Source organism: Helicobacter sp. 10-6591 (assembly GCF_003288805.1).
Taxonomy (GTDB): Bacteria; Campylobacterota; Campylobacteria; order Campylobacterales; family Helicobacteraceae; genus Helicobacter_F.
Window position 1 is genome coordinate 1 of the sequence record NZ_NHYK01000002.1, and the last position, 57,671, is coordinate 57,671.

A 57,671-nucleotide genomic window follows, 5' to 3' on the forward strand; every position below is an offset into this window, starting at 1 on the left:
TACTCTCTCTAATAATACCTTCTAGCATTTTGGTTGTCCTTTGATTTTGGGATTGAACAGGGGAGTGGGATTGTAACCAGGGGAGGCTTAAATTAAGATTGTAGAGAATCCTACAAACCCTTGACTTCTAAAGACACCTCAGCACTGATTCCATTGCCGATTTTGACCTCGATCTGAAACTTGCCTATATGTTTTATAGCTTCTTTTATCACTATGCATTTTTTGTCAATTTCTACTTTGAGCTGCTCATTTAGAGCTTGGGCTACTTCATCTTTGGTCACAGCACCAAAAAGTGTGTTATTTACGCCAACTTTCTTGTGCAAAAGCAGGTTTATTTCTTGTAGGCTAGCTGCTAGCTGTTTTTGTTGTGCTATTGCTCGGGCTTTGTTTTCTGCATCTTGCTTCTGCTTTGCCTTATAGCGATTAATAACTTCATTTGTAGCAAGTTGTGCTTTGCCTTTGGCTATAAGAAAATTCTGTCCATACCCATCTTTGACCTCACAAACTTCCCCTGCCTTGCCTAACCCCTGTATATTTTCTAATAACAACACTTTCACTACGAACTCCTCAAAACCGACACGCTGTATAATTTGCAAAAAATTATAACGAAGTTTCAAATGCTGAAAATCACCATTATCAAACGATCCCAAAAGAGCATACGGTTAAGAATCAAAAACCACCAAAATGTTATTTTGAGTGTACCAAAGCACTATAACAATGCTCATTGCGAGCAGATTATCGAACAAAACCGCAAATGGATAGAATCCAAAATCTTGCTTTTACAAACAAAAGAAAGAGAACTCTCCCAACTTACACAAACTCAAAAGATTCTGTATTTCGGTCAGTGGCTTGATATTGCAAAATTTGCAAACCCCAAAGAGATTCTCGCAAATGACTTGAAAGATCTTATTTGCAAATATGCATCGGAGCTAGCCAATAAAATGTCTTTACGATATGAGGACATAAAACTCACCAATGCAAAAAGTTATTTTGGGCTTTGTACAAATAAGAATCTTCTCAAATTTTCGCTTATGCTTTGTTTTGCTCCAAAAAATTGCATTGAATATGTGGTAATCCACGAACTCTCACATATCACACACAAAAATCATTCAAAAAACTTTTGGAATCTTGTTGAGGAGTTTTGCCCAGATTACAAATGCAGACGCAAGATGCTGCGTGAGAATGCAGAAATTTATAAAAGAATGCTTGCAAGAATATTCTAGTTTTTACGTGCTTGACGCTCTTGTTCTTGCTCTTTATAAAGCAGCGCACAGTTCTTTGCTAATTCACGAATCTGCAAAATACAATTTTGTCTTTGTGCGACAGAAATAGCCTTCCTTGCATCAAGCACGTTAAAAAAATGGCTTGCTAGCATTGCGTAATCATATGCAGGTAATGGAAGTTTTGAATCCAAACAATGCTTTGCTTCATTTTGTGCTAACTCAAAAAATCCAAAAAGAGTTTGTATATTTGCAGCTTCAAAATTGTATTTACTGAACTCAAATTCACTCTCTTTATGTACATCACGGTAATAAAGATTCTTTCCCAAAGCATTGCGTCCCCAAAAAATATCAAAGACATTTTCCACGCCCTGTATATACATAGCCAAACGTTCCACTCCATACGTAATCTCCACGGCCACAGGATCGCATACAATCCCGCCTACTTGCTGGAAATAAGTAAATTGTGTGACTTCCATTCCATCTAGCCAAACTTCCCATCCAAGCCCCCATGCACCCAATGTAGGCGATTCCCAATTATCTTCAACAAAACGTACATCATGCTCTTTGGTATTAATCCTTAAAGTCTCTAGGCTTTGCAAATACAAATCCTGTATATTGTTTGGATTTGGTTTGATAAGCACTTGGAATTGATAATAACTGCCTAAGCGATTTGGATTCTCTGCATACCGTCCATCTGTGGGACGACGAGAAGGAGCCACATAAGCTACACTCCAAGGAGTAGAATCCAAACTCCTTAATAAGGTAAATGGATGGAATGTCCCCGCTCCAGAAGGAATATCATAAGGCTGGACGATAAGACAACCTTGGCTTTTCCAAAACTCTTGCAAAGTTAATAGAATATCTGAGAAGCTATGCACATATATCCTTACTTAAATTTACTTTCCACTCATATTGCTAACTCTACCCCACATAAGCCGGTACTTCTTTTTTATAAACTCCACTTCCTCGCGTGCGTTTGCTAGTTCATCACGTAAAACTTCCATGGTTTTTTTGTCATCATCATACACTTCTTGCATAGACATTAAGGCTTCTTTGAGGAATGAATTTTCATTTTTAAACGCACTGATTGTCTCATCTTTACTTGCAATAACCTTATCATGCAGACTCAAAATTGTCGAGATAGTTTTTTCTACAAATACAGGATCAAGCGTTTGTCCGCTAGTATCAGAACCAATAAGCGTATATTCTACGCGTTTGACTAATGCAGAAGTTCCACTGCTTGCATCTATGAAAATATTCTCGCCTTCTTTTTTGCTCATGATCGTACCAGATTCTATAAGTGAGCGTACCTTATCTTCAGGCAAAGCAGAGAGCTTGATAAATTCTTCCAAACTAATCCAAGATGCATCGGCAGTGCTTATTGTAAGTTCTTTATTTCCTTGTAAACCACTCATTTTATATCCTTACTTCAATTTCTAAAGAATCTAGCTCCACTTTTTTGGCTTTCATCACACGATCTTGTATGAGTTTGCCTGCAAGTTCATCGTTTTTCAAACTTAAAATTTGCATAGCCAAATACGCCGCATTAATAGCACCTGCTTTACCGATAGTAAGCGTAGCAACAGGCATAGAACTAGGCATTTGCACAGTCGAAAGCAAAGAATCTAATCCATCAAGAGCGCCTCCAGCTAGTGGCACACCAAGTACAGGTTTTGTAGTGAGTGCTGCAATACTTCCAGCTAAATGTGCGGCCATACCAGCTGCTGCAATGAAAACTTGCGCACCACGATTCTGCGCATCTTTGACATATTCTTTAGTACGCTCAGGCGATCTATGAGCAGATGAGATAATCATCTCAAAAGGCACATCAAATTTTTTTAAAACCTCTACACACTCATTCATAATACCTGCATCACTTTTACTGCCCATTATGATACTAACAAAATCCATCACAAACTCCTTTTTGCGACCCAAGCAATTGCGATTCCGCCAATGCCCCTAAAAAATTACACAAATCACATCTAGCCAATAAACATAATTGCTATATTGCTACCCACCTGCATCCCTTCGTGAGCATAAATCTCTTTTATCACGCCATTTAATGGAGCCAAAACTTCATTTTCCATTTTCATAGCTTCAACAATCGCAAGTGTATCGCCAACTTTCACGCTATCACCAACTTTTACTTTCAGTTTTGTAAGTGTTCCTGGCATTGGGCTTGTAGCATGTCCTGCGCAAGTAGCTTGTGGCAAACCATTAGAATTCTTGAAAATAGCCTTTTTTGTTTTATCCTTTGTCTCCACATATACTTCACGCAACTCGCCATCCATACGTATAAAAAATGGACGAACCCCACCACTCTTCTCTCCGCTTCCCTCAATCTTGATTTCATACTGCTCTCCGTTGACAGTAATCACAAAGTCCTTGGGTAGCGTATCTACACCTTTATCCTCAAAATACTCCAAACTCTCTGGTTGCAATCTATTCTCATTACGTTCAATAAAAAAGCTCTTAGCAATGCTGCCAAAAATCGCATACGAAATCACATCCGTTGGGCTTTTTGCGAAATCCTTAGATTCTTCTCTGGCCTTTGGTAATTCATCTTGGAGTAAATCTGCAGGGCGCTTAGTGTTTGGCTGCTCATCTTCTAGTATTTGTTTGATTAAAGCCTCAGAAATAGGAGCAGGCGTCGCCCCATATAATCCTTTGATTACATTGCGAGTTTCAGTCGTTATTGTTTTGTAACGTTCGCCTAAGAGTACATTAAGCACTGCCTGTGTCCCGACAATTTGGCTTGATGGTGTAACCAAAGGTACAAACCCAAAGTCCTCTCTCACACGAGGAATCTCTGCCATGACCTCCTCCATGCGACCAAGTGCATTTTGCTCTTTGAGTTGGTTTGCCATATTTGAAATCATTCCACCCGGAATCTGAGAGAGCAATACTCTGGTATCAATTTGGTTATACACAGATTCAAACTTCGCATACTTCTTGCGAGCTTTGCGTAAAATCTCACTTGCTTGCTCAAGAGGTTCTAACTTTAGCTTACTGTCGTATTGGGTACCTCTTAATGTGGCAATCATTGACTGCGTACAAGGATGGCTTGTGCCTTCACTCAGTGCAGAATTTGCCAAATCCAACACATCAGCCCCGGCTTCTAAGGCCTTAAGATGTGACCCAAAAGCAAATCCAGCAGTACAATGCGCATGAAAGCTCAACATAACCCCAATTTCCTCTTTAAGAGCCTTCACTAACTCATAGGCTTTGAATGGGGTAATCAAACCAGCCATATCTTTGATAGCAATAGAATCACAGCCCATCTTTACCATTGTCTTGGCATATTCCACAAAGCCTTTTGTAGAATGCACAGGCGAAGTCGTGTAGCATATTGCTCCTTGGGCATGTTTGTTGTGTTTTTTTACAGATTCTATGCAAGTTGTGAGATTACGTGCGTCATTGAAAGCATCGAATATCCTAAAAATATCCATACCCGCTTGAGCACTGAGCTTGATAAATTCCCTCACTACATCATCAGCATAGTGTCGATAACCTATGAGATTCTGTCCGCGCACAAGACATTGCAATGGGGTCGTTTTGAAAATAGCTTTTAAGGTATGCAAGCGCTCAAACGGATCTTCTTTGGTATAACGCAAACATGCATCATAAGTAGCACCACCCCAAACTTCCACACTATAAAACCCCACTTGCTCAAACAACTTAGCTGCCTCTAACATATCCTCTGTGCGCATTCTCGTAGCTAGAAGTGATTGATTCCCATCGCGCAAAGAATTTTCTGTGATCCTTATCATTTTATTATCCTTTCTCTTTGGGCTTTTATAGCTTCTATTATACTTAACCTTTTTTATAGATTTTTGCACTCTAAAAGAGACCCAGATCCCAGATATATTCCCTTTTAGCGTTTGAATCCAGTAATCTTGACTCAGGAATCTATTGCTTTAAGAGAATCAGCAATTGCAAAAACGAGATCCTTTGTGCCAACATGGGCAATGGAAGAAACTTCTAAAATAAAACTTGCTTTAGGAGCGCAGGCGGATAATTTGGCTTTTATATCTTGGATATCCTGCTTGGAATCTAAAATATCTATCTTACTTAAGACAATACCAAATGCGCGATTTTTAAGTTCTGCAGAAAATTTTTGTAGTTCCATACAGAGACTTTCAAATCGTGTTACAGGATTAGAATCTGTGCTATCAAGCACAAAAAGTAGGAATTTCACTCGTTCAATATGTTTTAAAAATCTCAACCCTAAGCCCTTGCCCTCGCTAGCACCGTCAATTATACCGGGAATATCTGCCATAACAAAAGAGTACAGCATATCAACCTCAACTACTCCAAGATGGGGTGTAAGCGTCGTAAATTCATAATTTGCTATTTCTGGCCTCGCATTAGAGAGAGTGGAAATGAGGCTAGATTTACCCACATTTGGATAGCCTACAAGCCCCACATCAGCAATGAGTTTAAGTTCTAATTGGATATGGATTGTTTGTCCTTGTGTACCCTTTTGAGCATAGGTAGGTGCTTGGTTTGTCGCACTTTTAAAATGGGTATTGCCTAGTCCCCCTTTGCCACCGTTTAGAAGCTTTATGTGCATATCTGGCTTACATAAATCTGCTAGTAATTCTTTGTTTCTAAAATCTAGAATCTGCGTTCCCAACGGAACCTTAATAATCAAATCCTCTCCATCTTTGCCTTTGCAGTTTTTTGGCTTGCCCGGCTGGCCATTCTTAGCTTTATGGTGCTTTATTCCACGAAACCTTGCAAGTGTATTTGTGTGGCTATCAACCTCAAAAATGACATCGCCTCCCTTCCCTCCATCGCCACCATCAGGTCCGCCAGCAGTAACAAATTTTTCTCTGCGAAAACTCACTGCTCCTGCACCGCCATTACCAGAAGAAATGAAGATATCTGTGCTATCCACAAACATACTGCTCTACTCCAGATTCTGATTTGATTTGAACAAGACCTCGTCTCTGTTAGATAAGGTCTAAAAGGAATTTGGGACTATACAAACAAGTGGGGGAGGGATAAAACTAGTTGTTCATGGTATTTGTGAGATACACAAAGCTTAAAGAGGGATAACAGAGACCTTCTTGCGTTCTTTTGTTTTTTGGGTGAATTTAACCACACCATCAATGAGGGCGAAAATCGTATGATCCTTACCCATCCCTACATTTTCTCCTGGATGCACTTTCGTGCCACGTTGTCGAATAATAATATTCCCAGCTCGTACAAACTCCGAACCAAACTTTTTCACTCCTAAGCGACGACCTGCAGAATCACGATTATTCTGTGTACTTCCTTGTCCTTTTTTATGTGCCATACGCTACTCCTTAAAAATCTATTGATGATTGATTTTGAGGATTCTTACTCGTGTAAAATCCCTTCTAAAACCACGTTTTGTCTTACTATCCTTTCGCCTACGCTTTTTAAAAGTAACGACTTTTTTGGCTCTGCCATGATTGATTACTTCCACCTCTATTTTAGCCCCCAAAAGAATCGGGGTACCAAACCTTAGCTCCTTCCCATCATGCAATGCTAAAATTTCACCCAACTCTATTTTTGATTTTGGTTCAAGTTTCAAGCGATCAAGCAACACAATATCGCCTTCGCTCACCTTGTATTGTTTGCCTCCATTTTTAAATATTGCATACATAAATACATTCCCTTGAGAAGTTTGAAATATTCCTTTGTATTAAGAACAAAAGCGGGCATTCTATACTAAAAAATCTAAGACAAACTTTAAGCAATTTACAAGGGTGAGATGATTTTTGGAATATTTATCACGCTTTCATTAAAGCAACATTATGGTACGATCAAGCAGCATCTAAATTCTTTGTTAAGTAATTTCTCTTGCTCAAGGAACAGATTCATTATGAAATGCGGAATCTTAAAATTTAGCAAAATGGTATTGATTAGTATTGGATTATTAGCCTGCGATACACAAACACAAACCCAAGAACAGCCCAAAAAATCACCTATACTTGTCGCCACACAAACAATAACCTCCCAAGATGTAGCTTTAAACTTTGAATATCCAGCAAGATTAAAGTCCCCTCAAAGTGTGGAAATCTATGCACGTGTAGAGGGGATACTGCTTGCAAAAAATTTCAAAGAAGGCGAGTTTGTCAAAAAGGGTGATACGCTTTTTAAAATCGATCCTACGACTTACAAAAATAAAATGAACAGTGCAAAAGCACAACTCCAGAGCGCACAAGCTCAGCTTACAAAAGCTACACGCGATTGGCAACGCACAAAACGGCTCTACAAACAAGGTGCAATAACTGTAGATACTTACGATGCCTCGCTTTATAACTACCAAGTAGCCCAAGCAGATGTCTCAAACGCACAAGCAAGCCTTAATGATGCTTTGGTGGACTTAAGCTATACCAATGTAGTGGCAAATATTTCAGGTAGGACAGGAATGCGTCAAGTAGATGTAGGGAATCTCGTGGGGCAAGGAAATAACAATATCCTTACAACCATAACCCAACTAAGCCCTATTTATGCGGAGTTTGCAATCCCTAGTGCAGATTTTTATTACATTAGAGATTTGAATAATGCAAATGTAAGCGTGGAGGTTGTGATAGGAAATGGTAAGGTGCATGAGGAAATCGGAAAACTTGATTTTATCGATAGTGTGCTAGATTCTCAAACGCTTTCGGTCAAAGCGCGAGCGGTTGTGGGGAATGATAATTTTAAACTTCTGCCAAATGAGCTTGTGCGTGTGAATCTCAAAGGTTTTGAAGCCAAAGATTCTATCGCAATTCCACAAAGTGCGCTTTTACAAGACAAAGAAGGAAGCTTTGTGTATCTCTATGATGATGGTAAGGTAAAAAAACAAAGCGTCATTTTGGGCAAGATTCTTAAAAATGCTGAGATCCTTATCCCAAGTGGCTTGAAAAGTGGCGATGTTATTATCACAACAAACTTAAGCAAAATCCGCCCCGGAATGGATGTAACCCAATTACCTTCTCAACCTTCCCAGCTTATCCAAGCTCTGTAAGGAGGGTGGTGTGATCTCACGATTTTTTATCAATCGCCCTGTATTTTCTATGGTGCTTTCTATCATCATTACAATCGTTGGTGCCATCTCAATTTTTACCCTACCAGTAGAGGAATATCCACAAGTTACACCCGTTGAAGTTATGGTAAGCGCAAACTATAACGGCGCAGATGCAGAAACCATCGCAAACACCGTGGCAAATGTGCTAGAAAATAGCATTAATGGCGTGGAAGGAATGATTTACATCAAATCAAGCTCAAGCTCAAGTGGTAGCGTGAGGATAAGTGTTTCTTTTAGCAATGACACAAACCCAGATATGGCAACGGTGAATGTCAATAACCGCGTGCAGGCTGTGCTTGCCACACTTCCTACAGAAGTGCAACGCACAGGTGTTACCGTACGTAAGCGTAGCTCTACAATTTTGGGCGTTTATACGCTGTATTCGGACAATCCAAATCATGATGCGATTTTCATCGCAAACTATGCGTCGATAAATATCATTGATGATTTAAAGAGAATCCCCGGTGTGGGAGATGTCAATGCGTTTGGGTCAAATGACTATTCTATGCGCGTTTGGCTTGATTTAGACAAATTATCGCAAAACAACCTCACCCCCGCAGAAATTACAAGGGTTATACAAGAGCAAAACGCGCAATTTGCACTGGGAAGCTTTGGTAAAGAGCCTGTGCGCAAGGAAGTCGCTTTTACCTATGCAGCGACTACGCAAGGACGTTTTATTAAACCTGAAGAGTTTGGAAATATCATTGTGCGCTCAAATCCCGATGGCTCAGCATTGCGCTTAAAAGATGTGGCACGAGTTGAGCTAGGTGGGGCAGATTATGGTGTAAATGCTTCTTTTAATGGCAAAACCTCAAGTGCCTTTGGAATCTTCGCCCAACCCGGTGCAAACGCGCTAGAAGTTTCTACTGCAGTAGAAAAGAAAATGATTGAATTAAGCCAGAGATTCCCAGAGGGCTTGCATTTTGCAAAGGCATATGACCCGACAGAGTTTATTTCAATTTCTGTGAAAGAAGTGATAAAAACTTTCATTGAAGCTATTGTGCTTGTGGTGATTATCATCTACTTTTTCCTGCAAAATTTCCGCGCAACACTTATCCCCGTGATTGCAATCCCTGTTTCAATCATCGGTGCATTTGGAGGAATGTATTTGCTCGGATTCTCAATCAATTTGCTTTCACTCTTTGGGCTTATTTTGGCAATTGGGATTGTGGTAGATGATGCCATTATCGTGGTAGAAAATGTGGAGAGAATCTTACATGAAAAAAAGGTAAGCGTCAAAGAAGCTACAATTGAAGCGATGAATGAGATACAAAGTCCATTGATTGCCATTGTGCTTGTGCTTAGCTCTGTGTTTATCCCTGTGGCGTTTATCGGGGGCTTTAGCGGGGAGATTTACAAGCAGTTTGCTGTAACGATTGTTATTTCTGTGGTGATTTCAGGTTTTGTCGCGCTCACACTCACGCCCGCACTTTGCGTGTCGATTCTCAAAGCAAAAGAGCCAAAGCCATTTTATCTCGTGCGCAAATTTAATGAAGTCTTTGACTGGTTAAGCTATCACTTCACGCAAAATGTCGCAAAGTCAATCAAACGTGGCGTGTGGTATTTGCTCGTATTTGCAGCGATTTTAATCGCAACTTTTGAATTATTACTCAAACTTCCAACTGGACTTGTGCCCGCAGAGGATAAAGGCTCGCTCATGGGATTCTTGCAACTTCCGCCTGCAAGTGCGCTTTCACGCACCACAGATGTGGGAATACAAGCAGTGGATTTGATTAAAAGCAATCCAAATGTTAAAACCATTATGCTAATTGCGGGCTATGATATGCTTTCTTCCGCACAGCGCACAAGTAGCGCGGTAATGTTTACAAAGCTTAAAGATTGGAGTGAGCGCAAAGGCGAGGCAAATAGCTCTTTTACAACCGCTAGAATGCTCACAGGCGCGCTTAATACAAATCTTGATGCGATAGGCTTTGTGCTAAATCCCCCAGCGATTATGGGATTATCACTTACAGGAGGCTTTGAAGCGTATTTGCAAGACCGCACAGGCGGAAAACTACAGGATCTAGAGAAATACGCGCATTTGCTTGTTTCTGAATTAGCCAAACGTCCAGAAATCTCCATGGTGCGCACATTGCTTGATGCCAATATCCCGCAATATCGCATAACACTTGATAGAGACAAAGCAAAAGCGCTCAATGTCAATGTTGATGATGTGTTTTCCACAATGCAAAGCACTTTTGGGAATTACTACGCAAATGACTTTAACCTCTATGGGCGCACTTATAAAGTGTATGTGCAAGCAGAGAGCAACTTTAGAGAATCTCCAGAGGATTTAAGTCAGGTTTTTGTAAAGTCCTCAAGTGGTGCGCTTGTGCCGATCAGTTCGCTTGTGAGTTTTGAGCGCATTGTGGGTGTTGATGTGCTAGATAGGTTTAATCTTTTCACCGGCGCAAAGCTCATGGGCGATCCAAAGCCCGGATTTTCCAGTGGTGACGCGCTCAAAGCCCTAGAGGAAGTGGCACAAGAGGTTCTACCTGAAGGCTACACGATAGCCTATACCGGTACTTCTTATCAAGAGAAAAATGCCAGTGGCACAGGTATGCTCGCATTTGTATTTGGGCTTGTGTTTGTGTTCCTTATCCTAAGTGCGCAGTATGAGCGATGGCTTATGCCACTAGCTGTGCTTACGGCAGTGCCTTTTGCGGTGTTTGGTGCGACATTAGCGACTTATTTGCGTGGATTAAGCAATGATATTTATTTCCAAGTTGGGCTTGTAACACTTATCGCGCTTGCGGCGAAAAACGCCATTTTGATTGTGGAATTTGCCATGCATATACGCGAAAACGAAGGCAAAACAATTCCAGAAGCAGCCATAAAAGCAGCGCGGTTAAGATTTCGTCCTATTGTGATGACTTCACTTGCTTTTAGTATCGGTGTATTGCCTCTTGCGCTTAGTAGCGGTGCGGGTGCGGCTAGCAGACATGCCATTGGCACAGGCGTGATTGGCGGAATGCTTGCAGCGACTTTTATTGCGACATTCTTTATCCCACTCTTTTGGAGCTACTTCGCACGTCTAAGCGAGTGGATAAAAGAATCCAAAATAGAAAACAAAAGCAGTTAATGCTACAGTCGCCTTAGCAAAATATGGCAGGGAAAATATGCACGATACAACTCCTCTTGTTTCTATCATAGTACCAATTTATAATGTGCAAGCCTACCTCAAAGAATGTCTTGAAAGTATTATTAATCAAACATACACAAACATTGACATTGTGCTTATAAATGATGGGAGTACCGATGAGAGTCTGCAAATAGCCCAAGAATATGCACGCAAAGATAATCGTATATTTCTTGTATCCATACCAAATTTTGGTCTTAGCAATGCACGCAATACAGGCTTAGAATTTATCAAAAATACACCTTTGCGCGATTTTTTTGAAAATGGCCAAAAAACAGATATTCCATCTTTTAGCAAAACCAATACTTTCCAAACAACACAAAGCTTTATTGCGGTAAATGAGTTGGAACAAAATTTTGAACAAGTCACTCCGAATTTTATTAAATCAAAAATCCAAAATATCAATGAACTGCTTATCCAAGAACTACCAAAGCGGCTTATCCACTTTGTGGATTCTGATGATTATTTGCACTCTCAATGCATTGCAGAATGTGTGAAACTGATAAGAGAGCAAAAACTAGAGATTTGTGTGCATAACCTTGCAATCTATAATGAAAAAAATAGGCAATTCACATATAACCAAAGACTTGGAGTCTTTAAGAATGTCCCAAAAGATAGCTATGAGAGTGGATTGGAACTCTTAGCGCAAAACAAACTCTATGATTTTTATTTCGCATGGCAGGGATGCTTTGATTCTCAAATCCTTAATCGCTATAAACTTCGATTTACTCCTAGAATCTACCACGAAGACCATGACTTTGGCACTCTACTTTTTGTCTTGGCACAAAGGGTGGGCTATACAAACCAAGCCTTGTATATCTACCGCGGTCATGCGTACTCTATAAGCTCAAGCCAGTACCACAAAGACTTTCCACCAAACCTTCCTGATAATCTCAAAGCACTCCAACCATTTTTTGACAATTATAAAGACTTGCGCATATATTTTAAGGCGTATTGCTACTGTATCATAGCCTCAAAAATCTGGGAGTTCTATCAAGAGAATGCAAAGCAAGATAAGCAATGGACGCAAAATTACAAGGATTTTTTCACACAGACGACATTGAGTTGTTTGCAAATTTTTAAGACCTCACTCAAAATTGATCCACTAAAGATCAAAGACAAGCTCGCAATTTTTACAATTCCAAAACCTACTATTTTGCGCTGGTTTGTAAACGATCTCCACCGCCAGCCAAAAAAAATACGATATATACATAACCTCAAATTCCTGCTTTTTGACAATTGCTGATTACTCAAGGAGAATCTTTTGAGCTTTATTGGTGAATATATTTTTAATTCCACGAATATTCTCGTACTGCTTGTGTCTACTCTTTTTATGTATGCAGGCTGTTCCTCTGTGGTGGTTAATCTCAAAGATTTGGATCCATCTCGCGCACCAAAAAGCATACAAATCCCTCCATTTGAATCTCATGAAACACTCATAGGAAAAATATACAAAGATGCATTAAAAAAACACAAAGGTTTAAGTGGTGCGATTCTTGTGACTGACGGCACACAAGCACTCTTGCATCGCATAGCCTTAACTCGCATAGCACAAAAAAGCATTCTGTTACAAAGCTATATTTACAAAGATGAGATTTCCTCAAAACTCTTTATTTACGAGCTATGGAAAGCTGCAAATCGTGGTGTCAAAATCCAAATTCTCATCGATGACAATGGGCTAGATTCTGACTTTTCAGACATTATTACTTTGGATTCTCATGACAATATCGAAGTAAAGATTTTCAATCCCTACAAAAACCGCTCGAGATTCTTGCGACTACCAGAGATGGTCTATGATTTCAAGCGAATCAATCACAGGATGCATAACAAAATTTTTGTCGTTGATAACATAGCGCTAATTATTGGCGGTCGCAATGTCGCAGACAACTACTTCGATAGCGATTTGAAAACAAACTTTGCTGATACTGATGCGATTTTCTTAGGAGATGTAGCAAAAAAAGCAAGTGAGAATTTTGCTCTTTACTGGCAGTTTGAAAACTCAATCCCAGCCTATCTTCTACCATCAAAACGCACAATGAAGAGCTACCAAAAGAACATACTCAAAGGTATGCAAAGCATCCAAAAATACCCGCAAGAATTCGAGCAATATGAAGAATTGCTCAATAATTTCCTCCAAAACTACAAAAACAAAAAATTCGAACTTACATGGGGAAAAGCTAGCTTTATAGCAGACTCTCCTTCAAAAATACATGGCGATTCTGCGCGTCCAATCTCTGATGCTTTAAAAGAGATTCTCAAACATACAAAAAATGAAATCTGCATAGCAGCGGCATATTTCGTCCCGGGCAATGAAGCAAGCAAAACTCTAGAGACACTTGCTAAAGACAATATCAAACTGAGCGTTCTTACAAACTCTCTAAGCTCCACAGATTCCATATTAGTCTATGGAGCATGGGAGCGTTACCGTGATAGATTAGCAAACAATGGCGTGCGCATCTATGAGTACCAATATGAGGGCAAAAGCAAGAAAGCCAATGTCCGCTCTAAATTACACTCTAGTGCAGGGGCGAGTTTGCACAGCAAAAGCATTGTTTTTGATTCGTATATCACTTGGATTGGAAGCTTTAATATGGATGCACGATCAGACAATCTCAATACAGAATCTGTAGTGGTGTTTGAAAACGAGGAGTTTGCCAAAAAAACAAAGCATGATATCCAAGAGCAAATGGCAGATTCTTGGCAAATATGGCGCATAGATGATAAGACATATTGGAAAGGCTATAACAACAAAAGGGAGTTTGAGATTCACAAAAGCGACCCAAATGCAAGCATAATGCTTAAAATCATCAAATGGTTTTCAAAAATCCTGCCTGAAAGCCAACTTTGAATGCGTGAAACGATGTATTCATTTCAATGTGGATTTGAGAATTTTAAGGATTTTTTTACAAATTCTTATAAAAATGTTTGGAGGTAAATACGAGATTTTAAACGCTATCCAATCTAATTTTTTGTTTTGTTGAATCGCACTTGGAATCCTAAGTGGAAATTCTAATTCATAAACATTCATTCTTGCAAACTTACTATCACCTTTGGTGTGTGTTGCATCGTCTCGATTGAATCCAATGTTTTGCACCATATTGTTTTTAGGATATATACATAAACCATTGTGTTTCCAAATGCTATAAGTGAAATAGTAATCCCAAGAATCCACTGCACCATTTTTTGCCATTAGGAAAGTTTTATGCCAATAATTACGCTCTTTTGTGTTAGCCCAATTATCAAGTGCATTAAATTCTTTTTCAAAATCATCAAACGCACTCACATATTGCTTCCATACTCTAGACCAAGATGCCCAACCCCAAATGTGATTGTATTTTGAAAAATAATAATCTTCTTTTAAGCTTTCTTTAGTATGCGGTACAAAATCAAGTGCGCTCCAACCACTTACCATTTTGATAATTTCTATATCTTTGTATATTTTTAGGTTCTCATCACAGAATCTAAAAAAACTCATATTTGGCAAACAATCATCTTCTAAAATGATCCCTTGCTCCTCATTCTCGAAAAACCAAGTAATAGCAGAGATTAAGGATTGCTTAGAATTTAAATAGTGGTCTCTAAAAAGCGTTTTAACCTCGCATTCCCAATTAATATTGCTAAGCAAAGTTTTACGAAGATTGAAAACATCCTCCCTTTCATCCAAATTTTTATAGTAATTTTGTGCAATATAAATTCTTGTAGGTTTGACAGATTTTATAACATCAAAAACCTTCATTGTGGTATCTATACGCTTATACACACAAAGCAAAACAGCACTTTGGGTTATATACTCCTTCATTCTATTAATGCTCCCTCTATACATTTTTTACAAATTGGATTTTTTTCATATTCACACATTTTGTGGAGTTTGCGTAGATCTCTCATTTTTTGAGAATTCCAAAAATTTGTCAGAGAAATATCTCCACACTCTTTGTATTGTTCAAAAATATTGCCTAGCACCATAGATTCTCCCCAAAAAGTACAGCAAGGCAACACATTGCCTTCGGCTGTGATGACAAGCTGCTTATAAGGAAAAGAACAAGAGAAATCCTTCTTTTTGCTCGTGGTTCTGGAACCCAATTCTTGAGAGGTCTTAGGTGGTTTGATCATTTCTTGTGAGCCTATCATGTCTACCTTATCCTCCCAGAAATCTATAAACTCTTCTAATTGGTGTTCATTCAGCTCTGTGCGTACAAAATTTACTCTCACTAAAGGTAAATTGCCCTCCCTTATAGATTGTTTGAGTTTCATAAGATTCAAAACATTTTGGACTACTTTTTCATAATTTCCCCCAGGACGTACTTTGTCATAAACCTTTTTAGAAAATGCATCGATACTTACTTGGATTCTGTCAAGTCCGCAATCTATAAGACTCTGCGCACGAGCCGAATCTAATAACAAGCCATTTGTAGAAAAATAAATATCCATTACACCTTTTTTCTTTGCATAAGCAATAAACTTTTCTAGATCTTTTCTCAAAAGTGGTTCATTCAAATAATTGAGTTTAATAGCTCTAAGTCCCTTAGGAACACCATCATCTATGATCTTACAAAAAAACTCAAAAGGAAAAAGGATATGTTTTTTCTCACTATTGACCTCCACACTTAAAGGACACATAGGGCATTTAAGATTACAAGTGGCATTCAATTCAAAATCAATTTGTATAGGATATGTAGTAGTTATTTCTAAACGCGAGGCTTGTGTATAAATATAGCGATATTCTTGCCATTTAACAGAATTTTTATTTTCACCTACAAGATTGATTTTTTCAATCCCAAAAATCCCTGTAAGTTCGGTATCGTTACGTTTAAGTTTCATAATGTTTCCTTGATAAATTGCTGTGAAAATATTGTAAGTATTCTTAAAAATACTGCATATAACGGCACACTTGAATTCCTTACCATATCTTCCAAGGTGCATTACCGCTAAGCCATAATTTTATGAGTTCATTTTTATCTTTGAGTGTATCCATACACTTCCAGAATCCATTATGTCTATAAGCATAAAGTTCATTATCTAGTGCAAGATTTTTAAGTGGAGATTGTTCAAAAATCGTAGAATCACCATCTGTGATGTAGTCGAAAATTTTGGGCTCACAGATAAAAAACCCACCATTTATATAAGCTTTAGATGTCCCCCCCCCCCTAATTCATCACCTTTTGGTTTTTCGGTAAATGTTGTAATTTTATTGGTCTTAAAATCAATATCAAGTGTGCCAAATTTCCCTTCGGGTAAAACTGATGCCATTGTAAGTGCTTTCTTATGAGACTTATGAAAAGCTAGCTCTGCCTTTAGATTAATATCACTCAACCCATCACCATAAGTTAACATAAAGGTGTCATTAACGTAAGATTTGGCATACAAGATTCTTCCCCCAGTCATAGAGTTCTGCCCTGTATAAAGCATAGTAACTTTCCACGATTCATTACGAGTAGTATGTATTTGAAGCAAATTTGTATGCATATCGATACTTATATCACTATATCTTGTGTAGTAGTTAATAAAATAATCTTTGATTATATGTCCCTTATAGCCTGTAAGAATGATAAAGTCATTAAAACCTTGCGAACTATAAAATTTCATAATGTGCCACAAAATTGGATAGCCACCGATTTCTACCATAGGCTTTGGTTTAAGTTCCGTCTCTTCAGAAAGCCTTGTGCCAAGCCCACCAGCTAAAATTATCACTTTCATAAAATATTCCTTTACGCTAAAGACCTTATTCAAAGAATAATAATCTGATACAAAGACATAAGCTTTCTATGCGATATATATTACTTACTGCACAAGGAGTTTGAATCACCAATTCTAAGACTGGATTTTAAGCTTAACAAGCTATGTTTTAGCTTAATACCCAGCTGTCGGTTTTAAATAAAACTCCTTATAATGGCACCTTTAAAAATCCTAATTTAAAGGAGTAAGTGATGTTTATGAAAGACAAAAAAGGTCTTATTGTGGGTGTGGCCAACAATCGGTCAATTGCTTATGGAATCGCTAAAGCCTGTAAAGAACAAGGTGCCCAAATCGGACTTACATTTCTCAATGAAACCCTGGAAAAACGGGTGCGTCCTATCGCTCAGGAACTCGATTGTCCACAATATGTTTATGAACTCGATGTGAGCAAACCAGAGCATTTCAAAACTCTTGCAAATAATCTCAAAATAGACTTTGGCGGGCTTGATTTTGTTGTGCATTCTGTTGCGTTTGCACCAAAAGATGCACTGGAGGGGGATTTTTTAAACACTAGCAAAGAAGCATTTACGACAACTATGCAGATTTCAGTTTATTCGCTCATAGAACTTGTGGGGTCACTCCAATCATTGCTAAATTCTGGTGCCTCGATTCTCACTCTTAGCTATCTTGGCAGTGTGAAGTATGTGACAAACTACAATGTTATGGGTGTAGCAAAGGCTGCTTTGGAATCAAGCGTGCGCTATTTGGCTTATGATTTAGGTAAGCGCAATATCCGTGTCAATGCAATCTCAGCTGGCCCTATCAAAACCTTAGCTGCTAGTGGGATTAGCGACTTTAATATCATGCTGAAATGGAATGAAGCAAATGCGCCATTGCGTGAAAATGTAAGCGTTGATCAGGTGGGTAATTCCGCGATGTATTTACTGAGCGATTTAAGCAGTGGGGTTACAGGCGAAATCCACTATGTAGATTGTGGTTATAACATCATGGGTATGTGTGCTACTGAGCAAATTGATGGCAAGCTCACCCCGCGCTTTGACCTCCTTAAATAATGCAACTCCACATCATCTCTCTAGGCTGCACTAAGAATCTTGTGGATTCTGAAGTCATGCTGGGCAAACTTACAGACTACAAACTCACTTCTAACCTCCCTCAAGCTGATGTTATCATCATCAATACTTGTGGTTTTGTGCAATCTGCCAAAGAGGAGAGTATAGCCACTATTCTTGAGGCTTCAGTACAGCGCAAAGAAGGCGCATTGCTCGTTGTAAGTGGCTGCTTAAGCGAGCGGTATTATGATGAGCTAAAAGAGCAGATTCCAGAAATTGACATTATCACGGGTGTGGGCGATTACGACAAAATCGAAAAAATGATTGCAAGCAAGCAAAGCCTGCATTCACAAAAAGTCTTTCTTGCTAACGAATCCCATAATCGCGTGATAGTTAATTCCAACTTTCATGCCTACATAAAACTCAGCGAGGGTTGCAACCAAAAATGCAGCTTTTGTGCGATACCTTCTTTCAAAGGCAGACTGCATTCGCGTACTATAGATTCTGTGATAAAAGAGCTTGAAACTCTCTATACAAAGGGCTTTAGGGACTTTAGTTTTATCGCTCAAGATTCAAGCTCATTCCTAAGAGACCAAGGACAAAAGGAGGGTTTAATACAGCTTATTGCACGCATAGATTCACTTCATCTCCCAATAAGTGCCAGAATCCTCTACCTCTACCCAAGCACCACCACACACAATCTTATAGAATCGATTGCAAACTCAAAGAGCTTCTTGCCATATTTTGATATGCCATTGCAGCACATTGCAGATTCTATGCTCAAAGTCATGAATCGCGGTGCAAACAAACAAAAACATCTCGAGCTTTTAGAACATATGAAGCAGATTCCTCATTCCTTCATACGCACAAGCTTTATTATCGCTCATCCGGGTGAGGAGGAATCAGAGTTTAGAGAGTTGTGCGATTTTGTAGAGAGCTTTGGATTTGATAGGGTGAATATTTTTGAATTTAGCCCCCAAGAAAACACCCCAAGTTTTTCTCTGCCGCTCATAAGTAAAAAGATTGCAAATTCACGTATAAAGCATATTGAGAAGATTCTCAAAGCCCAGCACAAAAAGCATCTCCAAGCAATGCTTGGAAAAAAACTAGAAGTTATCATCGAGGGCAAATCCCAAGTCAGCCCGTATTTTTATAGTGCAAGAGATAGAATCTGGGCACGCGAAATCGATGGAGAGATTCTTATCAATGATGCACAGAATTTAGACAATCTCCAAGAAGGTGCATATCTATGCCAAATCACACAAGTTAAAGATGGTTTTGTCTTTGGGAGAGTGGAAAACTGAGTTATTTAAAATAAAAAATATGCAAAAAAGCTGGCAAGTTTTTTAAAAACTCAAATTTTGCGTCTTGTTCTTGTTGGACAAACAGTTCAAGAGTAATATGCTGCTGGATAAAGATCTCACACAACCAACCCTCAAAATTCTCAAAAAACACACCAAATGTATGATTACTCGTGCCAAAAAGCATACATTTGTTTACCCGCTTGCCTTCTTTGAGCTGTTTTATACATTCACGTATGGTTTGTTGCTGGAAGTGCTGTATCCCAACAAAAACATACGGATTTGTCCTCATATGCAATATGCTATATTTTGCACTCTCACGCAAGCTCTCACTCAAAAATACAGCATCTTGCATATTTCCAAATACCATCAAAACCCACCCAAAATCCTAGAAAGTGTAATTTTCATCCAAAATCGCTTTGATTTCATCCTTACTCAATCGCTCAAACTTTAAGAGTTTCTCACTCAGACGCAAAACCACAGCCTTGGAATCTGACAGGAACTCTTGCATGTTTTTCTTACATTGTTCTAAAATCTCAATGACATCGCTACTATCAGTAAGAAGACGCTTAGCCATACCATATTCCTCACACATTTGTGTAGCAATAAGCTTGGCTTTGCTTATATCTTCTTTTGCATTACTAAAGCTTTGGTTATAAATCATCTCTACAGCCACACTTCCAGAGAGATACATCTTTATCTTATTGCTCATCTCTTCTTTGCTTACAAGCTCTTTGTCAATCTCTTTGAAGCTTTCAGTAACTAGCGAGATCTTGTCAAAATCAATATCTAACCAATACGCACTCAGCGCCTTTGCGCTTTGATAAATTGCCATGATATTTTTTTCTTCTTCGCTAAAGCTGAGTATTTTCTTTTTGCCCAAAAGCACTTTGTCTTTGGTGCTAAGAATATCTTCATGTTGGATAAGAGCACTTTTGCGTCGTAAGGCACAGAGTGCAGCTTCATTCACAAGAGCAGCGATTGCCGCCCCGCTAAACCCCACACAAAGCCTTGCTATTTCATTAATATCAAAATCATATTTCTTATCACGCAAATACACTTCAAAAATTTTCTCTCGCTCCTCTAAAGAAGGTAGCTCCACATAAATACGCCTATCAAATCGTGCTGGTCGTAAAAGCGCCTCATCAAGCACATCAATTTTATTTGTAGCAGCAATCACAATAACCCCACTAGAATCTTCAAAGCCATCCATTTCAGTCAGCAACTGGTTTAAGGTAGCTTCCCGTTCATCATTGCGGGCAGAACCTCTAGCTTTACCTACTGCGTCAATCTCATCGATAAAAATAATACTAGGGCTTTTTGCTTTAGCACGCAAAAATAACTCTCGTACGCGCTTTGCACCCATTCCTACGTAAATTTGCACAAAAGATGATCCACTTTGGTACAAAAATGGCACACCCGCTTCGCCTGCTACAGCCTTTGCAATCATAGTCTTGCCAACTCCAGGTGGTCCTACTAAAAGCACACCTTTTGGCAATCTGATACCTAAATCTTGGTATTTTTTTGGGTTTTTCAGATAATCGATTATCTCAAGCAACTCCTCTTTGACTTCGTTGATGCCAGCGACGTCTCTGAAAGTTACAGAGCTAAATGTGCTTTGTAGAAACTCGTTGTTATCAGTTTGGAGCTGTTTTTGTGTATTTTCTATCAAGCTACTTGTGCTTAAATCAAATTGCTTGTGCTTTGTCTCTTGTTTTTTTTGCGGTACAAAAAGCGTTGAGAGTGCTTTTAATATAACTGCTAAGCCTAAAAAAAATACTACAAACAACCCAATATCACTAAGCCAAGAATCTTGGGTGTCCTTGACCTGCAAGATAATCTTTGAATCAATGCTAGCAGGTTCTAAAGCGTCTCTTGCGACCTTATAGATTTTGTGTCTGTCTGTGAAACTTGCCACATCATTTTCCAGCAAAAGCATCTTAGGCTGAAGTTCCGTGAGTTTTTGTGTGAATTCATAGGGACTGAGCCAAATCTCATCTTTTCTAACAAATAGCACGATTGTTAAAACAATTGCCACGACCAAAGCCAAAAGCGAAAAAAGAAGTGATTTAGATTTGCGCATAGTTCCTTCCATCCTCGATTGTGTATTGTGTAACTTCTATCCATTGTCCAGCTACAAGTGGTTGTGTAGAGGCGATGCTCACTCTATTAAAAAACTGATCCAATCCACTATAAACCCCATCTTTGCTTGATTCTATAAGCACTTGCAATGGAGTGTTTGCATGGGACTTTCTGCTTTTAAGATTGCAAGATTGCGTAATGGTTTTTAGTGTGTGCAGGCGCTTTTTTGCTATATCGCCGCGTATTGTGTGTTTCTTTGCCATCTGGCTTGATGGTGTGGCATTCCTTGGAGAGTAGATAAAAGGATGCAGATGTGTCAATCCAAAAAGCTTAAAATTCTCCAATCCCTCCTGCCAAACCTCCTCGCTCTCTCCGGGATGTCCTACTATAAAATCCGTTCCTAAACTAAAACCTCTTTTTCGCAGATACATAAAAAGCTCCAAATCTTTTTCTACGCGATTTTGGCGATTCATAATTTCAAGCATTCTATTGCTTGTGTGCTGGAGTGCTATGTGCAAATGCCTTGCAAAAAGTGGATTTTCTATAAGCTCTAAAAATTCCTCTGTAATCTGGCTAGGCTCAAGACTGCCTATTCTTAATCGCTTCAGACCCTTAATCTTGTATATTTCTTTGATAAGCACACTGATATTGCTAGAGAAATCCTTACCATAGCTTCCGACATTTGTACCTGTAAGGATTATCTCACTCACTCCAGAATCTATAAGCTGCTGTATTTGGTTGAGGATTTTGTGCATTGGGATTGAGCGGGCTTTTCCTCTCACACTGGGGATAATACAGTAGCTACAGGCAAAATCACATCCCTCTTGGATTTTCACAAATGCACGCACTCTACCAACAAACTCACTTACAATCGTTTGATCGATATGATTTGGCTGCTTTTCCTCATAAAAGAATCTTTTCTTTTCCTTCAAGAGATTGTCGATATTTTCTTTCAAGCTATGAGGAAACACACCAAAAGCAATGTTGTTTTCAAAATTCTGCCTACCTTTAGATTCTATGCCACAACCTGTAAAATAGATTTTCTTGTCTTTAAATTTATTGATATAGCTCTGCACGCCAGAATCTGCACCATTTGTAACCGTGCAAGAATTGATAACGATAATATCTGCCTCATATTCATTCTTGACATATTCAAAATCCTTCAGATTTGCAATCATTACCTGGGTATCAAAGAGATTGCTTCTGCAACCAAAAGTTTTAAAAAATACACGCATACTTGATTAACTCCATTGGTTTTTGTTTCCAGCTTCATTATTCCCTGTGTGGCTAGCTTGGTGGTAAGAAACCTTATTCCCCGCTCCATCGCTACCTGTAGGAATAATCTTTGTCGTAGGATAGGCTATGTATATATCATCCTCTTTAAGAATCGCTTCGATAATTTCAGCTGAGATTGTGCTTCTCAAAGAAATAGCCGCATACGAATTAGCCTGATACCAAAGTGAGATACGAATACCATTTGGCTCAAGCATGCTAAATGCTCTTGTCTCAAGATTCATATTTCTTACAGAAAATCTATTTTTCAAACGTTCCATTCTCTTGCGTGTAACCTCCGTATAGCCTTTAGAATACTTTCTGCCAATCTCTGTGGCGAGTTTTAGCGCCTTTTTGTAATTACTATCAAAGGTGATGGTGAAATCAATACCATCCCATATAGTCTTTAGTCCTGCATGCGTATAGTTGGCAAGAAGTGTTGTGAAAATATAATTATTTGGGATAAAGATAATGCGTCCAGCACGGCGATTTTGCATGTAAGTAGTAAGCGTAAGATCTTCATAAATTGTCATTCGCAATACAGATATATCAAGCACATCACCTACATAAAGTGCACCATCTTTGAGGACTCTTATCCTATCGCCTACATGCACGCTTCCTCCAAACACTATCACAAACCACCCAAGTACGCTCATAAACAAATCTTTCATAGCAATAGCCAAGCCAGCAGATGCAAAACCCACAATAGCCACAAGATAAGTTACATTTTCTAAATACGCAAAAAGCAAGATAATCATTACAAATGTGATATTTGAAAAATCAATCACTTTATTGACGGTATAAACGCGATTACCCTCCAGATATTTACGTAAGGCGATTTTAAGTGAGAATCCGAACAAAAACACAGCCAAAATCGCTACTGCAATAAACAACATCTTAAAAAATTGGTCTTTTATCTCGCGATTGAGTGTGTTTTTAATATCCTCTATATTCTTAAAGTAGATTTCATTGGAAGTTTTTAAGATCTTTTGTGCAGATTCTAAGCTTTGTATCATTCGCTTGGTCTCTAACACTTTCGTGTTGTAGTCTTTTGCTTCAAGCGGATTGTTTTGTTTATGGTGTAAAAAAAGGGTTTGTGCAATATCATAATATTGCTTCAGGGTATCAATCAGTAAAGAGAGCAACTCCTCATTATGTACCATATTGCTTTTATAGCCATCAAGATGCTTGATAAAAGAGTATCCACTGACAATCAAAATAGGATTTGTGATCTGAGGAATATCTGTAAGAACTGGCGTTTCAAGTAATTGAAAATAAGGATTTTGCGCATAAGGCTCTACAAATTCTCTTTGCTTTTTGAGCGTTTGTAGGGCGATTTTTTGTTGGTTGATTTGGGTTATATCTTTTGTTTTTTTGAGCTTGGATTCAATACGCGCAATCTCTTGGGTTAAATTTTCATAAGTCTTGATGTTTTCGTATTGTTTTAACCATATGTTGTTGCTCTGCTTTAGCATCTTATCAATTTGTTTTAGCTTCAGCTCCAAATCTTTAACTTGCAAATCTTTGACTTGGAGAACATCTTGTGCAAAAGTAAGGACACTAAAAACAACAAGCAAAGCCAAAAGTCTCACTTGCTAAACTCCTCTAAAACCTCTAGAACTAGCTCTTTTGGGATATCGTTGCTGATTTTCACAGCACCCAAATGCTCAGGAAGCACGAAAGTGAGGTTAGAATCCCTACTTTTTTTGTCCGAGAAAAATTTTTCATAGAATATATGGCAATCGGCGATCTTATGGTAGGTAGGCAGATTGTAGGATTCTAAAAGCTTGGAGATTTTCTGCATCTCCTCTTTGCTTATATAAGAAAGTTTATAAGCTAGGGTATTTGCCATCACCATGCCAATGCTTACACACTCTCCATGTAGATAATTTCTATATCCAGTAAGATTCTCTATCACATGTCCAAAAGTATGACCATAATTAAGCGCAGCTCGAATTCCTTGCTCCCGCTCATCTTGATTGACAACTCGCGCTTTTATCTCTATGCTTTTAGCAATGCAATAAGCGAGGTTCTCTTCCACCCTATTAGATTCTAAAAATCTGAAAAACTCCTTATCAAAGCACACTGCCATTTTAATAATTTCACTCACCCCAGCAGCAAATTCGCGTTTGGGCAGTGTAGAAAGAAAAGATGTGCTTGCATACACAGCTTGTGGCTGGTGGAAAAGTCCGATAAGATTTTTGCCAAAACCATTATTAACACCAGTTTTACCGCCCACACTTGAATCCACTTGTGCTAAAAGGGTGGTAGGGACCTGTATAAAGCCTACTCCGCGTTGGTATATCCCACTAGCAAACCCGACAATATCGCCTATGACACCTCCGCCAAAGGCTACAAAAAGAGAAGACCTGTCAAGTTTGTTGCTAAATGCACACTCTAAGATGTACTCCACGCTTTGCATTGTTTTGTATTGTTCACCATCTGGGATGGTACAGACATATACTTCCTTTGCGCTGATATTTGCTAAAAGCTTAGATAAATGCAATCCCGCGACTCTAGGATTTGATACAACCAACACTTTGGCATTATGTATGATTTCAAAATTTTCATTTTCACTAATATGCACAGGATAGCTTGTTGTTTGAGTGCTAATAGTGATTTGTGACATGGATTTCTTTACCTTCAATAACAAGGGATAAAAATTTGTGGATTTCTCTCTACTAGAAATGACAGCTTATGGGAATCCACTGAAACAAAAGCAAATAGCTTCGCGCGCGTAATACTAATATCAAAAGGTATAAATTGCAAAAATACCTCATTGCTTTGTTGTAGAAACAGAATTGGATTAAGAGAATCTGAAAGTGTGATTTGTGGTTTTTGTGAAACAATCTTTGCAAGATTTTCAATGTTATTAAGCAATGTTTCTTGATGTGCTGAATCTGGTTCAAAGTCATAAAAACGCGTTCCTAGATTGAGTTGCTTAGAAATATCAAAGAGAATGGAAGCAATATTTTCTACTTTCTGCAAGCTTTCATCAACAATAAGAAAGCTATTTTTTACTTCCTTTATACTCTTGTGGCCTGTTTTTAAAACAGGTGAGCCAGTCTTAAAAAGCGCCAGTCGATTTGCACGAGGCAAGAAAAGATCTTCATTCACAACAATGAGCCCCGGACGCTTCTTAGAATCCTGCTCCAAATATTTGACAAACTTACTTTCTCTATACACAAATTCTAATCGCACTTTTGATAAGTTATACCCATCAATAAGCTCTTGGACTCTCTGCAGCAACAAGAGATTTGAAGGATTTAGTACCTTGATAAAGAGATAATTATTCTTTAAATGTGTATGTAAGAATAATGTATCCTCAATACACCCAAGTACAGAATCTTTATCAGATAAAGTCGTATCAACATACACAAATATATCCTTACCAAAAGGTGATGGGAATTGTCCCATATCACTTTTAGCGCGTCTGTATACCTCACTTAATACCACAGCATCTCCAGCGCCCAATAAGACATCATTTGGCAAGATCATAAACGTATTTGTAGCGAGTATAAACTTTGCACTACGGTACACCCCGACAATACGCCATTTCTTTTGGCTAATAGAGCCTATGTGTCTATAAGCAAAGCTACTTCCAGGAGGCACAGGTATTTCCATAAGCTCGCCTTGCTCCAGTCCAAAGCCTCTTGGTATCAATGGTACATTTGTAAGCCTTTGTGTCAGTCGGTTTGCCACAAGATGTTCAGAATCTATAACCACGAGATTGTTATCAAGCTTATTATCCTTCCATAAATCCTCACGCAATGTAACAACCATATCACCATAAGATTCATAAGTGTGGGTGGTAAATTCGTGGTTATTAAAAAGTACAATTTTTGTTTTGGGAGCAAAAGAGCGTACCAGATCATAAAGGACAAAGCGTTCATCTGCATTCTCAATAATGAGAAAAATATCTTGAATCTCCTCAAGAAAAATACTTGAAATACGAAAGCTTGAAGTGTAATCAACCACAAAAGTCTCTATAGAGCTAGGAAGCTCTGAAGGTAGAATGGAGCTATCTTTACAAACGATGATATAAGAATTGTTGCTGAAATACTGGCTAGTAATCTTTTGTATAAAAACCTTTGCCACAACCCCACTAGCAAATATAAGCGTTTTTTTCACAACTCCCCCAACTTCCAATCCACCCAAAGACTTGGACTAAAACTGAGCCATTATAGCTTAAGCTTTTGGAGTTGGAGTCCTCTTTATCTGCTACAATCGCGCCTTCATCATAGAACTTCAAGGATACCAATGCGAGTAGAGCTAAAAAGCCAGCCACTTTATAATCAAAATGGCAAAGCCAGAGCACTTGACTTGCACCTAGCAAATGGAATCGTCCAAACCCCTGTATTCATGCCCGTAGGCACACAAGGTTGCATCAAAGGGCTTGATAGCTATGATCTACAAACACACTTAGATTCAAAGCTTATCCTTGCTAATACCTATCATATTTATCTGCGCTGTGGTGCTGAGAGAAAAGAATCTTGCGCTGGACAAATAGGAGCGATACAAAAACTAAAAACCCTTGGTGGCATGAGAAAATTTGCAAACTTCAATGGGAATTATCTGAGTGATAGTGGTGGATTCCAAGCTTTCAGCTTAGGGAAAAATGCCAAGCTCTATGATTATGGTGTAGAGTTCAAATCCCATATTGATGGAAGCAAGCATATTTTTACACCGCAAAAAGTGCTTGATATACAATACGCGCTTAATTCTGATATTTGCATGGTACTAGATGATCTTATCGGTTTACCAGCCCCAATAGAGCGTCTCAAACAATCAATCCATACCACTATCAGATGGGCAAGAGAAAGCCTAAAATATCATCTGGCACAGAAAATGGAGAATCCAACAAACCATATTTTTGCGATTATACAAGGTGGCACAGATACAAGTCTGCGCAAAATCTGCGCAATAGAGCTAGCGCAAATGCAAGAATTTGATGGCTATGCTATTGGTGGGCTGGCTGTGGGAGAAAGCGCAAAAGAAATGTATGAGACCATAGAGTCCACCACAGAATTTATGCCGCCACACAAACCTCGCTATCTTATGGGTGTAGGCACACCAGAAAATATCCTAGAAGCTATCGCACTTGGGGTTGACATGTTTGATTGTGTGATGCCTTCTCGGAATGCACGGAATGCAACCATTTTTACTTCTCAAGGAAAGCTTAATATTAAGACCTCATCCTTTGGACTTGATACAAGACCCTTAGATGAAGAATGTGACTGCTATGTGTGTAAAAACTACTCACGAGCATATCTACACCATCTGTATAGAAGTCGAGAAATCACCTACCATCGTCTTGCCACAATCCATAATCTCTACTTCTATCTTAATCTCACACGTAAAGCGCGTCAGGCGATTATAGATGGGAATTTTCTGGCATACAAAGCCCAGACCCTCTCTAAAATGGCAAATCCCAAGAATGTCTAAATTACAGAATGTCTAAATTACCAAGAATGCTTAACTTTATACAATACTCAGGTATTATATCCAACGCCTCCAAAACCCTCCATAGCAGAGAATCTCTACAAATCCCCAAGTATGCCATTACCTTGATATTGACAAATTTATTTTCTTTAAGGAGAATGCTCGGCCTAAAATTTTAGGGGGTGCCAGCCGATTTAGGCTTGCATTGCTTAAATAACTAAATAACTTTAAAAGGGAAATCATGAAAACAACAAAAATTACTTTTATCAGCATATTAACGGGAATTTTATCTCTCAGCGCAGTCAATGCTTTGGAATTCGCAGAAGTAGGACACAAAGCAGCAGGTATGGGTGGTGTAGGTGTAGCTGTCAAAAACAGTCCTTATGGTCTATTCTTTAACCCAGCGCTTTTAGCAGCAAAACCAGGGGTAAAGGTAGGATATAGCTTCCAGCTCGCCATTAATGAAAAAAATACATTTTCTTTAGTGAATACCAAAAATATGTTTAGTATTAACCCAATACCTAGTACACCTGATAGCCTTAATAGCAAGTTCGCAAATAATTATCTTAATGTTAGTGCACATGGGGCTCTTGTGGGGCAGCTTCCAACACTTCCAATTGGCCAAATTGCTATAGGTATGCTATGGTCTGAATATATGAGCTCTGGTTTTATAGGGCGAGCTAAAAATGGTCTCGATGCTTCTGGTAGTGCTATGCCTGACGGGCAGATTTCAGTACATGTTACAGATATTAAAATTCTCGAAGTACCTATAGGATATGCTTATGCTTTTGATCTAGGGGCTTTAGGAAAGCTTAGCCTAGGATTGAGTGCAAAATTTATGAATGGTGCTTATGGAAAGCAGTCTAGAGATCAATTAGGTGCATCCAACAGTGACTTTGATGAAAACAAACTTCTTAGTATGGTAAATAAATCCAGAACAAATGACACTAGCACTACATTTGGAATTGATGCTGGAGTAACCTACCAGCCTCTATCTCCACTAACCTTAGGTGTGGTAGTCAAGAACCTTAATGCTCCTGCTTTCAAGTTCAGAGATACTAAGCTCATAGTAAAACCACAGGCGCGTGCTGGCATTGGCTTTAGCGCTACTGATAGAATCACTGTTGGAGCTGATATTGATTTAACTAGCAATGATGTATTCACAGCCAATGGTCAGAAACTCAAGTCGCAGAAAATAGGTCTAGGTGCTGATTTGGATTTGATATTTCTTAGTGTTCGTGGTGGTATAGCCAAAGATTTACAGCAAGATAATGGTGTGATTCTCTCAGCTGGTGTTGGAATTGGATTCATTGATGCTTCACTTTCTTTTGGAACAGCTACAACAGAATCACAGTTTGGCACTCATCCTAGATATATCGCGTTATCAATAGGCGGTGGTTTCACATTTTAAGCATTACTTGATTGGAGCTCCTATTTAAATAATTACTTAAAAACCTACGCCTTTGATAATGATAGGTTTTGTACCAATACTTATAAGTTCTTAGGAGGTCCATCATGAAAACTTCTAAATTCATCCTCTCTATATTGGTAGCTTCTACTTCACTAAATGCATTAGAATTTGGCTCTATGGGAAATACCTCTGCTGGTATGGGTGGTGCTGGCGTAGCACTCAAAAATTCTGCATGGGGACTTTATTACAATCCAGCACTCCTCTCTACTTCTCCAAAGATGAAGCTTGGCTATACGGTAAATCTCGGATTACAAGAAAAAAACATCGCGCAAATGGCTACTATAGATGTAAAGAATATGCAAAACACTGCAAAGAACTTGGCTGATACCTTTGGGAGTGTGGCAAATAACGCTAGTGCTGGTGGATTGGTCAGTGCACTAAGCAGTGCACTAAATTCTATAACCAATGGAAATCAAGCGGCAGGAGGTGCAGTTGGCGGAATGGCTCTTAGTGCAAATGTTGTGTCAGCACAACAGGCTGCTCAAGGCGGCAACCAACAAATAGATTTAGCAGACCTCCAAAAAAAGTTAGAAAACTATCTAAAGACTAGTAACGGAAACCACAATGTTCTTATTGATCAAGTCAAACAAGAAATAAACAAGAACAACTCTCTTAATAGCATGCAAAAAGACTTGCTTAATGGAGTGATAGGCGGGGTAAATTTCGATAGTCTCAAGTTTGATGGTAGCCAACAACAAAATGTCCAAAACGCCATCTCATCTATCACTATTTCAAAAGGTTCTGATAAAGGCTTGGATAAATCAATGTCTGATCTGAGGCTCGTTTATGATTCTCTTAAAGATAACCACCTTAATGTTGTGAGTCAAAATGGAATCGTGTTCCAACTTGGCTCCAAGAAGCTTAACAATTCTTTTGGCACAATGGCTGTAGGGTATTTCCTCTCAGCCTATTCGAATGTGTCATTTAAAGCCAATGCCGATAGGATGCGTCTCATTCTGGACGCTGGGGGTAGCTATTATGAATTAGACATTGGTGGTGGCAACTACACTTACAGACTCTCTTCAGAAGATGATTATAATAGATATTCACTCTTAGTAGCCCTACAAGAAACTGACCCTAACAAAGGGCATAATATCTATCTCACTGCATTTGTGTTAAACGAGATTCCCGTAGGTTATTCACGCACCTTTTATCTAAGAAATAGCAATATTAATGTCGGTATAGCTGGGAAGTTTATGAGCGCATCAAGCACACAAAATAAAATTGCTATCACGACACATACAAACTTCTCCAAAGAACTCAAAACAATCACTTCTAATTTCAAAAGACTACAGTCTGATAAGGCTTTTGGTTTAGATGTGGGTTTGGTATATGAAATCGACTTGCCAAAATTTCGCAATCTCACATTTGGGCTAGTCGCAAAAAATCTCAATTCACCAACTTTCAAATCCACATATGAAGATATTGTCATAAGACCTCAGGTTCGTTTGGGGACGGCTTACTACACAACTTCTGGCTTTAATATAGCTCTTGATGTAGATGTAACACAAAATGATATCTTAGGACTAAGCACAATCAAACAAAAAAGCCAGATGATAGGCGGGGGTGTTGGATTTCTATGGAAAGGTATGGATATACGCACAGGTCTTATGAAGGATTTATTGCAAGATAATGGACTGATACTCACAGGAGGTATCAATCTTTTAGGATTCCTTGATATCGCATTGCAATCAAGTACAAAATTTACAACTATCCAAAAATTCCCCATACCACAATACTTTAATCTGCATGTAGGCGGCAGCATATCCTGGTAAGGATTTATAGACATAGATTTGCAAGATAATCCATAAAGAGCTTTTGCAAATTTTATGAATACTATTTTTTGAATGTATGTGGATTCGTTGCTCCGACATATTCTATTACACCATTTGGTTTAATATCATATGCCTGTCCGAAGCCTTTGACAAATCTGCCTTCTATAAATACAAGCTCTATAAGACTAAAATCAAGCATCTGCTTAATTTGTTTGACACCACCATATCCGTTCATAGAATCTTCTAGTACCCCAAAAGCTTTCTCAAACTCTTCGCTTTCACGCTCTACAAATCGTGCTTTTGCTTTGTATCGCAATCGTTTGCGTAAAATCACAGATTTTGCCTTACATTCATCTTCTAAGAAGAGAGCTTCGATATTACTAGGATTGGCACTAATACTATGGTAATGGTCTGCTGCACTGCTTATATAGATATAATAGCGCCCATCATATTGTATGAGCGGGGCATATGAGCTTATCACTCTACCATCGCTACCTAATGTAGCAAGCACAACAGAACCAAATTCTTTCTTGAAGCTCTCAATCTCGCTTTGGATACTTTGTGTGTCTGCATCTTGATTATCACTCACGCGTTTGCAAAGCGCGATAATCTCATCTTTGAAACGATCTGGTGTAATAGTCTGGGGAAAATCTAGACGCAAAGTTTTATTATCATTGTAGGTAATATCCAAACCATTGGTATCCAAGTCCACCATAGTAGGATTTGCAACATCGCTGATACCAGTAAACTTCTGGACTAACTTTCTAAGAGAATCTCTATGATGATCATTCATATGCTGTATGATGAAATCTTTATCCATGAACAAACTCCTTTTAGTTAAGAAAAACGAAAGAAAGTCTAACCTCCCTTTACAAACCACAACAAACATTAAAGGGAGGTATTAAACAACAAATAAGGAAGGAAAAGATGCTGCTAAACCCAACCCACCCAACCAGAGATTCACTACCAAAAACCCCCGTTTGCAACACCTTGGAGAAGTAAGAGTAATTTCTAGAATCTATATTCTAAAAAACTGACGAAATTATAACAATGCAAACTTAAAATTAAATTAATAACAATTATTATTTTATTATATTCAGAATTTCGCTAAAATCTTGAAAATTTTTTCGATCAAGTACGCCAGTGGGATCATTTAAATTGTTTTTAAAAACAGAATTTGATAAGCCCTTGTGGCAACTGATACAAGAATCTATAATTTTATGAGAATCTTTGAGATGCGGTGCGCGAATTTTGCCTATATCATGGCAAGCAAAGCAGTCCTGCCCACAACCACCACCCATTTGTATACTAGCCATTTTCTCCTCTGTATGACAGGTCTTACAGCTAGTCATTGGTATATGACGCTTATCATTTTTAAAATCAAGTCCTGAATGACAACTCATACAATCACCAGAACAGCTCCCCCACATACTATTTGCTAATACAAGAGAAAACAAAAACTTCCACATCAAATTCCCTAGCCCAACACAAACTCCATGAAACTATTATCAACCTCCGCCCACAAAATGCAAAATCTCTATTTCATCATCTTTCTCTAATTTCACACTATCCCATTCTTTTGCATGTACCACTCTACTATTTCGCGCCAGAGCTATGTTTTTGTTGATTTTTAATTCACCAAGAAGTTCTGTAATCGTGCAAGAATATGTCTCATACACTTGACCATTGAGTAAGATTTGTATTTTCTCTAAAGTCTCATTATGCATTTTCTTGGCCTTTGTTAAAGAATTTGTAAAAAAATCCCAATTTGTTGCTTTGTCTCTGTCTTGAAATCGCCAAAGCACCCTGTGGAATGTCTTTGACTATACTGCTGCCTGCAGCAATCAAGACATTTGATTCTATCTTTAGTGGGGCTACAAGCTGTGTATCACTCCCTACAAACACATTCTCACCTATAAAGGTTTTATGCTTGCTCTTGCCATCGTAGTTACAAGTAATAACGCCAGCACCAATATTTGTACCATTTTTTATTTCACTATCTCCCAGATAACTCAAATGTCCAGCCTTTACGCCTTCTAAACTGCTAGCTTTCACCTCAACAAAATTGCCAATATGTGTGTTGGTAATTTTACTATTTGGGCGGATATGTGCCATAGGACCTATATCACTCTTTATAATCACACTCGATTCTATAATGCTATGGGCTTTGATATGGCTAGATTCTATAATGCATTTGCCACTTAACCGTACGCCATTTTCTATCCTGCATTCACCACGAAACTCTACGCCAGGTTCTAAATAAATCGTATGCGGCATGTCCATAATAACGCCATTTTCCATAGCTGCGAAACGCAGATGCTCTAATAATATTTCTTGAGCCTGCGCTAGATGTGCTTTTGTGTTCACACCCATATATTCTTGCGCATCTGCCTTTAGCGCTGCTATTTCTACTTCATCTTTACGCGCGAGCGCAATCACATCAGTGAGATAGTATTCTTTTTGTACATTGTTGTTTTCTAAAAGCGGGAGATAGCGCGTAAGCACCTCCTTATCAAAGATATACACACCAGCATTAACACTCTTTATCGCCAATTCTTCCCTGCTCGCATCTTTTTGCTCTACAATCCTTAGAACCCGATTTTGCGCATTCTCTGATTGATGAGAATCTAAAATAACTCTCCCATAGCCATTTGGATCATCTAAAAACAGCACACTCATAACTATTTGGTGGGGATTCTTGATAAGTATTTGGAGGCTTTGTGCTTGGATAAGTGGCATATCAGAATTAAGCACGAGGATTCTGTTGTATTTGGTAGATATACCTCTTAATGCCCCTCCTGTACCTGGAAAATTCACATAATCTTGTGTATGAAAAAAGATTTTCTGTCCCACAAGACTTTGAAACTCTTCGCTCAAATGTTGCTCTATACGCTCAGCTTGATGGAAAAGGACTATATGGATGTCATCACTGAGCTTTAGAGCCTGATCAATACTAAGAGCTACCATACTTCTACCACAAAGTGTATGCAAGACTTTTGGGGTTTCTGATTTCATACGAGTTCCAGCTCCAGCTGCTAAGATAACAACCGATACCATACTAATCCTTATAGTCAACTAGGGATAGGGAGTTTTATCAAATTTTAACACACTAAACTTTATAATCGCCGGCTTTAAAATATCCTATATCACACCTTATAAGGCTTTGCTTGAAACGACATCTCTGTATGATTGTTGGCATTTTATTTTTGTGTATTTTCAACCAGCTTGATGCACAAGAACAATTCCCCTACATGATAGAAGTTGAAAATCCAAGCAAACCACAAGATTCTCTTATAGAAAATCTTTTGACAGAACCCACACAAGACTTAAATCCAAACATACAAACACAAGAAATAAGTTCCACACCTCTTGTCGATATACCCTCTCCTGCTCCAATCCCTAAGATAGATCTTTCACTAAGCCCACCTAATAACCCAACAGAGCTTGTAACCACACTCAATATCATCATTATCATCACGCTTTTGGTGCTTGCTCCATCACTCATTCTTGTGATGACAAGCTTTACTCGTATTCTTATTGTCTTTGCGTTTCTACGCACTGCACTTGGTACGCAACAATCTCCTCCCACACAGATTCTCATTTCTCTTGCTTTGGTGATTACATTTTTTATAATGGAGCCTGTCGCGACGAAAGCTTATGAAGCAGGGATAAAGCCCTATATCGCTGAGGAAATTTCTTATGATGAAGCCTTTGTACGTGCAATAAAGCCTTTTAAAGAGTTTATGATTTATAACACTCGTGAAAAAGACATAGCACTTTTTCTGAGAATCCGTAATATGGACAATCCACAAACAATTGATGACGTGCCCTTAAGTATTGCTATTCCTGCATTTATGATTAGCGAGCTTAAGACTGCATTTTGGATAGGATTTTTGCTGTATCTACCATTCTTAGTGATCGATATGGTAATAAGCTCGGTGCTTATGGCTATGGGTATGATGATGCTCCCACCTGTAATGATTTCTCTGCCTTTTAAGATTCTGGTTTTTGTACTTGTCGATGGATTCAATCTCTTGGTAGGTAATCTCGTTGTAGGGTTCAAATAATTTGTTTTGTTCTGCTTTTGGTCAATGCGGCGGATGCAGTAAATTTCTTGATTACGACTTCCAACAAAAAATTCTAGAACTCAAAACCCAATTTAGCATACAAGATTCTCTATTCTATGCCTTTAGCTCGCCAGATTCTGGCTTTAGGGCGAGAGCAGATTTTAGATTCTCCCACTTGTATGGAATGCTTAGCTTTGCTACCAATAGTTTAGGGAAAAATGAACGTGTGAAAATAGAATCTTGTCCTATTCTGCTAGATTGCATACAAAGACTTATGCATGAGCTTTTGTATGCGCTTAATGCTCTTTCACCTCTACACATCTTGCGTGACAAACTCTATGGTGCGAGCTTTTTGGCAAATACTAATGAGATTTTACTCACGCTTATTTATCACAAAAAGCTTGGTGATTCTTGGGTAAAAGCTGCCAAAGATTTGCAATCCAGCCTTCAAGAAAAGACCTTTATTATCGGACGCTCTCGAGGACAAAAGATTGTCTTAGAAAAAGATTATTTGCTTGATAACTTTAGCTCCTATTTGGAATCAAAATTCCAAACAAAGCCCACTACAAGCTCATACATTAGCGCTCCATTTAACCTTGATTCTCTTAAGGAAAATCTAGCAGAATTTCATTCCAAGCAATGCACTTTATACAAAAAAGAGTCGCTTTTCTCCCAACCAAACCCTTATATAAATGCACAAATGATAGCTTTCCTGCTTACCCAAATCCCAAGAATCTTTCCTGTTTGCAAACAATATGACTTATTAGAGTTGTATTGTGGAAGTGGAAACTTCACTTTGCCTTTAAGCCAAATTTTTCGTAAAGTCTTTGCCACAGAGGTTGTCAAAGATTCTATATCTCTTTTGAAATACTCCATAAAATTACACAAAATCACAAATATCCATATCGGGCGTCTTAATGCCAAAGAATGCATAAGCGCACTTAAGAATGAGCGCATTTTCAAGCGACTCCAAGACATAGACTTGCAAGATTTTTGTTTCAAAGCTGTGTTAGTAGATCCACCAAGAATGGGTATAGGTAGTAAAGATATGCTTACATTTTTAAGTCAATTCCCTTATATCATTTATGTGTCATGTAATCCACAAACTTTAGAATCTGATATGGCATTTCTATCGCGCACGCATAAAATTACGACATTTGCGCTATTTGACCAATTCCCCTACACTCCACATAAAGAATGTATAGCAATCCTCAGATTCCACTAAAACTCGCGTCTAAGTAAGAACAATGCTGCAAACAATAAGCCCAATCCACAGACAATAAACAAACTCATATTATGAGGATTTTGTATCGGGGCTTGCTTGTAGGCAAGCAATGATTGGATAGTTCTCTTGTCTTTGTGGTTGTATGCAAAATCTACAATATTAGGAAAATCCTCAGTCCATGAGCTTGGAGCACTGATTACAATCTTGCCTTCTAAATCCCGTAACAAACGGGAATCTCTCTCTATAACACTGCCTTGCTTGCTTGCAAACAGCCACAACAAAAGCTCACTGTCTGGATTCTCTAGTACTGGAGGCAAGGTATCCCCATCACTTAGAAGCACAATTTTTTGGCCATACAGACTTGCCATAGAAAGTGCGAGATTAAGATTGCTTGAGCCATTGTCAAATTCAAATAATCCTTGTTGTAAAAAGTTTCTGGGCACAGATTCCAAAAGAGCGCTTTGTGTCAAGACATCGCAACTATACGGAGAAAGTAGATAGGCATTTTGACCAAACACAATAATGCTGCTGCAAATTCGGGAATCTTGTAAAAAATCTGTAAGCTTTTTGATAGCCACTTCCAAACGCGAAGGGTAGAGGTCTTTGGCAAACATAGATTTTGAGATATCAAGTACAAATACCACGCGCTTAGAATCTGGCGCAGTATTTTGTACCATTACATTCATAAAGGCATAGAAAAAACAAACAAGACTGAGCAAAAACACAACCCGAGAATCTAAAAGTGCTCGTACACCTTTGAGCTTTATAAGCAACAATCCTAGAAAAATTATGCCTAAAACTATCATTCTGAAGATATCAATGTTTTGTAGAGAAAAAATCTCTCCCAAAAAATATAATCCAAAAAACCACCAATCCTAAAATCCCAAGCCCCAAAGGTAAGGCAACAAACCAATGCCTATAAGGCTCAATGACGCTATGTGGGATAAGTGTATTTAACTCATCATAGATGGTTGCTAATTCTCTTGAATCCTTAGCCAAAAAAGCACGCGCTAGGGTGGATTTGGCAATAAATTCGAGGCTTTGGTAATCTGCCCCTTCGCCAATACCAACCGAATAAATCTTGACATTCTTTTGTTGCGCAAGTGCAACAACTTCGCCACTGTTTGCGACAGAATCTGTATCAAAGCCATCTGTAAGCAAGAGAATACTTGCGCTATCTGTAGGCTTAGAATCTGGCACAAGAGTAGAGATTGTGCGCATCAATGCATCGTTTATAGCTGTTTTGCCCCCTGCCATACCAATATGCAAACTATCAATAATAAAATCCAAATACTGCTTATCTGTATTTAATGCATTAAGGATAAGACTATTTTCTCCAAAGGCAACCACAAGCATACTGTCATAGGGATTCTTAGCGATAAATTCTTTGCTGAGGTCTTTTAATACTTCTAGGCGTGTTTTTCCATAAAGATCCAAAGGTGTGCTATCCATCGAGTAGCTGACATCTATAACAAGCGCGATTTTGCTCTGAATCTTGATAATAGGGAATTTTTCAAATTCTTTATGTGGAGCAGCAAGTGCAAACACAATCAAAAAAATGCTAGAAAACTTCAGTATTTCTCTTAGCTTCAGCAAACCATAAGATGTGCTCATCATACGCGCATTGGCTACAAGAGCGGGGCTTTTGCGTAGAAATATATGAGCGCATACAAAGACAAGAAAGACTACAAAGGCATAAGGATAGGCAAAGCTCATAGAATCTTACAAAGCTTTTTGTAAAGGACAAAAACCTCATGATTAAGCGCTGGAGGGTTGTAGCTGTATTTATAAACATCAAGCTGAGATTCTATCTCTAGGGCTATCTTATAGGCCTCAGTGTTTTGGCGCAATACTCTTGGATAAAGCGAGCTAAACGCAAAGGCAAATGCTTTGGAATCTCGAGTGTTTAGGGATATCAAAGTCTTTTTGTAAGGGTTATGCATAAATATGACAAACACAAATGCACCAATGCATATGACACATACTATGACAGCTAGCAGCAGAGATTCCCACGGGGTTACTACCCCAAAAATATCATCAAACATTAGGGCTTGAAATGTCGTAAAAGCAAGAATGCAAACGCGGCCACCAGACATACGATTCCAATCGTGCTAAAAGCCTCAAAATACCCAAACGGTTCGCTCAAATCAAAATATTCCATTTTCAAATCCCACTCACCTAATTTCAAAAGCACTTTTACAAACAACCTCTTGTTTTTATCACCTCTTGGCAACGCGCACAAGGAGTATCCTGCTCTTGTGAGACAAACTGCCAACAACGTGGGCATTTATGCCCGCTTGCACGCACGATAACAAATTCATCTTTTGTATTCTGGGAATCCAGAACAAATTTTCCCAAGACCTCTTTGTTTTCTTGCTCTGTATATAAACCTTGTTCACTTACAATAAGCCAATCCTTGAGTTCGCTAGATTCTGTATGAGAAGTTAAAATACAAAGCTCAAGAGAACTCTTTACAAGCTTTTCTTTCTTGAGCGTATCTAGTATCTCGCCAAACTTCTCTCGTATCCGCATAAAACGCTCCAAATCAAAGGAGCAGTCATTGACATACTCGCTCAGATCAATGTTGCGTAAATCAAAGACATCTTGCATGCCAGTTTTTAGCGCACAATCCATACAAGAAAAAGCTTCATCTGCTGTGTAAGTAAGGGTTGGCGCAATCACAAAAAGGAGTTTTTTGAGGATTAATGCCATAGTAGTCTGAATCGATTTGCGTCTAGGAGAATCTACACTGTCACAATACAAGCTGTCCTTACACAAGTCCATATAAATCCCGCTTAAAGTCGTATTCACAAAACCCATCAAAACGCTAAAGCCCTTAGCAAACTCATAATCTCTCAAGAGTGCTAGTGCATTCTCTAGCTCACTTTGTGCCAAAGTAAGTATTGCATTATCAATAGGAGAATCCAGTGCTACAAAAGCCTCCAAACCTTCTGTGCTAGCGAGCAAAAAGCGGATTGTGTTGCGGATTTTCTTATACTGCTCGCTGACTTGTTTGAGAATCTCTCTTGAGATTCTCTGGTCGTTTTGGTAATCGCTTAAAACCACCCACAAACGCAAGATTTCGCTTCCATATTCCCTAAGTATCTCGTCTGGAGCGATCGTATTGCCTTTGGATTTGCTCATCTTCTCGCCATTCCCATCCATCGTAAATCCATGTGTGAGTACGGCCTGAAAAGGTGCTCTGTACTCTAGAGCACAAGATAATAATAATGAACTCTGAAACCACCCTCTATGCTGATCGCTTCCTTCCAAATACATACTGGCAGGATAGCTCCCAGCATCATATTTTGGATTCTGTAACACTGCATTCCAAGTACTACCACTATCAAACCATACATCTAAAATATGCTGCCCTTTTTGCAAAAATGGAACCAAATGCTGATGGCTTACAGGGAGCAAATCTTTTATATCTCTTACCCACCATGCAGTAGCACCCTCGTTTTGAAAAATCTGTGCGATATGCTCTAAAACTTCGGAATCTAATAGCACACTCTCATCACGTGTATCTATAAAAAATGCAATAGGCACGCCCCAATCGCGCTGCCTTGAGATACACCAATCTGGACGATTTTCTATCATGCTAGAGATTCTATTGCGCCCAGTTGCTGGGTAGAATCTCACATTTTCTAGTTCTTGTAGTGCAATCTGGCGCAAAGTCTTGCCTTCAAAAAATGGCTTGTCCATAAGAATAAACCACTGCGTTGTAGCACGATATATCACTGGTTCATGGGAACGCCAACAATGTGGATAAGAATGCGTAATCTTGCTTTGTTTTAAGAGATTCTCACCCAAAAGCTCTAAGATACGAGGCTGGGCTTTAAAGACATGCTTTCCAATAAACTCTTGGATAAACTCCTTTGGCAACAAACCTGAGCTTTCTATTAATTCTGAGAAACATCCCTTATCATCCACAGGCATAATCACTTCTAAGCCATATTTTAAGCCGATGTAATAGTCATCCTCTCCATGTCCTGGTGCAGTATGTACAGCACCACTGCCATCACTTAAGCTCACATGCTCTCCTAAAATAAGCAGAGATTCCCGAGAATTGAGTGGATTTCTGGCCTTTAAGTATTCTAGATCTTTGGCGCTAAATTCTCTTGTGATTGTGTCTAATCCCAAATCATCTTTGAGTTTCTCAAATAACCTTTTAGCCACAATAAGGCCATTTTGACTCAAGGCATATGTCTCATTTGGGTTGAGAGAAATAGCGACATTTGCTGGCAAAGTCCAAGGAGTAGTAGTCCAAATGACCACACCTGCAGGATTCTCTCCAATCCCTAAGACCTCTTTGGATTTACTATCAAGCTCAAAGCGCACAAAGATAGAATCTGAAACCTTCTCTTTGTATTCGACCTCAGCATCTGCTAAAGCAGTCTCACATGCCCAGCTCCAATAAATAGGCTTTGAGCGCTGTACTAAAAGCCCGCTTCGGGCTATGGAGCAAAGTGTGCGATAGATCTGAGCTTCAAAAGCAAAATCCATAGTTTTGTAGGGATTTTCAAAATCTCCCAAAACTCCAAGGGCCTGGAACTCATCGCTTTGGATAGTCACAAAATTCTCAGCCCATTCTCTGCAAAGTCTTCTGATCTCTGTTTTTGGTAGAGAATCTTTTTGCGCTTTGCCAAGATTTTGCTCTACTTTCTGCTCAATAGGCAATCCATGACAATCCCAACCTGGCAGATAAGAAATATTCTGGCCAGCAAAATAATGTTGCTTTATGACTATATCTTTAAGAATCTTATTGAGTGCGTGCCCTATATGCAGGTGTCCATTCGCATAAGGTGGGCCATCATGGATATTAAAATGCTCTTTGGCATCTTGGTTACGCATTCTGATATGAGAGTAGAGGTTGGTTCGTCGCCAACGTTTATAGGTAAGCGGTTCATTCTGGGTGAGATTCCCTCGCATTGCAAAACTTGTATTGGGCAAAATAAGCGTGTCTTTATAATCCATAAACTACCTTTATGATGAGTTTCTAAGCCTTGCGGGATTGTATAAAATAAACTTTAAGTTTTCGCTTTGACTTTTTGCAAGGTTTTAAACAATGTATCCTTGCCTTGCCTGTAATCAAGCTCTGCTACTTCCTCTAATACCTTTACCACCGCAGCGAACAAATCTGGAGGCACATATGAGCCTACTTCTGTAAGAGCATACAGTTCTCTTGCAAGAGGGGGATTCTCTAATATCCTGACGTTATTTTCCCGAGCAACTGCCTTTATGGTGATTGCAAGTTCATCTATACCTTTTGCGACAATCACAGGCGGCGTACCAAGTCTTAGCTCTTCATCGCTATAACGCAAAGCCACAGCATAATGGGTTGGATTTGTAATGACTACAGAAGCTTTTGGCACTTCTTGCATCATACGCGAACGGGCGATTTTTTGTTGTATTTGGCGCACACGAGCTTTTATCTCGGGATTTCCCTCGTAGCGCTTTGTCTCATCTTTGAGCTCTTTAACACTCATACGCAGGCTTTTTGTGTATTGGTAACGCTTTATCATAAAATCTGCCACCGCCATGACAAAAAACAAAATAAGCAAGATTCCAATCAGAATAAGTGCCTTTTCTCGAAACCATAGAATCTGCTCATACAAGTTAAAGCGTGATACCATAGGCAGCTCGCCAAAAAAACTCACAAAGACTACAAACCCAATAAAAAAAGCGATACAGACCTTAGAGGTAATCATACAACCATCAAGGATTTTCTTTAATGAAAGGATGTTTTTAATGCCTGTAATTGGATTTATCTTTGAGAGCTTAGGACGCAGGGCCTTAGGAGATAAAATCCAGCCAAACTGCCCAACATTTGCTGCTATCCCAATAATCATAAGTCCTATGAAAATTGGCACTACCATCGCAAAGATTTCATACCCTATGACAACAAAAATCCCCAAAAGCTCCTGAGCATTAAACTCCTCTATACTGAAAAATGTGGCTATGTATTTAAAAATATTCTTACAATCTTCTATCCAATAAGGAATCATAAAAAAAAGCAGCGCTAGACCACTCAATAAAACAAAGAATCCGACTAACTCTGGACTTTTGCTTACATTGCCTTCTTCACGGGCTTGAGCTATTTTATGCTGCGATGGGGCGAGAGGTTTTTCTTCATCAGCCATAAATAAGCCTCATAAAGTCTTATTGCTCTCTTAAAAGCCAATCATAGTACGCAAAATAGTTTTTTGATTTGTTTGGTTTGAGGCGAGAACCTAATGGTTTGTTTGCTGCAGTGATACGAGAGAAAAATGGCGTCGTGGCTTGTTTTTGCATAACACTAGAATCTGGGAGAGATTGTGTGCTAAGGATTGTAAAGCTCTGGCAATCAAGCACTTTGACAGCTTGAGAGTCCATAATGAAAACTAAGCCTATACTGTATCGAGGACAGAAAGCTTGGAAATGTTTTTTCTTTGGGTCATTGACACTTGTTCGCTGCAAAAAAGCAGCGAACAAATCAATATGCATAAACTGTATCTTGGGATTGTTTTTAAGAATGAATTGGTAAGCTTCCTGATTTGGCGCAAGAGCAATAGCGCGATTATAAAAACTACGGAAGAGTACTTCATCACCGACTTTTACTTCATTTATAGGAGTAGGCAAAAACTTCTGGTTCATAGCATGAAATGCAGTAATCTTTGCTCTTGCTTTGCCATCAATAATCTCTAGAATCTTTGCCTGTGCAATAATGACTTGGTGTGATTGGTTTCGTGTAAGTACTACACCACCTTCGCCAAGTTTCAAATTACCTGCTTTAAAAAATATAGAGTCTTGCTCAATAGATTCTATCTTCTGGCGCACTGGATCTGTCTCCAACGACCACAACACTCGCACAAGCAAAAATACGACAACCAAAATTCTCATACTACTCCCTTTAAGTCGTGTATTGTAAAAACCATAAAATTCCAAAACCCAGCGATGGCGTCTTAATAATGCTTTCTTCTTGCAAAAAATCCAAAAGATCTTCTCTTGCAATCTCAAAATACTCAATGACCTCGCCATCAACCCCTCCACCTTCTGAATGCTTATCTTTGGAATCTACGCGTGCATAAAACATATGCTGTTTTGCTCCGCTTGATCCTACAGAATTGCGGAAAGTATTGATTTTTTGTAGATTATCCAAGCCAACTTTATAGCCGCATTCCTCCATCACTTCCTCTACAGCAATCTGTTCTACACTTTTGTTTGGTTTATCCACAAGCCCAGCGCACAATTCATAGACATAAGCTGCTTTATTGCCTTCTCGCACAAAGACAGGTGGGCGAAACTGCCGCACGACTATCAAGCTGTCGGTTTCAACATTATGTAAAACTATAGAGACGCTATCATGCGACTTGATAAAATCCCATGATTTCTTATAGCCATTTTCCACATAATTCAATCTCTGCGGCTGGATATAAGGAGAATCTACACATTCAACCATACAAATATCAGTGATCGTGTTTTCTTTAGCATAAAGAGTAAGATGTTGTATCTTAGGATTTAACATTTATGCAACTATCTTAGTGGGATTGCAGAGCATTCTAAGCATTCTTGGTTTAATCGCACAACAATGGCTTGCCTATCCTCTGTAAGTTGAGCTTCTGCTATTAAAAAATCCAATTCACTCTTATAGGTATTTGCACTTGCCAAAAACTCTCGTTTCTCTTTGTCGCGCAATTCTTTCCTATCAGTTTTAATATTGCCTAGTGGATTAATAGGGCGATTATTTTTATAAACACCAAAATGCAAATGTGGTCCGGTGCTAAGACCTGTAGAGCCAACTTTTGCAATATACTGTCCCCTCTTTACGGGCCTACCTGATTGCATACCTGGTGCAAAGGAATCTAAATGTGCATAGATCGTTTTCAATCCATTTTCATGGCGGATCTCTATCACATTCCCATAACCGCCTTTCTTGCCTACAAAACTTACCACACCATTACCAGCAGATACTACCTTAGTACCTTTTGGTGCCGCATAATCCACACCGTAATGTGGTCTGACAAATCCTAGAATCGGATGCTTACGTCCGAGGGAAAATCTTGAGCTGATACGAGCAAATCTAATTGGAGCATAGAGTAAAAATCCTTCAATCTCTTTGCCACTGCCATCATAATAACGTCCATTGTTAAAGGAAAAAATATAATTTGGCTTTCTGTTTGTCTCTATCATTGCGGCTTGGATTCTCGGATTGCCAAGAGGTATGCCTAAGCGGTATTTGCGATCATAAATAAGTGCCAATTTATCACCTTTTATAACATTGCGACTAAAATTCACACTATTTTTATACGCACTCAAAAACTCATTTACCAAGCCCTTGTCATCAGTAAGCTCCATCAAATCCTGATAGGCAGATTTCTGGATTGCAAGCACAATCTGCTGCCTACTTTCAAAATACGCAATTGGTCTAAAGTCTATTTTATAAGAATCTTTGTAGCGAAAAATATGAATCTGCATGCCATCACCGATAGGAATAAGTGCTTGCAACAGATTGTCTTTCTCATCTAATGCAACAAAATATCTCACACCTGTATAAATCTCACCTGTAAGTTCTCTGTCCTCCGGACTGAGTTCAAAATAGACACTCGCTGGGATTTTGTATTTCTGAAAAAATCCAAAGAGTGTATTGCCATTCTCCCACACACCATTGTGTACCACCGCTGCATACGCACCATTTACGGCGATAAAAACCACAAGCAAGATCCGAAGAATTCCTTCCATTCTTTCCCTTTAAAACCTACAATCGACTATCTGTAATGTAAGCAATCCCGATGAAATTTTTTGATAAAGATTTGCCCGCAATCCTAACAAAAAAACCTCAACCAAAGCTTTAAGCTACTCTTGGCTATAATCGCTGCTTTGGGATATTTTGACTTAAAGAGGATTTCGATGATAAGGATTTGTCTTAATGCTGTGCTTGCTTGTTTTTTATTGGCAGGTATCACTTTGGCAATGAATTATTTTCTTGCCGAGCGCACAAGACCCCTATTAATCTCATCACTCCCAACACATTGGAATCTTAAAGATGATTTGTTTGTGGATTTTAGCGATGAGAGCGGGTTGCGTAAGTATGAGATCGAAGTTTTATTAGATTCCCAAGTACTTTATATTGCCAAAGAAGTAATTTTACGTAAACCAAAAACTTTCTCTATTCCACTTCCTAAGCCACCTTCTGACCTCAAAAACAAGACAACCATCCAATACAGAATCAAAGTTACAGACTGGAGTAATGCAAATCTTTTCACTGGGAACACAACAACTCTTGATTCTTTTATTACCATAGACACAATTCCACCACAAATAGAAGTGGTCGCGACTTCACCAAAAATCTCTCGTTCTGGTAGCGCACTGGTAATTTTTCAAGTCAAAGACATTGCACTGGATTCTTTAAAAATTAGCAATGGCAAAAACCAATTCCAGGCTTTTCACTACCAACCTAAAGGGATCGCTCTTGAAACAGACACACAGCTTTTTGCAAGTTTTATTGCCTGGCCACTCCAAAATACATTTTTTGAAGCCAGTATCACTGCCACAGATAAAGCGCTCAATACCACAAAAATACCCATAGAGTTCAATAAAAACCTCTCTGCACCAATCCGTAAAACAAATATCAGGTTGAAAGAAAGCTTTTTAGAATCCAAGATTGCAGAGCTAATGCACCAAATCGATTCTGAAAAATCCAAAATTTTAAAGAATGACAAAGAGCGATTTGTATTCATCAATGAAATAATACGACACGAGAATAAGATGAAAATCGCAGAAGCAAGCACTCTTATTACCTCCCATAAGAGCTATGTGAATGAGTTTGTGCCATTTGCTCCGTTAAAAAACTCAAGGGTAGTAGGATTTTTTGGTGATAAGCGTAACTATTACCTCAACAAGGAGCATATAAATACTGCAACACATATGGGGATAGATCTTGTAAGTACCAAACAAGCTCCTATTGTAGCTAGCAATGCCGGTTTAGTAACAATGAAACGTTATCTTGGTCTGTATGGAAATACCCTGATGCTCTATCATGGTTTTGGGCTTTCATCACTCTATGCTCACCTTTCTAATTTTTGCCTTAAAGTAGGTGATGAAGTAAAAACAGATGATGTTATAGGATATACCGGTTCAAGTGGTTGGTCTTTTGGAGATCATCTGCATTTAGAGATTCTCGTGCAAGGATATCCGGTGGCACTCTCTGAATGGATGAATCCAAAATGGATAGAAGAAAATGTCAATAATGTTTTCAAACTTGCACAAGCCAGACTCAGTAAATAGTACTATTGCTTCATACCAAGCAATGTATCTATCATTCTGTCAATTGCTGTAATAACCTTCGCATTTGCAGCATAACCACCCTGAAATTTTATAAGATTTACCATCTCTTCATCGATGCTTACTTGCGAAATTGCCAGATGTTCTTTTTTGATTGCAGAAAGCACAGAATCTTTGGTCTCTTTGGTTCGTTGGGCTTGTTCTGTTTGTGTGGCCACACGACCTGCGAGAAATTGGAAAAACTCAGTGATTCTCATTGTTTTTTTTTCAAGTTTATTTGTGTAGAAATCCACATCATCATATTGGAGTTGCTGCATCATATTTGCCACTTCAAAATTTCCATTAACAGGAGCAACCCAAGGACGAATAAGAGTAGAATCTTTAGCATATTCGCTATAGAGTGCAATATCTCTAGCACTAGATCCTTCAAAAAACTTATTGAGCCCAAATGCACCTGTAAAGTTGCTTCCATTATCTCGAATCCCTATATAGAAGCCTTTTGCAGGATCTTTTGCCTGTATGACAAACTCTTGTGATACATCATCAAAAGAAGCACTAAAATAATCATCTACATCATCAAGTGGGTTATTGTTTTTATTGTCGTCTGTGTTGGCATTAATTGCGTTTATTACATCATTGATTGTTGTAATGCGCTCAATATTTATGGTCTTTCGTACCATCTCCTCACCTGTGGTCGCATAAACTATAATATCAAAGCTGCCTTCTCTAATATTGTAATTTGTATCGCTCAAGGCATTTGTGCGCACAATATCTAACCTATCACTTTTTATAAACTTGGAAGCACTTTGTGAATAGATAGCATTTGTAGCCTCAATAAAACCTTTAGTAAAAATATCAAGCTGGTTGATATAATCTTGGATCTTACCTACAGGCGAACCATCAAAACCTGAATTATACAAAGCAATGAGAGAGCCTGCCTTGCCTTGAATGATTTTATCTGTAATATCAACATGCTTAAAGTCATTGTTCTGAAAATAGACCTTATTGAGACTAAGTGAGCTTTCGTCTTTGTTTGAAACAAGCGGATGGTGTATCGAGCCATCAACGATATTAAATCCACCGCCAACATTCAGTATATAGTCATCATCAAAATCCACGCGCATCGGATGGATAGCATAATCACTTTTTAAATGACCCTTAAAAATATTAGCTCCCATAAGCGCTTGTATATTAAATTCAAGTTCATCGCGTCTATCACGCAATTCATTTGCTTGCTTGAATTCTAGTGCATCTTCCATTTCTTTTAGTCTTTTATTGATTTCTGCAATTTCTTTTGCATTTTGATTCACTTCTTTGACTATAGTCTCTAGCTCATCGCTTGCCTTTTTTTGCAATATTTCTAATCTATGGCGCGTATCAACAATATTTTTGATTAAAGTTTGAGCATCTTTCGCAAGAACTTGCTTTTGTGCCGGATCGCTAGGGTTTTTTGCTAAATCCTTCCAGGAGTTAAAATACTGCTCTAAATCATTATAAATCCCTACGCCATCGATCTCTGGAAAAAATGCACTTGCTTCTCGCAAAAAAGTAAAATGTGTATCAAAAAACTGCGCTTCCTCGTTTGCGTTTCTATAACGCGAGAATACAAATTCATCGTGGATTCTGGCGATTGTCTCGATACTTACACCACTTCCAAGATTGTAATGTGGATGATAGATTGGCTTACCAGGACGGATAGATACTCTCTGTCTGCTATAAAACTCATCACTAGCATTTGAGATATTGTTCCCCGTAACATCCACCATTACCTGATGGGCTTGGAGACCTGTGTAAGAGGTATTAAGAGAAGAGAGAATTCCACCCATTTGATACTACTTAGGCTTGTGTTTGTAAAAGTCGCACAGAAGCTTGGCTTACACCATAGCCATTTTCTTCATGCGGAATCAAACGTGTAAGTAATGATGAATAAAATTCTGAAACCGCAAATACACTCTGTGCGTATGCACTATTGAGTTTTTTTAATTCCACCAAAACCTTGCGTAAAGTATCTAAGCCCTTATCGACTTCTGGTGGTAAAAGATCTTGCAATTTATCTTGTGGATTCTTATCCATAAGCTGCTGCATTTCTTCTTCTATAAGAATTTTTTTCTGTTCGAAAGACTTGATGAGTGAATTTTTGGATTCATTGCGAGAAAAAATTGCTTCGTTATTAGCAATTTGAATGTCAGCAATGTCTTGATGTGTGATGTCTATGAGTTGTTGTAAATCAGTTATAGCACCTTGTAGGTATTGCTCCAGCATATCATCTCCAAAGCCCTACCTAAACAATTTAAAATATAATAATTTGAAATAGTGGTAGGAAATTTGTTAGATGTTAAGCAAGTCTTGTGCCATTTTTTGAGAGGTTTTTTGTATGTCTATATTGTATGTGCCGTTTGCAATTTGCTCTTTTATCACGCTGATTTTGTCTAAACCACTTTCTTTTGCTTCATGCGCCTTGAGTGCATTTTGATTAGGATTATCACGTTGTAACTCTTTGCTGTTTTGCAAAGATGCCATATTTGCTAAATTAACACCCGTTATCATTGTATTCTCCTTGATTTCCTGGAATTAATGTTGAAACTAAACAGACTCCAAATCGACCATAAAGGTCTTTATTTTAGCTTAATTTATACGTTTATTGAGCTCTTTTTTGAAATCCTCAATACTTGTAGTGCTAGAATTCTGTGAAGGCTCAAAAAGCAAAAGTTTTGTATCCATGTAAGTATAGATTGCCAGAATCGCCAACACATAGACAAATAAGAAAAAAGCTATGCTTGGTATAAGCCAATTTCTCAATTCTGCTCCTTAATTCCTATGACTGAATCCACGAAAGTATAGAGTTTTTCAACTCATTCACATTCAAAACATAATTATGAACAATTGGTTTAGAGAATAACTCCGCGATTTTACTATTTAATTGAACCGATTCTAGATTGCCTGCACTTTTCTGGATGGATTTGATAGCATCTCTATCAGCAAGCAATTTATAATCTCTCTGCGTACCGCCATGTAAAGCCCTATCTACAATAGGAGCAAACTTACTCCATTCTGCTGTTGAGCATAGTAAAAACTTTCTTTCTTGAGTTGTAAACTCTCTATAAGCATTCATACCACAGGCTGTGTGGGGATCAAGCAAATAGCCATTTTTAAAAGCTTGGGCTATCTGTGCCTCGCATTGCACATCATCACAAAAGCTAGCAGCAAATACTTTGCGTAGCTGCTCTGATTCTGTCTGTATGAGTTTATATATGCCATTATTTTCGAGTTCTTGCATACATTGCTTTGTGCGCTGGCTGCCAAAAAACTCAAACAAGACTCGTTCCACATTTGAGCTCTTCAAAATATCCATTGCTGGAGCATTTGATTTTATCAATGCACGCGATCGAATATCATAAACTCCTGTGGTGAGAAAATCATAGAGAATCTTATTTGGATTAGACGCGCTAATGAGTTTAGAAAAAGGAATACCCAATTTATACGCATACAATGCACCTAAAATATTGCCAAAGTTTCCACTTGGTACTATGTTATAGACTTTCTCTCCCAAAGTAATCGCGCCATTACGCACAAGCTCAAGATATGCCCAAATATGATAGATCACTTGGAATGCGATGCGTCCGATATTGACGGAATTAGCGGCGCTAAGAGTGATGCTTTGTGCGTGTAAAATATCCTTAAACTCCCTGTCACTTAAGAGATTCTTGAGTGCAGTCTGTGCCATATCAAAATCACCTTCAATACCTATAACCCTAAGATTTTGAGAATCTTGTGTAACCATCTGCAGGCGTTGGACATCTGAAGTACCATCTTTTGGATACAAACACACTACTTGCACATATTCATTGTCTTTAAATGCTTCTAATGTAGCAGGTCCGGTATCACCACTTGTAGCAGCAAGGACCAAAAATCTGCGTTTTTGCTCTCTAGCTAAAGCAGAGATAATCGCGCCAAAAGGCTGCAGTGCCATATCTTTAAAAGCGCGAGTAGGTCCGTGAAAAAGCTCAAGGATAAAAAGATTGGGATTATATTTATAGAGAACAAGTGGTGCGTCGTTATCTTTTGACACACAATCAAAACCCTCATAGCTTTCCAATGCAAGCTCCAAGATATCTTCTCTTAAGTCCAAACCCAGAATCCCAAAGACTTTTTTGCAAAGCTGCTTGTAAGAGAGTTTGCTTAGCTGCTCTAATTCTTTTAATGCCAAGGGTTTCACATCACAAAAAGCATAAAGACCTCCAAAACTTGCGTTAGGCTCCAGCAAAGCCTCTTGAAAACTCCTGTTTTCCTGATCCCCTTCACCTCTTGTTTGTAGCATTGTATTCATTACCAACAACCTTGATTTGTATTTTTAGGGCCTAGCCAAAAGAACTAATTTCTTAATAATGGACTTTGGAATCGATAAAACCAAGCGCCATAAATGGGTGATTTGCGTAAGAATCCGCCGCGTGCGCTGGAATTTTTTGTAACGCGTTTCGATATTCAAACGCCACTGGCCGAAACCTCTACGGTAGGCTTTTTGTCTGCCTTGGGAAAAGATAGTATCCAAAAACTTCGCTAATTGCCTATCAAAGATTTCATCATGATCTTTATCCATTAACAAAGGTGCATTGAGCATCTCCAAATATGCCCCATCACTAGAATCAAGAAATTTCACAAACTCTATTGCTTCCTTGGGATTCTTGAAATCACAAATATTTACAAATGCTTTTGGATTTAGCCCTCCCCCATATTCAGCCAAAGGCTTTGAGATACTGCTATCACCCCAATAAATTGGCACACTCCCAGCAAGCTTGGCATCAAATATTTTCTCTGTGATATAGCCATGCGTAGCAGAATTTTCAAATGCAATATTGAATTTGTATTGGCTTAAGAATGCTTGCTTATCGTCTACACACTTACCGATATTATTTTTATATCTTCCTCCAGAATCCACATGTTTATATAGGCACAATGCCTCAAAAAACTCCTCTCTTATGGAATCTGCTTTACCATTGCTCACCACAAAAGAGCAAAACTTACGCGCACAATGTTCTTTGGTAAAGCTATAAGGTGCTTGGCGCTCATTTTTGCATAGGCTTCTAAAGCTTTCTGAAAAAAGATAGTATGGATAGCGCAAATGTCTATCTTCAAATTCCAAATAATCAAAGCTTATTGCATAATCACAAAAATTAAAATCCGGGCGCGCATTCTCACCTGTATAAAAGATTCTCACACCATCAAACTCTACATGCTCTGCTTTCCCAAACACGCTGTAAAAAAGAAAATCCGGATCTTTAGTATCCCTTATGTGTTTTTTTGGCAAAAAGGGCAAAAAAGGCTTCTGAATACAACCATCAACAAAGTGGATACTTGGGGATTCTGATTTCATGGATTTTAAAATGCCTTAGTAGAATTTGCTTGTGGTGATTCTAACACAATTTTTCTAGGCCTATTGGCTATAATGCCTGCCAACAGACTTTTCCAAGGTTAAGGACTATGATTTATTCTCAACACAATCTTAGATTCCATATTCTCTTTGTTTTTACACTTATTTTGCATATTTTGAGCCTGTTTTTTAATATCAACGAAATCAGCATCCATTACAAAGAAGCGTTGGGATTTTTTTATTCTGATGAATTTATCTACCGCTTGGCCAGAGTAAGTTATGAAACTCTTGGGCACAATGACTTTGCACTCCGTGCGCCATTTGTATTTGTGCATATTTGCAATATATTGCTTTTGTATGCGATTTGTCTGAATTATTTCAAAAGAGCAAGCGATGGCTATTTGTGTGTGCTTGTGTATATGCTTTTGCCCGGCATTGTATTTAGCTCGATTCTTATCTCAAAAACAAACATCATCATTTTTCTTGCACTTATTTGTATTTATTGGCAGAAGCGTTTCTCAAGAAATCCCTATTTCACTCCAGCATTTAGCGTATTTTTAGACCCAAGTTTTAGCATCTTGTATTTGGGTATGTTTTTTTATGCGCTCAGAAACAAAGATACAACTTATCTTTTCTTTACCTTGCTTTGTTTTGGAATCAATATGTCTTTTTTTGGTATCGATGTAAGCGGACATCCACAAAGCCACTTTATTGATACGCTTGGTGGTCTTATGTTTTTGTTTTCGCCACTTCTCTTGGTGTATTACATTTACACACTCATTGCATCTGTCCGCAAACACAATGAGTTTATGAGTTACATCTCTTTGAGCGCGCTTATCTTTGTGACAATTCTTTCCTTACGGCAAAAAGTAGATTTACAAACACTTGTACCTTTAAGTGTAATCGCTCTACCTGTGGTAATAAAGCATTTTTTAAGTGATATTAGAATCCGACTGAAAATGTTTGCAAAGCCCTATGTTATGCGATTAAACCTTATTTTATTATTCATGTTTTTGCAGTCTTTGGGATTGTATTTCAATAAATTTTTCTACTTATTTAGCACACAGTCCCATTTTGCGCATTCGTATTATTATGGGAAAGAAATTGCAAACGCACTCAAAAGCAAGGGGATAGAATCCATACAAGCAGAGGATAAAAAATTGGAGTTGCAATTGCGATTCTATGGGATAGATAGTACCGCCAATACAATCCTTCGTAAGACACAGGACACGCAACAATCTGATATAAGTGTTGAATACCTGTGGAAAATAATCGCTCGCTATAAAATTACCCCCATAGCTCCTACTCAAACCACCATAAAGCCTGCAAAAAAGCAAAAAATTTTTATTAAGAAAAAGCAATGAATCTTTTGGAGCTTGCATTTGTGCTTGGAATCTGTGCGTTCTTTACGCTCTTTAGCCTACCTTGGCAAAACCAAAGTTTAAATCTTGCCCACCACACCCTTGCCTACCATCTCCAATACGCAGAGATTCTCGCTCTTAGCGATGATAGAGAGTTTTTACATATCCAAGATACACAAAATCTCAAAAGGGAATTTCCCTCTATCAATGAAAGCTCCTTACTCAAACATACACAAAACAGCTTTTGGCAATTCCAATTGCATCTAGGAAAAATTTACAGTACATCAAGCTACTCTGTATTTAGCGATACACCAAGAAAATCCATAAGCACAAACTTTGATTCACGGCCTATGGCAGCAGATGTAATTGCTCTGGATTCTTTTGGTCGCTGTGTGAGTGGATACAACAACACAAATACTTCTGCTGTTTGCAAGAACAACACCTTATTGAATACAAGATTATCTGAGAGACTAGGTCTCCAATCACTTCAAGTCGTGGCTCCAAAAGTTTGTTCTGAAAGAGAAACAGCAAGAATCTATTTTGACAGATTCACAAGAGCATTTTGTTCAAAAATTCCTTTGCGATTTGATGAGAGATTTGTCATTTCATTAAACAAGAAACAGCAGAAAAAATCTCTTTGTGTTTTACCACAAGGGAAAATTACATCTTGCTAGCTTGATAACTTAATCAGAAACTATGAAAAACATTACTCTGCTTTGTGATCATGATGTACTCAAACGACCCAGGCCATTTAGAATCTTAGAAATGCTTAAGCAAATTGGGGGTTTTGAACTTAGTGTAATAGCTAGGGAATGTTCCCAAATACAAGATATAGCTACCTTTAGCTTCCCACCTCTGCCTACACAAAAGCAGCGAAGTCAAGAAGAGAGTAAAAAACTCTTTGAGTTATGTAAAAACAGAGAATTTGATAAATTGATTTTCACGCCAAACCGCTTGAAAATCCCAGAGATTTTGCACTCACTTCCCCCACAGGACTTGCTTATTGTAGAGGATATCACCCTCTTGCCTTTTGCGTTTCAAGAAAAGCAGAGGCGTGGAGGCAAGATTCTCATTGACTTACGGGAGTATTATCCACTCGAATACGAGAATTCACAGGAATGGCTAGAGGGTTTTGGGAAGTTTTTTACATATCTATGCGAAGAGTATCTCTCAGAGGTTGATTATGCTTTGTGCGTAAGTGAGGGGATCTTGGCTCGTTACCAAAAAGAATTTGGGATAGAGGGCGAAGTGTTTTTGTCCTTACCACCATATTTTGGGGCGGATTGTCCTAGGATACAATCTCATATATCTATCATCTATCATGGCTTTGTAAGCCCGGATAGGAGTAGTGCCAATCTCCTTGAGTTTGCAAAAAGTCTTCCATATTCTTATAAACTTTATCTTTTGGCTTTAAGCAATCAGCCAAATTTTTTAGAATCCCTACAAGAGAAAGCCCGTACAATAAAAAATCTTATTTTTCTGCCTCCAGTAGCTATGAATGAAATTATCCCAAGCACAAGGGGTTTTGACATCGGGCTCATTCCCTTTATGCCTACAACTTTTAACCTCAAATATTGTATGCCAAATAAGCTTTTTGAGTATATCCAAGCAGGGCTTTGCGTGCTTAGCACACCACTTCCAGAGATTAAAAACTTCTTAGATTCCAACAAATGCGGTGTAGTGGCTAGAGATTTTAGTATCTCATCTCTGCTAGAGGCACTCTTGGCTCTTAGCAAAGATGAGATTTTGGGATACAAAAACCGCTCATTAGCGATGCGAAAGACCTACAGTCTGGATACAAATATTATGCGTCTTGAAAAGATTTTGCACAAACTCAAACTGCTTGATGCATGACACATGCTATGTAAAAATCTTTAAACACATATTGTATTTTTAAAAATTTATGCCAAAATAACGCCCGAAAATTTTATTAGGATATATCAAGGATTAGGATTATGAGTAATATCATTGGATTTCCACGTATTGGACAAAATAGAGAGCTTAAAAAGGCACTAGAAGCTTTTTGGAGTGGAAAGTGTAGTCAAAGCGAATTAGAAGACACAGCAAAGAGTTTGCGTAAAAAACATTGGGATATACAAAAAAATCTTGATTATGTTTGCGTGAATGACTTTAGCTTTTATGACAATGTGCTAGATTTGGCTTATGCGCTTAACGCAAAGCCTGCGAGATTTAAGAATCTCCAAGGATTAGAAGGCTACTTTGCCATGGCTCGTGGGAATAAAGAAGGTGTAGCTTGTGAGATGACAAAGTGGTTTAATACAAACTATCACTATGTTGTACCAGAGCTTAGTGTAGATGACACATACAAAGCAGATGCAAGCGCTATCATCGCACAATACAATGAAGCGCAAAGCTTGGGTTTTAAGCCAAAGATTAGTCTTATTGGTCTTTTTACATTTTTTGGACTAAGCAAGATTATCAAAGGTGAGCCACAGGAAGTATTCCACAAGGTCAAAATCGTTTATTTGGAGCTCATTGATGAGCTTGTAGCAAAGATTCCAAATGTTGTGATTGAATTTAGCGAACCTATTTTTACCAAAGGTCTGACACAGGAGTTTCGCGAGCTTTGGTGCTCTAAAGATATACCAGCAATTGAATGTATTTATAATGTCATCGCGCAAAAAGGCGTCAAGGCTATTGTGAGCACATTTTTTGAGCATAGCAATGAGCTTACAGAGATGCTTTTAAAGACTAAAATTTATGGAATCGGCCTTGACTTCATCTACGGAGAGAAAAACCTACAGAGCCTCCAAGCCATCGCAAAAAGCGATAAGGTGCTTTTTGCTGGTGTGATTGATGGACGCAATATCTGGGTAGCAGATTTGCAATCCAAACTCAAAGAGCTAGATTCTCTTGCTCTAGTGCTTCCTAAAGATCGCATTGTCCTTAGCAGCTCATGCTCTCTTTTGCATGTGCCCTTTGGGAAGGATGATGAGAATAAAATAGAATCTAGCATCCTCTCTTGGCTAAGTTTTGCAAAAGAGAAAATCCAAGAATTAGAAGTGCTTGAGGATTTGTTCAAAAATGGCGCAAATGCAAGCAAAGATTCTATAGAGTTTTTAGAATCCAATAAGACCATAAATATCGCGCGTAAAAATTCAAACAAAACAAACAACAAGACTATCCGCGATAGAGTGAAAGCAAATACTTCCACACAAAGGAGTGCAAGCTTTGCCGAGCGTATCAAGATTCAGCGCCAGAAGCTAGGCTATGGTGATTTAGCCACAACTACTATTGGCTCTTTTCCTCAAACTCCAGAACTCCGTGCTTTGCGTCAAAATTATAAAAAAGGTGCAATTGATAAGAACACCTATGAAGAGGGCATTAAAGAGTACATCAAAGACTGCGTGAAGTTCCAAGAAGAAGTCGGGCTTGATGTGCTTGTGCATGGTGAACCAGAGCGCAATGATATGGTCGAGTATTTTGGCGAGCAAATGGAGGGCTTTGTATTCAGTCAAAATGGATGGGTGCAAAGCTATGGCAGTCGCTGTGTGAAGCCACCTATTATCTATGGTGATGTGAGTCGCCCAAAGGCAATGACTGTCGAATGGAGCAAATACGCCCAAAGCCTCACACAAAAGATTATGAAAGGAATGCTTACAGGTCCAGTTACAATACTCAACTGGAGCTTTGTGCGGGATGATTTAGCGCGCTCAGAAGTATGTGAGCAAATAGCACTTGGGATTGCTGATGAGATTGATGATTTGCAAAAAGGCGGGATTAGGATTATTCAAGTTGATGAAGCGGCGTTTAAAGAGGGCTATCCTTTGCGCGTAGAAAATGTCAAAACCTATGAAGAATGGGCGCTTAAATGCTTCAAAATCTCTACTGCCGTAGCAGAATCTAGCACACAGATTCACACACATATGTGCT

General features: G+C 38.6%; 52 protein-coding genes and 1 pseudogene (1 of these 53 running past the window's edge). 17 read left to right on the forward strand and 36 right to left on the reverse strand.

Annotated features, from left to right (window positions below):
* Positions 1 to 110: 110 nt before the first annotated feature.
* A complete protein-coding gene (rplI, locus tag CCY97_RS00755) occupies positions 111 to 557 on the reverse strand; it encodes a 50S ribosomal protein L9 (RefSeq protein ID WP_112063587.1) in 447 nt (148 codons plus the stop codon).
* 60 nt (positions 558 to 617) lie between these two features.
* Here rplI and CCY97_RS00760 point away from each other — a divergent pair, with 60 nt between their 5' ends.
* The gene (locus tag CCY97_RS00760; RefSeq protein ID WP_112063588.1) at positions 618 to 1,223 is read left to right on the forward strand and encodes a YgjP-like metallopeptidase domain-containing protein; all 606 of its coding nucleotides are present in this window, start codon (positions 618 to 620) and stop codon (positions 1,221 to 1,223) included.
* Here the strand turns inward: CCY97_RS00760 and glyQ are convergent.
* The 7 genes from glyQ to rplU form a co-directional block, all read right to left on the reverse strand.
* Positions 1,220 to 2,101, reverse strand: coding sequence for a glycine--tRNA ligase subunit alpha (gene glyQ / locus CCY97_RS00765; RefSeq protein WP_112063589.1), 882 nt, complete (start codon positions 2,099 to 2,101; stop codon positions 1,220 to 1,222). The two genes, CCY97_RS00760 and glyQ, sit on opposite strands and share 4 nt — an antisense overlap.
* An 18-nt stretch (positions 2,102 to 2,119) precedes the next feature.
* Positions 2,120 to 2,638: a DUF3972 domain-containing protein gene (locus tag CCY97_RS00770; protein WP_112063590.1), complete on the reverse strand. Its 519-nt coding sequence runs from the start codon at positions 2,636 to 2,638 to the stop codon at positions 2,120 to 2,122.
* 1 nt (position 2,639) lies between these two features.
* On the reverse strand, positions 2,640 to 3,134 hold the full coding sequence (gene purE / locus CCY97_RS00775; protein WP_112063591.1) for a 5-(carboxyamino)imidazole ribonucleotide mutase: 495 nt from the start codon (positions 3,132 to 3,134) through the stop codon (positions 2,640 to 2,642).
* 71 nt (positions 3,135 to 3,205) lie between these two features.
* Positions 3,206 to 4,993 carry a pyruvate/oxaloacetate carboxyltransferase gene (locus CCY97_RS00780; RefSeq protein ID WP_112063592.1) on the reverse strand — a complete coding sequence of 596 codons (1,788 nt, stop codon included), beginning with the start codon at positions 4,991 to 4,993 and terminating at the stop codon, positions 3,206 to 3,208.
* Between the two features lie 131 nt (positions 4,994 to 5,124).
* On the reverse strand, positions 5,125 to 6,129 hold the full coding sequence (obgE, locus tag CCY97_RS00785; RefSeq protein ID WP_112063593.1) for a GTPase ObgE: 1,005 nt from the start codon (positions 6,127 to 6,129) through the stop codon (positions 5,125 to 5,127).
* Between the two features lie 141 nt (positions 6,130 to 6,270).
* Positions 6,271 to 6,525, reverse strand: coding sequence for a 50S ribosomal protein L27 (rpmA, locus tag CCY97_RS00790; protein ID WP_112063594.1), 255 nt, complete (start codon positions 6,523 to 6,525; stop codon positions 6,271 to 6,273).
* Positions 6,526 to 6,543: 18 nt separating this feature from the next.
* Positions 6,544 to 6,858 carry a 50S ribosomal protein L21 gene (gene rplU, locus CCY97_RS00795; RefSeq protein WP_112063595.1) on the reverse strand — a complete coding sequence of 105 codons (315 nt, stop codon included), beginning with the start codon at positions 6,856 to 6,858 and terminating at the stop codon, positions 6,544 to 6,546.
* Positions 6,859 to 7,077: 219 nt separating this feature from the next.
* On the opposite strand from rplU, the gene CCY97_RS00800 reads away from it, so the two are divergent.
* Genes CCY97_RS00800 through CCY97_RS00815 form a run of 4 tightly spaced genes read left to right on the forward strand, consistent with a single transcriptional unit; the run spans position 7,078 to position 14,255 of the window.
* Positions 7,078 to 8,208, forward strand: coding sequence for an efflux RND transporter periplasmic adaptor subunit (locus CCY97_RS00800; RefSeq protein WP_181562772.1), 1,131 nt, complete (start codon positions 7,078 to 7,080; stop codon positions 8,206 to 8,208).
* Positions 8,209 to 8,218: 10 nt separating this feature from the next.
* On the forward strand, positions 8,219 to 11,350 hold the full coding sequence (locus tag CCY97_RS00805; protein ID WP_181562773.1) for a multidrug efflux RND transporter permease subunit: 3,132 nt from the start codon (positions 8,219 to 8,221) through the stop codon (positions 11,348 to 11,350).
* Positions 11,351 to 11,387: 37 nt separating this feature from the next.
* Positions 11,388 to 12,653, forward strand: coding sequence for a glycosyltransferase (locus CCY97_RS00810; protein WP_112063597.1), 1,266 nt, complete (start codon positions 11,388 to 11,390; stop codon positions 12,651 to 12,653).
* 18 nt (positions 12,654 to 12,671) lie between these two features.
* Positions 12,672 to 14,255, forward strand: a complete 1,584-nt coding sequence (locus tag CCY97_RS00815; RefSeq protein ID WP_112063598.1) for a phospholipase D family protein — start codon at positions 12,672 to 12,674, stop codon at positions 14,253 to 14,255.
* A gap of 18 nt (positions 14,256 to 14,273) precedes the next feature.
* Here the strand turns inward: CCY97_RS00815 and CCY97_RS00820 are convergent, their stop codons facing one another.
* The 3 genes and pseudogenes from CCY97_RS00820 to rfbF all read right to left on the reverse strand — a co-directional run bounded on the left by CCY97_RS00820 (position 14,274) and on the right by rfbF (position 17,101).
* Complete coding sequence (locus CCY97_RS00820; protein ID WP_112063599.1) at positions 14,274 to 15,206, reverse strand: methyltransferase FkbM; 933 nt, start codon at positions 15,204 to 15,206, stop codon at positions 14,274 to 14,276.
* Positions 15,203 to 16,225: a radical SAM protein gene (locus CCY97_RS00825; RefSeq protein WP_112063600.1), complete on the reverse strand. Its 1,023-nt coding sequence runs from the start codon at positions 16,223 to 16,225 to the stop codon at positions 15,203 to 15,205. The genes CCY97_RS00820 and CCY97_RS00825 overlap by 4 nt, the downstream gene beginning before the upstream one ends.
* Before the next feature lie 79 nt (positions 16,226 to 16,304).
* Positions 16,305 to 17,101, reverse strand: a pseudogene (rfbF, locus tag CCY97_RS00830) (glucose-1-phosphate cytidylyltransferase).
* A gap of 227 nt (positions 17,102 to 17,328) precedes the next feature.
* On the opposite strand from rfbF, the gene fabI reads away from it, so the two are divergent.
* Together fabI and rimO are read left to right on the forward strand one after the other, a co-directional pair.
* Positions 17,329 to 18,153 carry an enoyl-ACP reductase FabI gene (fabI, locus tag CCY97_RS00835; RefSeq protein WP_181562774.1) on the forward strand — a complete coding sequence of 275 codons (825 nt, stop codon included), beginning with the start codon at positions 17,329 to 17,331 and terminating at the stop codon, positions 18,151 to 18,153.
* Positions 18,153 to 19,454, forward strand: a complete 1,302-nt coding sequence (gene rimO / locus CCY97_RS00840) for a 30S ribosomal protein S12 methylthiotransferase RimO (RefSeq protein WP_112063602.1) — start codon at positions 18,153 to 18,155, stop codon at positions 19,452 to 19,454. Before fabI ends, rimO begins: the two co-directional genes overlap by 1 nt.
* 1 nt (position 19,455) lies before the next feature.
* Here rimO and CCY97_RS00845 read toward each other — a convergent pair whose 3' ends face one another.
* Genes CCY97_RS00845 through CCY97_RS00870 form a run of 6 tightly spaced genes read right to left on the reverse strand, consistent with a single transcriptional unit; the run spans position 19,456 to position 26,936 of the window.
* Entirely contained in the window at positions 19,456 to 19,821 is a 366-nt protein-coding gene (locus CCY97_RS00845; RefSeq protein WP_112063603.1) for a hypothetical protein, read from the reverse strand.
* 18 nt (positions 19,822 to 19,839) lie between these two features.
* Entirely contained in the window at positions 19,840 to 21,534 is a 1,695-nt protein-coding gene (locus CCY97_RS00850; RefSeq protein ID WP_112063604.1) for an AAA family ATPase, read from the reverse strand.
* Positions 21,521 to 22,768, reverse strand: coding sequence for a tRNA (N(6)-L-threonylcarbamoyladenosine(37)-C(2))-methylthiotransferase MtaB (mtaB, locus tag CCY97_RS00855; protein ID WP_112063605.1), 1,248 nt, complete (start codon positions 22,766 to 22,768; stop codon positions 21,521 to 21,523). Before mtaB ends, CCY97_RS00850 begins: the two co-directional genes overlap by 14 nt.
* A 6-nt stretch (positions 22,769 to 22,774) precedes the next feature.
* On the reverse strand, positions 22,775 to 24,397 hold the full coding sequence (locus tag CCY97_RS00860) for a mechanosensitive ion channel domain-containing protein (RefSeq protein ID WP_258456776.1): 1,623 nt from the start codon (positions 24,395 to 24,397) through the stop codon (positions 22,775 to 22,777).
* A complete protein-coding gene (aroB, locus tag CCY97_RS00865) occupies positions 24,394 to 25,434 on the reverse strand; it encodes a 3-dehydroquinate synthase (RefSeq protein ID WP_112063606.1) in 1,041 nt (346 codons plus the stop codon). Before aroB ends, CCY97_RS00860 begins: the two co-directional genes overlap by 4 nt.
* 14 nt (positions 25,435 to 25,448) lie before the next feature.
* Positions 25,449 to 26,936: a potassium transporter TrkA gene (locus CCY97_RS00870; RefSeq protein WP_112063607.1), complete on the reverse strand. Its 1,488-nt coding sequence runs from the start codon at positions 26,934 to 26,936 to the stop codon at positions 25,449 to 25,451.
* 129 nt (positions 26,937 to 27,065) lie between these two features.
* On the opposite strand from CCY97_RS00870, the gene tgt reads away from it, so the two are divergent.
* The 3 genes from tgt to traF (CCY97_RS00885) all read left to right on the forward strand — a co-directional run bounded on the left by tgt (position 27,066) and on the right by traF (CCY97_RS00885) (position 31,493).
* Positions 27,066 to 28,250 (forward strand): tRNA guanosine(34) transglycosylase Tgt, encoded by a 1,185-nt coding sequence (gene tgt, locus CCY97_RS00875; protein ID WP_112063608.1) that lies wholly within the window; start codon positions 27,066 to 27,068, stop codon positions 28,248 to 28,250.
* Positions 28,251 to 28,488: 238 nt separating this feature from the next.
* Positions 28,489 to 29,658: a conjugal transfer protein TraF gene (gene traF, locus CCY97_RS00880; protein WP_112063609.1), complete on the forward strand. Its 1,170-nt coding sequence runs from the start codon at positions 28,489 to 28,491 to the stop codon at positions 29,656 to 29,658.
* Positions 29,659 to 29,762: 104 nt separating this feature from the next.
* Positions 29,763 to 31,493 carry a conjugal transfer protein TraF gene (gene traF / locus CCY97_RS00885; protein WP_258456778.1) on the forward strand — a complete coding sequence of 577 codons (1,731 nt, stop codon included), beginning with the start codon at positions 29,763 to 29,765 and terminating at the stop codon, positions 31,491 to 31,493.
* A gap of 61 nt (positions 31,494 to 31,554) precedes the next feature.
* Here traF (CCY97_RS00885) and CCY97_RS00890 read toward each other — a convergent pair whose 3' ends face one another.
* The 4 genes from CCY97_RS00890 to glmU all read right to left on the reverse strand — a co-directional run bounded on the left by CCY97_RS00890 (position 31,555) and on the right by glmU (position 34,550).
* A complete protein-coding gene (locus CCY97_RS00890; RefSeq protein ID WP_112063610.1) occupies positions 31,555 to 32,313 on the reverse strand; it encodes a HugZ family heme oxygenase in 759 nt (252 codons plus the stop codon).
* A 262-nt stretch (positions 32,314 to 32,575) separates the two neighbouring features.
* Complete coding sequence (locus CCY97_RS00895; RefSeq protein ID WP_112063611.1) at positions 32,576 to 32,962, reverse strand: hypothetical protein; 387 nt, start codon at positions 32,960 to 32,962, stop codon at positions 32,576 to 32,578.
* Between the two features lie 39 nt (positions 32,963 to 33,001).
* Entirely contained in the window at positions 33,002 to 33,220 is a 219-nt protein-coding gene (gene thiS, locus CCY97_RS00900; RefSeq protein WP_112063612.1) for a sulfur carrier protein ThiS, read from the reverse strand.
* Entirely contained in the window at positions 33,213 to 34,550 is a 1,338-nt protein-coding gene (gene glmU / locus CCY97_RS00905; protein WP_112063613.1) for a bifunctional UDP-N-acetylglucosamine diphosphorylase/glucosamine-1-phosphate N-acetyltransferase GlmU, read from the reverse strand. The genes thiS and glmU overlap by 8 nt, the downstream gene beginning before the upstream one ends.
* A gap of 110 nt (positions 34,551 to 34,660) precedes the next feature.
* Here glmU and fliP point away from each other — a divergent pair, with 110 nt between their 5' ends.
* Positions 34,661 to 35,560, forward strand: a complete 900-nt coding sequence (gene fliP, locus CCY97_RS00910; protein WP_258456781.1) for a flagellar type III secretion system pore protein FliP — start codon at positions 34,661 to 34,663, stop codon at positions 35,558 to 35,560.
* A gap of 1 nt (position 35,561) precedes the next feature.
* Complete coding sequence (locus CCY97_RS00915; protein ID WP_112063614.1) at positions 35,562 to 36,785, forward strand: tRNA (uridine(54)-C5)-methyltransferase TrmA; 1,224 nt, start codon at positions 35,562 to 35,564, stop codon at positions 36,783 to 36,785.
* Here the strand turns inward: CCY97_RS00915 and CCY97_RS00920 are convergent.
* From CCY97_RS00920 to CCY97_RS00955, 9 genes are read right to left on the reverse strand one after another with little or no spacing between them, the layout of a single operon-like run.
* Positions 36,782 to 37,633: a VWA domain-containing protein gene (locus CCY97_RS00920; protein WP_112063615.1), complete on the reverse strand. Its 852-nt coding sequence runs from the start codon at positions 37,631 to 37,633 to the stop codon at positions 36,782 to 36,784. The two genes, CCY97_RS00915 and CCY97_RS00920, sit on opposite strands and share 4 nt — an antisense overlap.
* Positions 37,602 to 38,501, reverse strand: coding sequence for a VWA domain-containing protein (locus CCY97_RS00925; protein WP_112063616.1), 900 nt, complete (start codon positions 38,499 to 38,501; stop codon positions 37,602 to 37,604). Before CCY97_RS00925 ends, CCY97_RS00920 begins: the two co-directional genes overlap by 32 nt.
* Positions 38,498 to 38,830, reverse strand: coding sequence for a hypothetical protein (locus tag CCY97_RS00930; RefSeq protein ID WP_112063617.1), 333 nt, complete (start codon positions 38,828 to 38,830; stop codon positions 38,498 to 38,500). Before CCY97_RS00930 ends, CCY97_RS00925 begins: the two co-directional genes overlap by 4 nt.
* Positions 38,830 to 38,979, reverse strand: coding sequence for a hypothetical protein (locus tag CCY97_RS08160; RefSeq protein WP_181562781.1), 150 nt, complete (start codon positions 38,977 to 38,979; stop codon positions 38,830 to 38,832). The genes CCY97_RS00930 and CCY97_RS08160 overlap by 1 nt, the downstream gene beginning before the upstream one ends.
* A 2-nt stretch (positions 38,980 to 38,981) precedes the next feature.
* Positions 38,982 to 41,762 (reverse strand): isoleucine--tRNA ligase, encoded by a 2,781-nt coding sequence (ileS, locus tag CCY97_RS00935; RefSeq protein ID WP_112063618.1) that lies wholly within the window; start codon positions 41,760 to 41,762, stop codon positions 38,982 to 38,984.
* Between the two features lie 53 nt (positions 41,763 to 41,815).
* Positions 41,816 to 42,928, reverse strand: a complete 1,113-nt coding sequence (gene flhB / locus CCY97_RS00940) for a flagellar biosynthesis protein FlhB (RefSeq protein WP_112063619.1) — start codon at positions 42,926 to 42,928, stop codon at positions 41,816 to 41,818.
* 19 nt (positions 42,929 to 42,947) lie between these two features.
* Entirely contained in the window at positions 42,948 to 43,667 is a 720-nt protein-coding gene (locus tag CCY97_RS00945; protein ID WP_112063620.1) for a plasminogen-binding N-terminal domain-containing protein, read from the reverse strand.
* 10 nt (positions 43,668 to 43,677) lie between these two features.
* The gene (locus CCY97_RS00950) at positions 43,678 to 44,292 is read right to left on the reverse strand and encodes an NUDIX hydrolase (RefSeq protein WP_112063621.1); all 615 of its coding nucleotides are present in this window, start codon (positions 44,290 to 44,292) and stop codon (positions 43,678 to 43,680) included.
* 8 nt (positions 44,293 to 44,300) lie between these two features.
* Positions 44,301 to 45,506 carry a peptidoglycan DD-metalloendopeptidase family protein gene (locus CCY97_RS00955; RefSeq protein ID WP_112063622.1) on the reverse strand — a complete coding sequence of 402 codons (1,206 nt, stop codon included), beginning with the start codon at positions 45,504 to 45,506 and terminating at the stop codon, positions 44,301 to 44,303.
* A gap of 168 nt (positions 45,507 to 45,674) precedes the next feature.
* On the opposite strand from CCY97_RS00955, the gene CCY97_RS00960 reads away from it, so the two are divergent.
* Positions 45,675 to 47,051 carry a M23 family metallopeptidase gene (locus tag CCY97_RS00960; RefSeq protein WP_112063623.1) on the forward strand — a complete coding sequence of 459 codons (1,377 nt, stop codon included), beginning with the start codon at positions 45,675 to 45,677 and terminating at the stop codon, positions 47,049 to 47,051.
* A 2-nt stretch (positions 47,052 to 47,053) separates the two neighbouring features.
* On the opposite strand, the gene flgK is transcribed toward CCY97_RS00960, so the two are convergent.
* The 6 genes from flgK to CCY97_RS00985 all read right to left on the reverse strand — a co-directional run bounded on the left by flgK (position 47,054) and on the right by CCY97_RS00985 (position 52,419).
* Positions 47,054 to 48,874, reverse strand: coding sequence for a flagellar hook-associated protein FlgK (gene flgK / locus CCY97_RS00965; protein ID WP_112063624.1), 1,821 nt, complete (start codon positions 48,872 to 48,874; stop codon positions 47,054 to 47,056).
* Between the two features lie 10 nt (positions 48,875 to 48,884).
* Positions 48,885 to 49,310, reverse strand: a complete 426-nt coding sequence (locus CCY97_RS00970) for a hypothetical protein (RefSeq protein WP_112063625.1) — start codon at positions 49,308 to 49,310, stop codon at positions 48,885 to 48,887.
* 66 nt (positions 49,311 to 49,376) lie between these two features.
* Entirely contained in the window at positions 49,377 to 49,595 is a 219-nt protein-coding gene (locus tag CCY97_RS00975) for a flagellar biosynthesis anti-sigma factor FlgM (RefSeq protein WP_112063626.1), read from the reverse strand.
* Between the two features lie 78 nt (positions 49,596 to 49,673).
* Positions 49,674 to 49,847 carry a hypothetical protein gene (locus CCY97_RS08165; protein WP_181562775.1) on the reverse strand — a complete coding sequence of 58 codons (174 nt, stop codon included), beginning with the start codon at positions 49,845 to 49,847 and terminating at the stop codon, positions 49,674 to 49,676.
* Between the two features lie 16 nt (positions 49,848 to 49,863).
* Positions 49,864 to 51,375, reverse strand: coding sequence for a threonine synthase (gene thrC / locus CCY97_RS00980; protein ID WP_112063627.1), 1,512 nt, complete (start codon positions 51,373 to 51,375; stop codon positions 49,864 to 49,866).
* A gap of 24 nt (positions 51,376 to 51,399) precedes the next feature.
* The gene (locus tag CCY97_RS00985; protein WP_112063628.1) at positions 51,400 to 52,419 is read right to left on the reverse strand and encodes a glycosyltransferase family 10; all 1,020 of its coding nucleotides are present in this window, start codon (positions 52,417 to 52,419) and stop codon (positions 51,400 to 51,402) included.
* 107 nt (positions 52,420 to 52,526) lie between these two features.
* Here CCY97_RS00985 and CCY97_RS00990 point away from each other — a divergent pair, with 107 nt between their 5' ends.
* The 4 genes from CCY97_RS00990 to metE form a co-directional block, all read left to right on the forward strand.
* The gene (locus tag CCY97_RS00990) at positions 52,527 to 53,780 is read left to right on the forward strand and encodes a hypothetical protein (RefSeq protein WP_112063629.1); all 1,254 of its coding nucleotides are present in this window, start codon (positions 52,527 to 52,529) and stop codon (positions 53,778 to 53,780) included.
* Positions 53,777 to 54,451 carry a hypothetical protein gene (locus CCY97_RS00995; protein WP_112063630.1) on the forward strand — a complete coding sequence of 225 codons (675 nt, stop codon included), beginning with the start codon at positions 53,777 to 53,779 and terminating at the stop codon, positions 54,449 to 54,451. The genes CCY97_RS00990 and CCY97_RS00995 overlap by 4 nt, the downstream gene beginning before the upstream one ends.
* 22 nt (positions 54,452 to 54,473) lie before the next feature.
* Complete coding sequence (locus tag CCY97_RS01000) at positions 54,474 to 55,631, forward strand: capsular biosynthesis protein (protein WP_112063631.1); 1,158 nt, start codon at positions 54,474 to 54,476, stop codon at positions 55,629 to 55,631.
* Between the two features lie 101 nt (positions 55,632 to 55,732).
* Positions 55,733 to 57,671: the 5' portion of a 5-methyltetrahydropteroyltriglutamate--homocysteine S-methyltransferase gene (metE, locus tag CCY97_RS01005; RefSeq protein WP_112063632.1), read on the forward strand. The gene runs 338 nt beyond the window's last position; only the first 1,939 of its 2,277 coding nucleotides appear in the window; it begins with the start codon at positions 55,733 to 55,735; its stop codon lies beyond the right edge, outside the window.

Excerpts from the sequence above, each read along its gene's own strand:
- CCY97_RS00760 (WP_112063588.1), top strand. The coding sequence starts at position 618 with ATGCTGAAAATCACCATTATCAAACGATCCCAAAAGAGCATACGGTTA.
- CCY97_RS00770 (WP_112063590.1), bottom strand. The coding sequence starts at position 2,638 with ATGAGTGGTTTACAAGGAAATAAAGAACTTACAATAAGCACTGCCGAT.
- purE (WP_112063591.1), bottom strand. The coding sequence starts at position 3,134 with ATGGATTTTGTTAGTATCATAATGGGCAGTAAAAGTGATGCAGGTATT.
- CCY97_RS00780 (WP_112063592.1), bottom strand. The coding sequence starts at position 4,993 with ATGATAAGGATCACAGAAAATTCTTTGCGCGATGGGAATCAATCACTT.
- obgE (WP_112063593.1), bottom strand. The coding sequence starts at position 6,129 with ATGTTTGTGGATAGCACAGATATCTTCATTTCTTCTGGTAATGGCGGT.
- rpmA (WP_112063594.1), bottom strand. The coding sequence starts at position 6,525 with ATGGCACATAAAAAAGGACAAGGAAGTACACAGAATAATCGTGATTCT.
- rplU (WP_112063595.1), bottom strand. The coding sequence starts at position 6,858 with ATGTATGCAATATTTAAAAATGGAGGCAAACAATACAAGGTGAGCGAA.
- CCY97_RS00800 (WP_181562772.1), top strand. The coding sequence starts at position 7,078 with ATGAAATGCGGAATCTTAAAATTTAGCAAAATGGTATTGATTAGTATT.
- CCY97_RS00810 (WP_112063597.1), top strand. The coding sequence starts at position 11,388 with ATGCACGATACAACTCCTCTTGTTTCTATCATAGTACCAATTTATAAT.
- CCY97_RS00820 (WP_112063599.1), bottom strand. The coding sequence starts at position 15,206 with ATGAAGGAGTATATAACCCAAAGTGCTGTTTTGCTTTGTGTGTATAAG.
- CCY97_RS00825 (WP_112063600.1), bottom strand. The coding sequence starts at position 16,225 with ATGAAACTTAAACGTAACGATACCGAACTTACAGGGATTTTTGGGATT.
- rimO (WP_112063602.1), top strand. The coding sequence starts at position 18,153 with ATGCAACTCCACATCATCTCTCTAGGCTGCACTAAGAATCTTGTGGAT.
- CCY97_RS00845 (WP_112063603.1), bottom strand. The coding sequence starts at position 19,821 with ATGGTATTTGGAAATATGCAAGATGCTGTATTTTTGAGTGAGAGCTTG.
- CCY97_RS00850 (WP_112063604.1), bottom strand. The coding sequence starts at position 21,534 with ATGCGCAAATCTAAATCACTTCTTTTTTCGCTTTTGGCTTTGGTCGTG.
- mtaB (WP_112063605.1), bottom strand. The coding sequence starts at position 22,768 with ATGCGTGTATTTTTTAAAACTTTTGGTTGCAGAAGCAATCTCTTTGAT.
- aroB (WP_112063606.1), bottom strand. The coding sequence starts at position 25,434 with ATGTCACAAATCACTATTAGCACTCAAACAACAAGCTATCCTGTGCAT.
- tgt (WP_112063608.1), top strand. The coding sequence starts at position 27,066 with ATGCGAGTAGAGCTAAAAAGCCAGCCACTTTATAATCAAAATGGCAAA.
- traF (WP_112063609.1), top strand. The coding sequence starts at position 28,489 with ATGAAAACAACAAAAATTACTTTTATCAGCATATTAACGGGAATTTTA.
- traF (WP_258456778.1), top strand. The coding sequence starts at position 29,763 with ATGAAAACTTCTAAATTCATCCTCTCTATATTGGTAGCTTCTACTTCA.
- CCY97_RS00890 (WP_112063610.1), bottom strand. The coding sequence starts at position 32,313 with ATGGATAAAGATTTCATCATACAGCATATGAATGATCATCATAGAGAT.
- CCY97_RS00895 (WP_112063611.1), bottom strand. The coding sequence starts at position 32,962 with ATGTGGAAGTTTTTGTTTTCTCTTGTATTAGCAAATAGTATGTGGGGG.
- thiS (WP_112063612.1), bottom strand. The coding sequence starts at position 33,220 with ATGCATAATGAGACTTTAGAGAAAATACAAATCTTACTCAATGGTCAA.
- glmU (WP_112063613.1), bottom strand. The coding sequence starts at position 34,550 with ATGGTATCGGTTGTTATCTTAGCAGCTGGAGCTGGAACTCGTATGAAA.
- CCY97_RS00925 (WP_112063616.1), bottom strand. The coding sequence starts at position 38,501 with ATGAGCTTTGCCTATCCTTATGCCTTTGTAGTCTTTCTTGTCTTTGTA.
- CCY97_RS00930 (WP_112063617.1), bottom strand. The coding sequence starts at position 38,830 with ATGTTTGATGATATTTTTGGGGTAGTAACCCCGTGGGAATCTCTGCTG.
- ileS (WP_112063618.1), bottom strand. The coding sequence starts at position 41,762 with ATGGATTATAAAGACACGCTTATTTTGCCCAATACAAGTTTTGCAATG.
- flhB (WP_112063619.1), bottom strand. The coding sequence starts at position 42,928 with ATGGCTGATGAAGAAAAACCTCTCGCCCCATCGCAGCATAAAATAGCT.
- CCY97_RS00945 (WP_112063620.1), bottom strand. The coding sequence starts at position 43,667 with ATGAGAATTTTGGTTGTCGTATTTTTGCTTGTGCGAGTGTTGTGGTCG.
- CCY97_RS00950 (WP_112063621.1), bottom strand. The coding sequence starts at position 44,292 with ATGTTAAATCCTAAGATACAACATCTTACTCTTTATGCTAAAGAAAAC.
- CCY97_RS00955 (WP_112063622.1), bottom strand. The coding sequence starts at position 45,506 with ATGGAAGGAATTCTTCGGATCTTGCTTGTGGTTTTTATCGCCGTAAAT.
- CCY97_RS00960 (WP_112063623.1), top strand. The coding sequence starts at position 45,675 with ATGATAAGGATTTGTCTTAATGCTGTGCTTGCTTGTTTTTTATTGGCA.
- flgK (WP_112063624.1), bottom strand. The coding sequence starts at position 48,874 with ATGGGTGGAATTCTCTCTTCTCTTAATACCTCTTACACAGGTCTCCAA.
- CCY97_RS00970 (WP_112063625.1), bottom strand. The coding sequence starts at position 49,310 with ATGCTGGAGCAATACCTACAAGGTGCTATAACTGATTTACAACAACTC.
- CCY97_RS00975 (WP_112063626.1), bottom strand. The coding sequence starts at position 49,595 with ATGATAACGGGTGTTAATTTAGCAAATATGGCATCTTTGCAAAACAGC.
- thrC (WP_112063627.1), bottom strand. The coding sequence starts at position 51,375 with ATGAATACAATGCTACAAACAAGAGGTGAAGGGGATCAGGAAAACAGG.
- CCY97_RS00985 (WP_112063628.1), bottom strand. The coding sequence starts at position 52,419 with ATGAAATCAGAATCCCCAAGTATCCACTTTGTTGATGGTTGTATTCAG.
- CCY97_RS00990 (WP_112063629.1), top strand. The coding sequence starts at position 52,527 with ATGATTTATTCTCAACACAATCTTAGATTCCATATTCTCTTTGTTTTT.
- CCY97_RS00995 (WP_112063630.1), top strand. The coding sequence starts at position 53,777 with ATGAATCTTTTGGAGCTTGCATTTGTGCTTGGAATCTGTGCGTTCTTT.
- CCY97_RS01000 (WP_112063631.1), top strand. The coding sequence starts at position 54,474 with ATGAAAAACATTACTCTGCTTTGTGATCATGATGTACTCAAACGACCC.